At 60.5% G+C, this 56,074-nt stretch carries 58 protein-coding genes and 1 tRNA gene (2 of these 59 only partly in view); 22 read left to right on the forward strand and 37 right to left on the reverse strand.

All coding sequences use genetic code 11. The features are described 5' to 3' along the window. Nucleotides 1-2,271, reverse strand: the 5' portion of a protein-coding gene (locus B9G99_RS09790) for a valine--tRNA ligase (protein ID WP_086622016.1). 573 nt of this gene lie to the left of the window's left edge; 2,271 of the gene's 2,844 nt are visible here — the first part of the coding sequence; its start codon is at nt 2,269-2,271; its stop codon lies beyond the left edge, outside the window. 359 nt (nt 2,272-2,630) lie between these two features. On the opposite strand from B9G99_RS09790, the gene B9G99_RS09795 reads away from it, so the two are divergent. Then, complete coding sequence (locus B9G99_RS09795) at nt 2,631-4,178, forward strand: methyl-accepting chemotaxis protein (RefSeq protein WP_227875774.1); 1,548 nt, start codon at nt 2,631-2,633, stop codon at nt 4,176-4,178. 78 nt (nt 4,179-4,256) lie between these two features. Here B9G99_RS09795 and B9G99_RS09800 read toward each other — a convergent pair whose 3' ends face one another. The 4 genes from B9G99_RS09800 to B9G99_RS09815 form a co-directional block, all read right to left on the reverse strand. Continuing rightward, nucleotides 4,257-4,688 carry a DNA polymerase III subunit chi gene (locus B9G99_RS09800; protein ID WP_086622017.1) on the reverse strand — a complete coding sequence of 144 codons (432 nt, stop codon included), beginning with the start codon at nt 4,686-4,688 and terminating at the stop codon, nt 4,257-4,259. Between the two features lie 2 nt (nt 4,689-4,690). Further along, nucleotides 4,691-5,437 (reverse strand): glucose 1-dehydrogenase, encoded by a 747-nt coding sequence (locus B9G99_RS09805; RefSeq protein WP_086622018.1) that lies wholly within the window; start codon nt 5,435-5,437, stop codon nt 4,691-4,693. A gap of 70 nt (nt 5,438-5,507) precedes the next feature. After that, entirely contained in the window at nt 5,508-6,608 is a 1,101-nt protein-coding gene (locus B9G99_RS09810) for a branched-chain amino acid aminotransferase (protein WP_086622019.1), read from the reverse strand. A 198-nt stretch (nt 6,609-6,806) separates the two neighbouring features. After that, nucleotides 6,807-8,291, reverse strand: a complete 1,485-nt coding sequence (locus B9G99_RS09815) for a leucyl aminopeptidase (protein ID WP_086622020.1) — start codon at nt 8,289-8,291, stop codon at nt 6,807-6,809. A 221-nt stretch (nt 8,292-8,512) separates the two neighbouring features. Here B9G99_RS09815 and lptF point away from each other — a divergent pair, with 221 nt between their 5' ends. From lptF to bfr, 5 genes are all read left to right on the forward strand, one after another. Beyond that, a complete protein-coding gene (gene lptF / locus B9G99_RS09820) occupies nt 8,513-9,592 on the forward strand; it encodes an LPS export ABC transporter permease LptF (protein WP_086622021.1) in 1,080 nt (359 codons plus the stop codon). Beyond that, the gene (lptG, locus tag B9G99_RS09825; RefSeq protein ID WP_086622022.1) at nt 9,592-10,647 is read left to right on the forward strand and encodes an LPS export ABC transporter permease LptG; all 1,056 of its coding nucleotides are present in this window, start codon (nt 9,592-9,594) and stop codon (nt 10,645-10,647) included. The genes lptF and lptG overlap by 1 nt, the downstream gene beginning before the upstream one ends. Nucleotides 10,648-10,864: 217 nt before the next feature. Beyond that, nucleotides 10,865-12,385, forward strand: a complete 1,521-nt coding sequence (gene exaC / locus B9G99_RS09830) for an acetaldehyde dehydrogenase ExaC (RefSeq protein ID WP_086622023.1) — start codon at nt 10,865-10,867, stop codon at nt 12,383-12,385. Nucleotides 12,386-12,537: 152 nt separating this feature from the next. After that, on the forward strand, nt 12,538-12,765 hold the full coding sequence (locus tag B9G99_RS09835) for a (2Fe-2S)-binding protein (RefSeq protein WP_086622024.1): 228 nt from the start codon (nt 12,538-12,540) through the stop codon (nt 12,763-12,765). Between the two features lie 186 nt (nt 12,766-12,951). Further along, nucleotides 12,952-13,455, forward strand: a complete 504-nt coding sequence (gene bfr / locus B9G99_RS09840; RefSeq protein ID WP_086623410.1) for a bacterioferritin — start codon at nt 12,952-12,954, stop codon at nt 13,453-13,455. Between the two features lie 84 nt (nt 13,456-13,539). Here bfr and B9G99_RS09845 read toward each other — a convergent pair whose 3' ends face one another. From B9G99_RS09845 to B9G99_RS09855, 3 genes are read right to left on the reverse strand one after another with little or no spacing between them, the layout of a single operon-like run. Further along, the gene (locus B9G99_RS09845; RefSeq protein WP_086622025.1) at nt 13,540-13,773 is read right to left on the reverse strand and encodes a DUF1653 domain-containing protein; all 234 of its coding nucleotides are present in this window, start codon (nt 13,771-13,773) and stop codon (nt 13,540-13,542) included. Further along, the gene (locus B9G99_RS09850; RefSeq protein ID WP_086622026.1) at nt 13,770-14,651 is read right to left on the reverse strand and encodes a tRNA threonylcarbamoyladenosine dehydratase; all 882 of its coding nucleotides are present in this window, start codon (nt 14,649-14,651) and stop codon (nt 13,770-13,772) included. Before B9G99_RS09850 ends, B9G99_RS09845 begins: the two co-directional genes overlap by 4 nt. After that, complete coding sequence (locus B9G99_RS09855) at nt 14,648-15,430, reverse strand: pseudouridine synthase (protein ID WP_086623411.1); 783 nt, start codon at nt 15,428-15,430, stop codon at nt 14,648-14,650. The genes B9G99_RS09850 and B9G99_RS09855 overlap by 4 nt, the downstream gene beginning before the upstream one ends. Before the next feature lie 172 nt (nt 15,431-15,602). On the opposite strand from B9G99_RS09855, the gene B9G99_RS09860 reads away from it, so the two are divergent. The 4 genes from B9G99_RS09860 (at nt 15,603) to B9G99_RS09875 (ending at nt 18,402) form a co-directional block, all read left to right on the forward strand. After that, entirely contained in the window at nt 15,603-16,328 is a 726-nt protein-coding gene (locus B9G99_RS09860) for an SIR2 family NAD-dependent protein deacylase (RefSeq protein WP_086622027.1), read from the forward strand. 95 nt (nt 16,329-16,423) lie between these two features. After that, nucleotides 16,424-17,362, forward strand: coding sequence for a bile acid:sodium symporter family protein (locus B9G99_RS09865; RefSeq protein ID WP_086622028.1), 939 nt, complete (start codon nt 16,424-16,426; stop codon nt 17,360-17,362). Beyond that, nucleotides 17,359-18,072 (forward strand): tRNA-uridine aminocarboxypropyltransferase, encoded by a 714-nt coding sequence (locus tag B9G99_RS09870; protein WP_086622029.1) that lies wholly within the window; start codon nt 17,359-17,361, stop codon nt 18,070-18,072. The genes B9G99_RS09865 and B9G99_RS09870 overlap by 4 nt, the downstream gene beginning before the upstream one ends. Before the next feature lie 42 nt (nt 18,073-18,114). Then, the gene (locus B9G99_RS09875; RefSeq protein WP_086622030.1) at nt 18,115-18,402 is read left to right on the forward strand and encodes a putative quinol monooxygenase; all 288 of its coding nucleotides are present in this window, start codon (nt 18,115-18,117) and stop codon (nt 18,400-18,402) included. Nucleotides 18,403-18,473: 71 nt separating this feature from the next. Here B9G99_RS09875 and B9G99_RS09880 read toward each other — a convergent pair whose 3' ends face one another. The 7 genes from B9G99_RS09880 to def form a co-directional block, all read right to left on the reverse strand. Further along, a complete protein-coding gene (locus B9G99_RS09880) occupies nt 18,474-19,688 on the reverse strand; it encodes a TraB/GumN family protein (RefSeq protein WP_086622031.1) in 1,215 nt (404 codons plus the stop codon). Between the two features lie 129 nt (nt 19,689-19,817). Then, nucleotides 19,818-21,200, reverse strand: coding sequence for a Trk system potassium transporter TrkA (trkA, locus tag B9G99_RS09885; protein ID WP_257789371.1), 1,383 nt, complete (start codon nt 21,198-21,200; stop codon nt 19,818-19,820). Nucleotides 21,201-21,333: 133 nt separating this feature from the next. Next, on the reverse strand, nt 21,334-21,540 hold the full coding sequence (locus B9G99_RS09890; RefSeq protein ID WP_086622033.1) for a dodecin: 207 nt from the start codon (nt 21,538-21,540) through the stop codon (nt 21,334-21,336). Nucleotides 21,541-21,573: 33 nt separating this feature from the next. Beyond that, nucleotides 21,574-22,281, reverse strand: coding sequence for a nicotinamidase (locus B9G99_RS09895; protein ID WP_227875775.1), 708 nt, complete (start codon nt 22,279-22,281; stop codon nt 21,574-21,576). Nucleotides 22,282-22,392: 111 nt separating this feature from the next. After that, nucleotides 22,393-23,730: a 16S rRNA (cytosine(967)-C(5))-methyltransferase RsmB gene (gene rsmB, locus B9G99_RS09900; protein WP_086622035.1), complete on the reverse strand. Its 1,338-nt coding sequence runs from the start codon at nt 23,728-23,730 to the stop codon at nt 22,393-22,395. Next, nucleotides 23,727-24,692, reverse strand: coding sequence for a methionyl-tRNA formyltransferase (gene fmt, locus B9G99_RS09905; protein ID WP_086622036.1), 966 nt, complete (start codon nt 24,690-24,692; stop codon nt 23,727-23,729). The genes rsmB and fmt overlap by 4 nt, the downstream gene beginning before the upstream one ends. Nucleotides 24,693-24,778: 86 nt before the next feature. Then, on the reverse strand, nt 24,779-25,285 hold the full coding sequence (gene def, locus B9G99_RS09910; RefSeq protein ID WP_086622037.1) for a peptide deformylase: 507 nt from the start codon (nt 25,283-25,285) through the stop codon (nt 24,779-24,781). A gap of 234 nt (nt 25,286-25,519) precedes the next feature. On the opposite strand from def, the gene B9G99_RS09915 reads away from it, so the two are divergent. From B9G99_RS09915 to aroE, 5 genes are all read left to right on the forward strand, one after another. Next, nucleotides 25,520-26,326, forward strand: a complete 807-nt coding sequence (locus B9G99_RS09915) for a hypothetical protein (RefSeq protein WP_158521483.1) — start codon at nt 25,520-25,522, stop codon at nt 26,324-26,326. A gap of 1 nt (nt 26,327) precedes the next feature. Then, entirely contained in the window at nt 26,328-27,467 is a 1,140-nt protein-coding gene (dprA, locus tag B9G99_RS09920; RefSeq protein WP_227875776.1) for a DNA-processing protein DprA, read from the forward strand. 42 nt (nt 27,468-27,509) lie between these two features. Next, nucleotides 27,510-28,085 (forward strand): L-threonylcarbamoyladenylate synthase type 1 TsaC, encoded by a 576-nt coding sequence (gene tsaC / locus B9G99_RS09925; RefSeq protein WP_227875777.1) that lies wholly within the window; start codon nt 27,510-27,512, stop codon nt 28,083-28,085. Between the two features lie 64 nt (nt 28,086-28,149). Then, nucleotides 28,150-29,076 carry an oxygen-dependent coproporphyrinogen oxidase gene (gene hemF, locus B9G99_RS09930; RefSeq protein WP_086622039.1) on the forward strand — a complete coding sequence of 309 codons (927 nt, stop codon included), beginning with the start codon at nt 28,150-28,152 and terminating at the stop codon, nt 29,074-29,076. After that, complete coding sequence (gene aroE / locus B9G99_RS09935) at nt 29,073-29,894, forward strand: shikimate dehydrogenase (protein WP_086622040.1); 822 nt, start codon at nt 29,073-29,075, stop codon at nt 29,892-29,894. The genes hemF and aroE overlap by 4 nt, the downstream gene beginning before the upstream one ends. A gap of 15 nt (nt 29,895-29,909) precedes the next feature. Here aroE and B9G99_RS09940 read toward each other — a convergent pair whose 3' ends face one another. After that, nucleotides 29,910-30,701 carry a M48 family metallopeptidase gene (locus tag B9G99_RS09940; protein WP_086622041.1) on the reverse strand — a complete coding sequence of 264 codons (792 nt, stop codon included), beginning with the start codon at nt 30,699-30,701 and terminating at the stop codon, nt 29,910-29,912. Nucleotides 30,702-30,815: 114 nt separating this feature from the next. On the opposite strand from B9G99_RS09940, the gene B9G99_RS09945 reads away from it, so the two are divergent. Next, complete coding sequence (locus tag B9G99_RS09945; RefSeq protein WP_086622042.1) at nt 30,816-31,688, forward strand: ATP-binding protein; 873 nt, start codon at nt 30,816-30,818, stop codon at nt 31,686-31,688. Nucleotides 31,689-31,772: 84 nt separating this feature from the next. Further along, nucleotides 31,773-32,168 carry a hypothetical protein gene (locus B9G99_RS09950; RefSeq protein WP_148663942.1) on the forward strand — a complete coding sequence of 132 codons (396 nt, stop codon included), beginning with the start codon at nt 31,773-31,775 and terminating at the stop codon, nt 32,166-32,168. Between the two features lie 49 nt (nt 32,169-32,217). On the opposite strand, the gene B9G99_RS09955 is transcribed toward B9G99_RS09950, so the two are convergent. The 14 genes from B9G99_RS09955 to B9G99_RS10020 form a co-directional block, all read right to left on the reverse strand. Continuing rightward, nucleotides 32,218-32,937, reverse strand: coding sequence for a hypothetical protein (locus B9G99_RS09955; protein ID WP_086622044.1), 720 nt, complete (start codon nt 32,935-32,937; stop codon nt 32,218-32,220). Nucleotides 32,938-33,041: 104 nt separating this feature from the next. Further along, nucleotides 33,042-34,445 carry a ribosome biogenesis GTPase Der gene (der, locus tag B9G99_RS09960; protein ID WP_086622045.1) on the reverse strand — a complete coding sequence of 468 codons (1,404 nt, stop codon included), beginning with the start codon at nt 34,443-34,445 and terminating at the stop codon, nt 33,042-33,044. 202 nt (nt 34,446-34,647) lie between these two features. After that, nucleotides 34,648-35,868 carry an outer membrane protein assembly factor BamB gene (bamB, locus tag B9G99_RS09965; RefSeq protein ID WP_335617603.1) on the reverse strand — a complete coding sequence of 407 codons (1,221 nt, stop codon included), beginning with the start codon at nt 35,866-35,868 and terminating at the stop codon, nt 34,648-34,650. Further along, nucleotides 35,865-36,533 (reverse strand): YfgM family protein, encoded by a 669-nt coding sequence (locus B9G99_RS09970; protein ID WP_158521484.1) that lies wholly within the window; start codon nt 36,531-36,533, stop codon nt 35,865-35,867. Before B9G99_RS09970 ends, bamB begins: the two co-directional genes overlap by 4 nt. Nucleotides 36,534-36,593: 60 nt before the next feature. Continuing rightward, the gene (hisS, locus tag B9G99_RS09975) at nt 36,594-37,910 is read right to left on the reverse strand and encodes a histidine--tRNA ligase (RefSeq protein ID WP_086622047.1); all 1,317 of its coding nucleotides are present in this window, start codon (nt 37,908-37,910) and stop codon (nt 36,594-36,596) included. Between the two features lie 39 nt (nt 37,911-37,949). Further along, a complete protein-coding gene (gene ispG / locus B9G99_RS09980; protein ID WP_086622048.1) occupies nt 37,950-39,062 on the reverse strand; it encodes a flavodoxin-dependent (E)-4-hydroxy-3-methylbut-2-enyl-diphosphate synthase in 1,113 nt (370 codons plus the stop codon). A gap of 6 nt (nt 39,063-39,068) precedes the next feature. Next, entirely contained in the window at nt 39,069-40,040 is a 972-nt protein-coding gene (locus B9G99_RS09985; RefSeq protein ID WP_086622049.1) for a RodZ domain-containing protein, read from the reverse strand. Between the two features lie 66 nt (nt 40,041-40,106). After that, the gene (gene pilW, locus B9G99_RS09990; RefSeq protein ID WP_086622050.1) at nt 40,107-40,802 is read right to left on the reverse strand and encodes a type IV pilus biogenesis/stability protein PilW; all 696 of its coding nucleotides are present in this window, start codon (nt 40,800-40,802) and stop codon (nt 40,107-40,109) included. Between the two features lie 118 nt (nt 40,803-40,920). Next, nucleotides 40,921-42,054, reverse strand: coding sequence for a dual-specificity RNA methyltransferase RlmN (gene rlmN / locus B9G99_RS09995; protein WP_174678764.1), 1,134 nt, complete (start codon nt 42,052-42,054; stop codon nt 40,921-40,923). An 84-nt stretch (nt 42,055-42,138) separates the two neighbouring features. Beyond that, the gene (ndk, locus tag B9G99_RS10000) at nt 42,139-42,567 is read right to left on the reverse strand and encodes a nucleoside-diphosphate kinase (protein ID WP_086622052.1); all 429 of its coding nucleotides are present in this window, start codon (nt 42,565-42,567) and stop codon (nt 42,139-42,141) included. Between the two features lie 156 nt (nt 42,568-42,723). Then, entirely contained in the window at nt 42,724-43,050 is a 327-nt protein-coding gene (locus B9G99_RS10005) for a HesB/IscA family protein (RefSeq protein ID WP_086623416.1), read from the reverse strand. A gap of 52 nt (nt 43,051-43,102) precedes the next feature. Further along, nucleotides 43,103-44,260 (reverse strand): aminotransferase class V-fold PLP-dependent enzyme, encoded by a 1,158-nt coding sequence (locus B9G99_RS10010; RefSeq protein ID WP_086623417.1) that lies wholly within the window; start codon nt 44,258-44,260, stop codon nt 43,103-43,105. A 52-nt stretch (nt 44,261-44,312) separates the two neighbouring features. Beyond that, nucleotides 44,313-44,789, reverse strand: a complete 477-nt coding sequence (gene iscR, locus B9G99_RS10015) for a Fe-S cluster assembly transcriptional regulator IscR (RefSeq protein WP_086622053.1) — start codon at nt 44,787-44,789, stop codon at nt 44,313-44,315. Nucleotides 44,790-44,886: 97 nt separating this feature from the next. Beyond that, on the reverse strand, nt 44,887-45,687 hold the full coding sequence (locus tag B9G99_RS10020; RefSeq protein ID WP_086622054.1) for an RNA methyltransferase: 801 nt from the start codon (nt 45,685-45,687) through the stop codon (nt 44,887-44,889). A 279-nt stretch (nt 45,688-45,966) separates the two neighbouring features. Between B9G99_RS10020 and B9G99_RS10025 the strand changes: the two genes are divergently transcribed. Further along, complete coding sequence (locus tag B9G99_RS10025; RefSeq protein WP_086622055.1) at nt 45,967-46,773, forward strand: inositol monophosphatase family protein; 807 nt, start codon at nt 45,967-45,969, stop codon at nt 46,771-46,773. 129 nt (nt 46,774-46,902) lie between these two features. On the opposite strand, the gene secF is transcribed toward B9G99_RS10025, so the two are convergent. The 5 genes from secF to queA all read right to left on the reverse strand — a co-directional run bounded on the left by secF (nt 46,903) and on the right by queA (nt 52,486). Continuing rightward, nucleotides 46,903-47,811 (reverse strand): protein translocase subunit SecF, encoded by a 909-nt coding sequence (gene secF / locus B9G99_RS10030; protein WP_086622056.1) that lies wholly within the window; start codon nt 47,809-47,811, stop codon nt 46,903-46,905. 12 nt (nt 47,812-47,823) lie between these two features. Further along, on the reverse strand, nt 47,824-49,668 hold the full coding sequence (secD, locus tag B9G99_RS10035) for a protein translocase subunit SecD (protein WP_086622057.1): 1,845 nt from the start codon (nt 49,666-49,668) through the stop codon (nt 47,824-47,826). A gap of 193 nt (nt 49,669-49,861) precedes the next feature. Next, nucleotides 49,862-50,200, reverse strand: coding sequence for a preprotein translocase subunit YajC (yajC, locus tag B9G99_RS10040; RefSeq protein WP_086622058.1), 339 nt, complete (start codon nt 50,198-50,200; stop codon nt 49,862-49,864). A gap of 51 nt (nt 50,201-50,251) precedes the next feature. Beyond that, nucleotides 50,252-51,370: a tRNA guanosine(34) transglycosylase Tgt gene (gene tgt, locus B9G99_RS10045; RefSeq protein WP_472382593.1), complete on the reverse strand. Its 1,119-nt coding sequence runs from the start codon at nt 51,368-51,370 to the stop codon at nt 50,252-50,254. Nucleotides 51,371-51,445: 75 nt separating this feature from the next. Next, nucleotides 51,446-52,486: a tRNA preQ1(34) S-adenosylmethionine ribosyltransferase-isomerase QueA gene (queA, locus tag B9G99_RS10050; RefSeq protein ID WP_086622060.1), complete on the reverse strand. Its 1,041-nt coding sequence runs from the start codon at nt 52,484-52,486 to the stop codon at nt 51,446-51,448. Between the two features lie 109 nt (nt 52,487-52,595). On the opposite strand from queA, the gene B9G99_RS10055 reads away from it, so the two are divergent. The 3 genes from B9G99_RS10055 to B9G99_RS17185 all read left to right on the forward strand — a co-directional run bounded on the left by B9G99_RS10055 (nt 52,596) and on the right by B9G99_RS17185 (nt 53,975). Continuing rightward, a tRNA-Leu gene (locus B9G99_RS10055) sits at nt 52,596-52,683 on the forward strand. Between the two features lie 126 nt (nt 52,684-52,809). Further along, nucleotides 52,810-53,550 carry a Crp/Fnr family transcriptional regulator gene (locus tag B9G99_RS10060; protein WP_227875778.1) on the forward strand — a complete coding sequence of 247 codons (741 nt, stop codon included), beginning with the start codon at nt 52,810-52,812 and terminating at the stop codon, nt 53,548-53,550. 290 nt (nt 53,551-53,840) lie between these two features. Continuing rightward, nucleotides 53,841-53,975 (forward strand): hypothetical protein, encoded by a 135-nt coding sequence (locus B9G99_RS17185; protein ID WP_257789345.1) that lies wholly within the window; start codon nt 53,841-53,843, stop codon nt 53,973-53,975. Nucleotides 53,976-54,038: 63 nt separating this feature from the next. Here the strand turns inward: B9G99_RS17185 and B9G99_RS10065 are convergent, their stop codons facing one another. Both B9G99_RS10065 and B9G99_RS10070 read right to left on the reverse strand, forming a co-directional pair. Then, nucleotides 54,039-54,440, reverse strand: coding sequence for a universal stress protein (locus B9G99_RS10065; RefSeq protein ID WP_086622062.1), 402 nt, complete (start codon nt 54,438-54,440; stop codon nt 54,039-54,041). A 190-nt stretch (nt 54,441-54,630) separates the two neighbouring features. Beyond that, complete coding sequence (locus tag B9G99_RS10070; RefSeq protein ID WP_086622063.1) at nt 54,631-54,975, reverse strand: ElaB/YgaM/YqjD family protein; 345 nt, start codon at nt 54,973-54,975, stop codon at nt 54,631-54,633. A 645-nt stretch (nt 54,976-55,620) separates the two neighbouring features. Here B9G99_RS10070 and B9G99_RS10075 point away from each other — a divergent pair. Further along, a protein-coding gene (locus B9G99_RS10075) for an NUDIX hydrolase (RefSeq protein WP_086622064.1) crosses the window boundary here: on the forward strand, nt 55,621-56,074 show its 5' portion. It continues 44 nt past the right edge of the window; the window shows 454 of its 498 coding nt (coding positions 1-454); it begins with the start codon at nt 55,621-55,623; its stop codon lies off the right edge, out of view.

The raw sequence follows: 56,074 nt of genomic DNA on the forward strand, positions 1-56,074 counted from the left end.
CTTCTGCCAGATCTCCTCGGTGATAAACGGCATCATCGGATGGGCCAGCCGCAGAATGGCCTCAAGCACGCGCACCAGCGTGCGGCGCGTGCCGCGGCGTGCTTCAGGTGTGGCCTCGGCGTCCCACAGTACCGGCTTGGAGAGCTCCAGATACCAGTCGCAGTACTCGTTCCAGACAAAGTCATAAAGCGCCTGGGAGGCGTGATCGAAGCGGTACTCGTCCAGCGCCTTCGTGACTTGGGTCTCGACCTGCTGAAGGCGCGAGACGATCCAGCGATCCGCCAGTGACAGTGCCACTTCGCCGTCAGGCCCGCAGTCCTCACCCTCGGTGTTCATCAGCACGTAGCGCGCAGCGTTCCAGAGCTTGTTGCAGAAGTTGCGATAGCCCTCAAGACGCCCGGCGTCGAACTTGACGTCCCGTCCGGTGCTGGCCAGCGACAAAAAGGTGTAGCGCAGGGCATCGGTGCCGTTGGATTCAATCCCGTCGGGAAATTCCGCGCGCGTGGCCTTCGCGATCGCCTTCGCCTTTTGCGGCTGCATCATGGCGCCGGTGCGCTTTTCCAGCAGCGTGTCCAGGTCGATGCCGTCGATCAGATCGATCGGGTCGAGCACGTTGCCCTTGGACTTGGACATTTTCTGGCCCTGGCTATCGCGCACCAACCCGTGGACATAGACCGTCTTGAACGGAACCTGACCGGTGAACTTGAGCGTCATCATGATCATCCGGGCGACCCAGAAGAAAATGATGTCAAAACCTGTCACCAGCGTACTGGTCGGGTGGAAGGTTTCGAGTTCCGGGGTCTTTTCCGGCCAGCCCAGCGTGCCGAAGGTCCAGAGACCGGAGCTGAACCAGGTGTCCAGTACGTCGTCGTCCTGGGTCAGGATGGTTTCTGGAGAGAGGGCGTATTTTTCGCGCGCCTCTTCCTCGCTGCGCGCGACATAGAACTTCCCGGTCTCGTCATACCAGGCCGGAATGCGATGTCCCCACCAGAGCTGACGCGAAATGCACCAGTCCTGCAGGTCGCGCATCCACGAGAAGTACATGTTCTCGTAGCTTTTGGGGACGAAGCGGATATCGCCGTTTTCCACCGCCTCGATGGCCGGTTTCGCCAGCGTTTCGACGGCCACGAACCACTGGTCGGTCAGAAGCGGCTCGATGACATCGCCGGAGCGGTCGCCGTAGGGCAGGGTGTTGGTGATGGTCTCGACCTTCTCCAGAAGCCCCAGCGCGTCCATGTCCGCCACAATCCTTTCGCGCGCCTCAAAGCGCGGCAGGCCCTGATAGGCCTCGGGCAGAGTGGTATCGATGTCGTCGCGCGGGCTGCCGTCCATGTTGAAGACTTCAGCCGCTTCGCGAATAAAGGCCTGCTGGGTGAAGACGTTGATCAGCGCGCTGTCATGACGACGGCCCACGCCGTAGTCATTGAAGTCGTGCGCCGGGGTGATCTTCACACAGCCCGAGCCCTTTTCCATGTCAGCATGCTCGTCGGCAATCACCGGAATACGACGACCCACCAGCGGCAGGGTCACGTATTTGCCGATCAGGGAGGCGTAGCGTTCATCATTCGGGTTGACCGCCACGCAGGTGTCACCCAGAAGCGTTTCCGGGCGGGTGGTGGCGACCACCAGATGATTCAGGCCGGCTTCGGTCGTCACACCATCGGCCAGCGGATAGCGGAAATGCCAGAACTGGCCCTGCTGGTCGCGATTTTCCACTTCCAGGTCCGAGATCGCCGTGCCCAGCGTCGGGTCCCAGTTGACCAGTCGCTTGCCGCGATAGATCAGGCCCTCATCGTGCAGGCGCACGAAGGCTTCGCGCACCGCGTTGGAAAAGCCCTCATCCATGGTGAAGCGCTCACGACTCCAGTCGACACTGGTGCCCATGCGCCGCAGCTGGCGGGTGATGTGGCCACCGGATTCGTTTTTCCACTCCCACACCTTGTCGATGAACGCCTCGCGACCGAGGTCGTGGCGCGACTGGCCGGTCTCGTGCTGCAGCTTGCGTTCAACCAGCATCTGGGTCGCGATGCCGGCATGGTCGGTGCCGATCTGCCACAGGGTGTTATGGCCCTTCATGCGCTGATAGCGAATCAGGGTATCCATCAGCGTGTCCTGGAAGGCATGCCCCATGTGCAGACTGCCGGTCACATTGGGCGGCGGAATCATGATGGTGTAGGGCGAACCCTGCCCTGTGGGGGCAAAATAGCCTCTGGATTCCCAGTGCTGATACCAGGCGCGTTCGATCGATTCAGGCTGATAGGTTTTTTCCATGGACCGGCTCGGTTTGAAGCTGTGAAGTACTCGCAAAACGCCTGAGCGTGCTCGAGTCTGCGAAAAATGGCGCCAATTATAGCGCTGCCAGGGGGCGCACGTCATGGCATGGCGCGGTTAAAGAATTGTTGAACAATGCCGATAGAACGCCGCCGGTTAATACTAAAGTCTAAAAAAGCGACAGCATAATGTTGATACCCGGCTGGACGACCCCTCTTTTTGGCAGGCATTCAAACGAGTAAGCGGATATGCAGGTAACAGGGACATCACGATCAGACCTTCTGACGGCGCCTTTACAGCACGCAGAGGCATCACATGACACTCACGGCCTCGGTACTCAGGCGTCCGGCCGCCGGGGCATGACCCTTCGGCGTCAGATGATGGCGGGGATCGCCATCATGTGGCTGATCCTGATAGGCATGCTCATGATCAACGCCTGGCAAAGTCGCGATGTCATGTATGCCGAACGCGAGGCGCGACTGACCAGTGCTGTCAACATGGCGAAGAGTCTGGTGGAGCATTATCAGTCCCTGGTCGAACGCGGTGAGCTGACCGAAAGTGCCGCTCGCCAGAAGGCCTTCGATGAAATTCGTGATCTGCGCTTTGATGGGGGAGACAACTACGTCTACATCGTGAATGGCCAGCTGCAGATCATGGCACACCCCAAAAGACCCTACGGTCAGGACGTTTCCAGGGTGACTGACCCGAGCGGGCGGTTGCTGTTTCAAAATCTGGTCGACGAAGGCCGAATGCACGGTCAGGGCTTTACCGAGTACCGCTCCAACTTTGCCCGTGGTTCGGAAGCCCAGCCCCGGGTCAAGGCCTTTGTCTCGCGGTATGAGCCCTGGGATATCTATCTGGCCAGCGGCGTTTTCATGGGGGATGTCAATGCCACCGTGCTCGACAATCTGGTGCAGTCCGGACTGGTGGTTTTACTGGCCGGTGCTCTGCTGACGGCCATGTTCTGGTGGGGGATGCAGCGTGTCCTGCGCAGGCTTGGTGGAGAGCCTGACTACGCCACCGAGGTAGTCAGACAAATTGCCGAAGGCGATCTGACCGTGGCCGTCACGCTACGCGCGCGTGACCGGAACAGTCTGCTGGCGAACATCAGCAGCATGCGCGACTCGCTGGCAGAGTCGGTTCGGGTTATCCAGGCCACCAGCCAGTCGGTCGATCAGGGCGCTGGTGAAATCGCCTCGGGCAATCAGGAGCTCTCGTCACGAACCGAGCAGCAGGCTGCGGCACTTGAAGAAACCTCTTCCAGCATGGAGCAGATGACGGCCAGCGTGCGTCAGAGTGCCGACAGCACCGACCAGGCGCAGCAGCTGGCGCAGCAGGCGCGTGATACTTCCCGGGAAGGTCAGCAGGCCATCGATGAGGCCGTTCGCTCAATGGAAGCCATTACGGAAGGCTCGACAAGAATTGCCGATATCGTCTCGCTGATCGACAGTATCGCCTTTCAGACCAATCTGCTGGCGCTTAATGCCTCCGTGGAAGCCGCCCGTGCCGGAGAAGAGGGTCGGGGATTTGCCGTAGTGGCCGGTGAAGTGCGTCAACTGGCCAATCGCTCGGCCACGGCGGCGCATGATATCAAGACACTGATCGATATTTCCGGACAGCAGGTAGGTGAAGGGGCCCAGCGTGTGCAGACGGCCAGCGAACGCATGAACGACGTGGACAGGCGCATTCAGCGCATGAACGATCTGCTCGGTGAAATCGCGGCGGGTGCCCGTGAACAGAGCAGCGGTATCGAACAGATCAATCAGGCGGTCAGCCAGATGGATCAATCCACTCAGCATAACGCGGCTCTGGTAGAGCAGACCGCTGCAGCGGCCGGTGAGCTTGAAGGCCGCGCCCAAGCGCTTCGTGAAGTGACGCGCCGTTTCAGGGTAGAGCACCAGCACTGAGGGAGATAACGAAGCAGATCTCCCAAAGGGGGCGGCTATTGCCGGCCCCTTTTTGATTCAGCGATGGTCCTTTCAGGTTCAGCTGTTGATGTGGTGCGCCTTGACCTCATAGCCACGGCTTTTATAGGTCTGCCAACATTCTCGCTTGGCGCTGAGTACTTCCTGATGCTGGTTGATGATCTCGGCGACGCGCTCAAAGCGGGAAAACCACGACGGAATCGCCGCATTGAGATTCAGGAGCGCCTCGATGCCCGGCTCCGGTGGCGCTTCCCAGCCCAGTGTCACCGGCGCCGGCGGCAGGCTCTGTTCACCGATGAGCACATGGGGCACGAAAGCCTCCTGACGAAAGGTCCACAGCCTGTCATCAAACGCGCGGGCCATGGCCTCGTCTTCCAGATGGACGTGCAGGCGATAACCCTTTCGATAAATGGTCTCGGCCAGCCGGCAGGCAAAGTCGAATCGAGCCTCGAGCGTGGTGGCCGTGAGCACGTAAAAATCGATGCGGGTCATGCTCAGACGCCGCCGTCGATGTCCAGACGTGCGCCAGTAGTAAAGGAAGCCTCGTCGCTGGCCAGCCAGAGGATGCCGCCGGCGATCTCGTCGGCATTGCCGGCGCGACCCATGGGGATGCTCTTGCTTGACTGTTCCGGCTTGTCGGGTCGGCCGCCACTGGCATGAATCTCGGTGTTGATCACGCCCGGGCGTACGGCGTTGACCCGAATGCCTTCCCCGGCCAGTTCCTTGGCAAGGCCTTCGGTGAAGGTATCGATGGCGCCCTTGGAGGCGGCATAGTCGACATATTCACTTGAGCCACCACGATGGGCCGCGGCCGAGGAGATATTGACGATGGCGCCGCCCTTGCCGCCATGGCGGGTCGACATGCGCTTGATGGCCTCGCGTGCGCACATGAACGGCCCGGTCACGTTGACCCGCATCATGCGATCCACGCGTTCAAAGCTCATCTCATCGACGCGCGAGACCTGATCCACGATGCCGGCATTGTTGACCAGCACATCGACCGGCCCCAGCTCGCGATCCACCGTCTCGAAAAGGGCCACGATATCGGCTTCCACGGCCATGTCGGCCTGAACCGCCAGAGCCCGACCGCCAGCGGCGGTAATCTCGTTGACGACCTGATCGGCTGCCTCACGATTGCTGACATAGTTGACAGCCACCTGATAGCCGCGGGCAGCGGCCAGGCGTGCCGTGGCAGCGCCAATACCGCGGCTGCCGCCGGTCACGATCATGACTTTGCTCATTGAATCTCTCCTGTAGACGTAGGGCGGGCGTTAGTATGGCAACGCCGCCCGAAGGCGGCGTTCAGAGGGCTCAGGCCAAGCGTGTCAGCCAGCCGTGACGGTCCTCGCTGCGACCGTACTGGATATCCAGCAGCTGTTTGCGAATCGACTTGCCGACCTCGCCGCCGCTGCCGTCACTGCAGCTCAGGCGGTCACTTTCGCTGACCAGCTCACCGATCGGCGTGATGACCGCGGCGGTACCACAGGCGAAGACTTCGGTAATCTCACCGGAGCGCACACCGTCGCGCCATTCCTCGATGCTGATAGCGCGCTCTTCGGGCTTGAGACCGGCATCGGCGGCCAGTTGCAGTACCGAGTCACGGGTGACGCCTTCAAGAATCGTGCCGGTCAGGGCCGGTGTGACGATGCGGCCGTCCTTGAACACGAAAAACAGATTCATGCCGCCCAGCTCTTCGACCCACTTGCCTTCGACGGCGTCCAGAAAGACCACCTGGTCACAGCCCTGCGCTTCGGCTTCCTTCTGCGCCGCCAGCGAGGCAGCGTAGTTGCCACCGCACTTGGCAAAGCCGGTACCGCCGGGGGCAGCGCGATTGTAGTTCGACGACAGCCAGATCGAGACCGGCTTGACGCCCCCCTTGAAGTAGGCCGCCGCCGGTGAGGCGATGACGTAGTAATCGACCTCCCTGGAGGGACGTACGCCGAGGAACTTTTCGCTGGCGATCATGAACGGGCGCAGATAGAGGCTGGATTCTTCGGTCTCGCTGGCAGGTGTGGGTACCCAGTCAACGTCCTGGCTGACCAGCGCCTTCAGAGAATCGATGAAGGTATCAGCGTCCAGCTCGGGCAGGGCGAGACGGCGTGCCGAGGCCTGGAAGCGGGCCGCGTTATTCTCGGGGCGGAAGGTCCAGACGGAACCATCGGCGTGGCGGTAGGCCTTGACCCCTTCAAAGATCTCCTGGGCGTAATGCAGTACCGAGGCGGCGGGGTCCAGCGACAGCGGGCCGTAGGGGCGCACTTCACCGCTGCTCCAGCCGTCGGCGTGGGTCCAGCGCACATGCGCCATGTGATCGGTGAAGTAGCGGCCAAAGCCCGGGTTTTTGAGGATCTCGTCACGCTGACCGGCATCGGTGGGCGTAGTAGTAGGGCGAAGCTCAAAGCCTTGAGAAGACACGATTCGGATTCTCCGTTCGTACGGTGGCCAGGCGAGAAGTACACATCGCTGTCGATCATCGGCAACGGCGTATCCGATAACGCTGGTCCGACAGATGATTAAGGGATGCGTCAGAAACACCCTGTCAAGAATGACACAGGCGCCCTGTGCCAATAAAGCCCGCCGCACGGCGACGGGCACAGAGCACCGTGACCACGATCAGCGCGGCGCGCGGGACAGCAGATATTCGCTCAAAAGCCCGACCGGTCGACCGGTGCCCCCCTTTTTGCCATCCCAGGCCGTACCGGCCACATCCAGATGCGCCCAGGGGTAGCTTTTGGCAAAGCGTGACAAAAAGCAGGCCGCCGTGATGGTGCCGGCCGGTCGACCGCCGATGTTGGCCATGTCGGCGTACTCGGAGTCGAGCTGACTCTGATAGTCCTCCCACAGTGGCAGCTGCCAGGCACGATCCCAGGCAACGTTGCCCGCATTGAGCAACTGCTGTGCCAGAGCGTCATCGTTGGCCAGAAGCGCCGAGGTCTGATGGCCCAGTGCGACGATGCAGGCCCCGGTCAGCGTGGCGATATCGACGACCGAGGCGGGCTGATAGCGCTCGGCATAGGTCAGGGCATCGCACAATACCAGGCGGCCTTCGGCGTCGGTATTGAGCACCTCGACGGTCAGCCCCTTGAGCGTGGTGATGATGTCACCGGGTTTCAGGGCACTGGCATCCGGCATGTTCTCGGCGGAGGCGATGATGGCGACCACGTTGATCTTCGGCTTCAGGGCGGTGATGGCCTTCATGGTGCCCATGACGCTGGCGGCGCCGCCCATGTCGAATTTCATCTCGTCCATGTTGGCCCCGCCCTTGAGCGAGATGCCGCCGCTGTCAAAGGTGATGCCCTTGCCCACCAGCACGTGGGGCGCTTCTTCGGGGTCTTCGGCGCCCTTGTATTCCATGACGATCAGGCGAGAGGGTTCGGTGCTGCCCTGGCCCACCGCGAGAATGGCGCCGGCGCCCATGGCTTCCAGTGCCTTCTCGTCGTGGATGGTGACCTTGAGATCATTTTCGGCACCCAGCCGTTCGGCCTCGTCGGCCAGATAGCGCGGGGTGCAGACGTTGCCCGGCAGATCGCCCAGCTCCCGGGCCAGATTGATTCCGGCGCCGATCCCGGCCCCGATACGCGCCCCTGTCTCGGCCCCGGAGGCCTCGTTGGCGTCGCTGATGATCAGTGACAGTCGTGTCAGCGTGATCGGCGGGCGCTTTTTCGATTTGAAGCGGTCAAAGCGATAGGTGGCGCGCAGGGCCGACTCGGCGATCATGCGTGCTTTCCAGATCACGTCCAGCGGTCCGTTTTCACGATCCAGCATGGCGATGGCGGCATTTTCGACCGGCAGGGACAGCAGCACGCCAAAGGCGGCATCGAGTACCTTTCGAAAGGCGCCCTCGTTGAAGTCACCGCTTTCCCCGCAGCCGACCAGCAACAGGCGAGCAGTGTTCAGGCCGGGGGCAAAGGGGACCAGCTGGGTGCTGGCGGTCACCGGGTCAAAGTCGCCCCGTTCCATCAGCTGGGTGATCAGGCGCTCGCTGGCGTCATCCAGACGCTCGCTGGCCGGGGGTAAATCACCGTCCTTGAACACCGGCACAATAATGCAGTCGGTTTCACAGCGGGCCGGGTTGGCGGTGAGCACGGGAAATTCCATGGTGTCTCCCCAAGACAATGCGGTGGGTATTGGTGATAATGACTGTTTTGAACAGACACGTGGTCGAGTACGGTAAAGCTGGAATCGACGCGTTGAACAGGTGGGTCCGAACAGGCCTTCAGTGTACGCAAACGCCTGCGCCATTGCATGGTCAGGAGTGGTATTGCGATAGATGCATCGGAAACGGTCGCTCGATATTGATGGTATGAGGGAGTCTGCGCTTGATCGTTTTTCGCTACTTGATTCGTGAAATATTGACCACCATGAGTGCCGTGACCGGCATCCTGCTGCTGGTCATCATGGGCAATCGTTTTATCCGCTACTTCAGTGACGTGGCAGAAGGTGATTTCCCCGCCAGCCTGCTGGGCAGCCTGATGCTGTTTCATCTGCCAAGCTTCCTTCAGCTGATTCTGCCACTGGCCTTTTTTCTGGGCATCCTGCTGGCCTACGGGCAGCTTTACCTCAACAGCGAGATGACCGTGCTGGCGGCCTGCGGGGTCAGTCCTGCCCGGATTCTTGGGGCGTCCTGCTGGCCGGCGCTGTTGATGGCCTGCGTGGTGGGGGCCTGCAGTCTATGGCTTACCCCGGCCGGACTGACACAGAATGAAAAAAGGCTGACCGAGCAGCAGGAGAAGGCTGACTTCAGTGCGCTGACGCCGGGACGCTTTCAAAAGCTGGGAGAGCGCACCATCTATGCCGAAAGCGTCGAGCAGGGCAGCAGCCGGATGAAAAATGTCTTTATCGCCGAGCAGGATCGCAACGAGCAGGGGCAGCGCGTTGACGTGCTGATCCGGGGAAAGGAAGGGTATCAGACCAGCGACCCGGAAAGTGACAGCCGCTTTCTGGTGCTCTCCAATGGCACCCGGGAGAGCGTCAGGCCAGGGAGTCGGGTTGCCGAGCGGCTTGTCTTTGATACCTATGCCGCCCGGCTTGAAAATGGTACGGCCCAGATGGACGTCGACGATGTCGAGCTTCAGCCCACCTGGCATTTGATCGGTGAGGACAGTGACAAGGCGCGTGCTGCGCTTCAATGGCGAATCTCGCTGGCTCTGATGGTGCCGATTCTGACCATGATTGCCCTGCCGCTGTCGCGTGCCAACCCGCGCCAGGGCCGCTTTGCCAAGATGATGCCGGCCATCATCCTGTATGTGGCCTATATGAGTCTGTTGCTGGCGGCACAGGACGCCGTGGGCAGCGGCAGCCTGCCGGCCGGTATCGGGCTTTGGCCCATCCATGCCGTGTTTGCTCTGGTCGGTGGGTGGCTTCTTTATCGAAGCAGCCGCCATGGAGGGGCAAGCTGATGTTCAACCGGCTGGATCGCTACATCGCGCGCAATGTCCTCATGGGCATGCTGATCGTGCACCTCATTATTCTCGGGCTCGATTTCACCATCAGCTTCATCAACGATCTGGGGGATACCCAGGGCAACTATGGCACGCTGCAGGTGCTAATCTATGGCGTGATTCGCCTGCCCTGGCGTTTTTATCAGTATGCGCCGGTCAGCGTGCTGATCGGGTCGCTGGTCGGCCTTGGTGCGATGGCGTCCAGTAACGAGCTGACGGTCATGCGCTCGGCCGGCTTTTCCCTGTGGCGCATTCTGATCGGCGTCATGAAGCCGCTGCTGATCGTGGTGCTTTTGGTCATGGCCATTGGAGAGTTTGCTGCGCCGCGCACCGAGATGTTTGGTCAGGCCTGGCGCACCGAGCTGCAGGAGGGCAGCGCCGTGTCACGCACGGGGGGATGGCAGCGCGAAGGTGACAGCTTTTATCGCTTTGGCTCCATCCGCTCGGACAATACGCTGCTCGATGTCAATCGCTTTCGCTATGAGGGAGAGCAGCTGGTCGAGGCGACTCATGCTTCTCGGGCCGTACTCGAAGGGGATGAGTGGACGCTGGAGGATGTGGATCGCACCCTGATTCAGGAAGAGAGCACAAATTCGGAGCATCTTGACCGGATGGCCTGGGATACCTCGCTGGATCCGGACCTTTTGCGCTTGATCATCACCGACCGTGACAGCCAGTCGATCGAGGACCTCTGGCGCTACGGCCACTATCTCAACGAGCAGGGCGTCAGTGCCAACGATACCTGGCTCTATTTCTGGCAAAAGGTGCTGCTGCCGCTGACGCTGGCCTCACTGGTTATCATCGCGGCCTCGTTCATCTTCGGGCCGCTGCGAAGCGTCGCGGCGGGCTCAAGAGTGTTCTACGGCACGGTGGTGGGGCTGGTTTTCAAGTACGTGCAGGATCTGCTGGGCCCTGCCGCCACCATCTTCGGATTTTCGCCCATCTGGGCCATCGTGGTCCCCATGGGGGTGTGTTTCGGCATCGGCTTCTGGCTGCTGCGCCGCGCCGGTTGATCGTTTCAATTGGTTCATCCGTTCCTGACGCCCTGAAGCGATGGCTTCAGGGCGTCTTTCGTTGGCGCCTTTCATGGCCGTGAACAACGCTGCGCAGGCTTTGGGAGCCAGGACTGTTGGACCAATATCCGTTTGTTGTGATGTTGTGGCAGTGCCAGAGTAGAGGGTGCCGAGAGGTTTTTCATCGACCGCTACCCTGATTCTCTGGAGGTGGATAATGCAGTACGCCAGACCCGGCAGTTCAGATGCTCTTGTGCGTTTTCGCGAGCAGTATGACAACTTCATCGGCGGTGAATGGTGCGTGCCCGCCGATGGCCGCTATATGGATAACGTGACGCCGGTCACCGGTGAAGTATTCTGCCGGGTACCGCGCTCCGGGCGGGAGGACATCGACCGCGCCGTCAGGGCCGCGCAAAAGGCAGCCCCTGGCTGGGCCGCCACGGCGCCTGCCGAGCGGGCGGGCATCCTGCTTAAAATCGCCGATCGCATCGAGGAGAACCTCGAGATGCTGGCGGTGGCCGAAACCTGGGACAACGGCAAGGCGATCCGTGAATGCCTGGCAGCCGACATACCGCTACTGGCAGATCACTTTCGCTACTTTGCCGGCTGTATCCGGGCGCAGGAAGGGGGCATCAGCGAAATCGACAGCGAAACGGTGGCCTATCACTACCACGAACCCTACGGCGTGGTGGGCCAGATCATTCCCTGGAACTTCCCGCTGCTGATGGCCGGCTGGAAGCTGGCACCGGCGCTGGTGGCCGGCAACTGCAGTGTGCTCAAGCCTGCCGAGCAGACGCCGGCGTCCATCTGTGTGCTGCTGGAGCTGATTCAGGATCTGCTGCCACCGGGTGTCCTGAACGTGGTTCAGGGTATCGGCGAGGAGGCCGGCGAGGCGCTGGCCACGCACCCGGGCATTCAGAAGATTGCCTTCACGGGCTCCACGCCGGTCGGCAGCCACATCATGTCCAAAGCGGCCGAGCGTATCATTCCGGCCACGCTGGAGCTAGGTGGCAAGTCGCCCAACATCTACTTCGAGGACGTGCTCGATCACGGCGATGCCTATATCGACAAGTGCGTTGAAGGTCTGATGATGACCTTTCTCAACCAGGGCGAGGTCTGCACCTGTCCCTCCCGTGCGCTGATTCATGAATCGGTCTACGACACGCTGATGACACGTGCCGTGGAACGAGCCAGACGATTGAAGTCAGGCAATCCGCTGGATACCGAGACCGAGATGGGCGCTCAGGTCTCGAAGGAGCAGTTCGACAAGATTCTCTCCTACATGGAGATCGGTCGTAACGAGGGGGCCGAACTGTTATTGGGCGGTGAGCGGGCCTCGGTCGATGGTGACTATGAAAACGGCTTTTACGTGCAGCCCACGATCTTCAAGGGGCGCAATGACATGCGCATCTTCCAGGAGGAGATCTTCGGGCCCACGCTGTCGGTCACCACTTTCAAGACCGAAGAGGAAGCGCTGGCCATTGCCAATGATACCGAATTCGGTCTGGGTGCCGGACTCTGGACGCGCGACATGAACCGCGCCTATCGCATGGGACGCGCCATTCAGGCCGGTCGAGTCTGGACCAACTGCTATCACCAGTATCCGGCGCATGCTGCCTTCGGAGGCTACAAGAAATCCGGAATCGGCCGCGAGACCCATCTGGCCATGCTGGGCAGCTATCAGCAGCTCAAGTGCCAGCTGATCTCCTATAGCGACAGCCCGGCCGGTCTCTACTGAATACGATCTTCAAGTGTCAAAGAGCGACTTCGGTCGCTCTTTTTTATGAAGTCTCTCGCATTGGAGGTTGACGCGAATGAAAATGTTTCGCATATTGCGCCAATGCAATCTCTTATGAGAATCATTTGTATTCTCTTGTGCCGGGGGTCTTCATGTTTGTATGCATGTGCAAGAAGGTGACGGACGGTCAGTTGAAGCAGGCCGTAGCGCTGGGTGCCTCAAGCTGGGAAGACGTCTCCCGCATGACCCGATGTTCGACCCAGTGCGGCAAGTGCACCTGCCTGGCACAGGAAATCGTTGATGAAGCGCTTCTGGCGCGCCATGTGTCTCAGCATATCCCGGTTCACCATTTCGAAGAGCTTGCCTACGCCGCGCGCTGAGGCCGGCTCACCTGAAAGAGATGGGTTTTTAACTGCTAACTGTTTGAATTGTCTTATGATAATGGCTCGCATCGAGCCTTTTTTTATGCCTGCCCAGTCGAAATTCCCGAGCGTTTGATGGATACTGGCGCTACAGGCGGACGCAGGTTTCGGCGACTGCCATGACCACTGATGGCGGAGAAAGAGATGAAAGGCGATCCTCAGGTTATCGAGCACCTCAATAAAGTCCTTGGCAATGAGCTCGTTGCCATTAACCAGTACTTCCTGCATGCCCGCATGTATCGCAACTGGGGCCTGCATGGTCTTGGCGACTGGGAGTACAAGGAATCGATCGAAGAGATGCAGCACGCCGATATCCTGATCGAGCGCATTCTGTTTCTCGATGGCCTGCCCAATCTGCAGGATCTGGGCAAGCTTCACATTGGCGAGCACGTTCAGGAAATGCTGGAGTGTGACCTTCGCATCGAGCACGACGGTCGTGATGACCTGATCAAGGCCATCAAGCATTGCGAGTCCGTTGCAGATTTCCCCAGCAGTGAAATGCTCAAAAAGATTCTGGCTGAAGAAGAAGAGCACATCGACATTATCGAAACCGAGCTGCACCTGCTGGAACAGGTGGGTCTGGAAAACTACAAGCAGCGCCAGATGCGTGCCGCCAACGAACGCGAAGAGGGCGAAACCGCGACCTGATTCGGTCGTTGTCTCGCACGTATATGATCGCGGGCCACCCCATGGGGTGGCCCGCTGTCGTTTCTGATCCTGAGTGCCCGGTCGCTAAAAGCGCCGGATCAGCGAGAAGCGTGCCACCGGCTCTCCATCAATCTCGACGTTTTCACGAAACATCGAAAGCGGCCTGACCCAGAGGCCGAATTCGCCGTACAGGGCGCGATAGACCACCAGCGGTTCTTCGGTCTCGCTGTGATGCGCCACGCCCAGCACTTCGTAATCGCTGCCCTTGTAGTGTCGATAGACGCCGAGGATCACGGCGTGTTCATTTTCTCGTTTCATGCGGGCTCCTGAGAGGCAGGTTCAGCGTCATGGTTGCAGCCGTCGTCGGCTTCAAGGCCGGTTCGGATCAGACGCTCGATGGCGTGACCTGCGGCGGCAAAACCAAAGGCGCCGGTCACGAAGGTGGCAGAGCCATAGCCGGCGCTGCAGCCGAGTTTCAGGGTTTCTCCATCGCTCGGACGAGTATTGCATACCTCACCGGCGCCATCCGGGTAGCGTCGCTGCTCGGGAGAGTAGACGCAGGTGATCGAAAATCGGCGTTTGGGATTGCGGCTATAGCCGTATTCCCGGCGCAGCCGGTTTCGCACCTTCGCCAACAGCGGGTCATGTTCGGTGCGGGTGAGATCTGCCGTGGTCATACGGGTCGGGTCGGTCAGCCCGCCGGCACCACCGGTCACGGTCAGGCCGATTTTTCGGCGCCGACAGTAATGAATCAGGGCGCACTTGGCGCCCACATGGTCGATGGCATCGATCACGTGATCGGTATCAGCGGGGAGCATGCGCTCGATATTGTCCGGCGTGATAAAGCCCGCAATGGGCGTGATCTGCAGCCACGGATTGATCAATCGGCAGCGCTCGGCCATGACCTCGATCTTTGGCCGGCCAATGGTGCCATCAAGGGCATGCAGTTGACGGTTGACGTTGGTCGTGCAGACATCGTCCAGGTCGATCAGACTGATGCGCTCGAACCCCGAACGCGCCAGCGCCTCGACACTCCAGCTGCCCACACCGCCTATACCGATGACCACCACATGCGCTCGGCGAAGACGTTCGATGCCCGTATGGCCATAAAGACGGCGCATGCCGTCAAAGCGTGCGGCGAAATCCGCCTCGTGACGGGCCGCGTCGCGTTGCTCGACGCTGTCGGAATCACTCATGATGCGGCGTATCCTTTATCGGATATATCGAGGGTATCCGGCCACTGCACCTGATTGACCGGGCAGTGACCGGCCCAGCCAAATCGGTCCATCAGGGCCGCCATGTCGGCTTCGACAGCCGTGGTGGCCCTGAGTGTGCGGTCGAAAACGGGATGATGGAACTCAAGAGTCACGGCGGCCAGCAATAGCCGCCCGGCCTCGAAATTGTCGCGGAAAAAACGGTTGTGGATGCCCTTGCCATGCCGCGCGTCGCCAATGATCGGATAGCCGCCGCGGCTCAGATGACGGCGAATCTGATGGCGCCGCCCGGTGGTGGGCTTGACCGACATCAGCGAATAACGACTGGTCGGATAGCGGTCGATGGCAATCGGCAGTTCGACGCTGTCCAGACGCCTGACATGGGTTTCGGCGTCCATGGCCGGCATCTCTGCCTTGGGCCGTTTGCCGTCTTCCTCTCGCAGGGCCCAGTCATAGATGGCCTCGTCGGGGCCAATGCCGCGCACGATGGCGAGATAGCGCTTTCGGACCTGATGTTGCTGAAACCGGTGCCCCAGCGCCGTGGCCACTTCGGGCGTCAGGGCAAAGAGCAGGGCGCCCGAGGTCGGCCGGTCGAGCCGGTGCACGGGATAGACATGCTGGCCGAGCTGGTTGCGCAGTGCCTGCAGCATGACCAGTGGCGCATGCCGGTCCAGCGCGCTGCGGTGTACCAGCGCGCCGGAAGGCTTGTGGACAACCACCAGGTGGTCGTCTTGATAAATCACGGGAATAAGCGTGGTCATGGCAATGTCGTGGTCGGGCATCAGGCGCTATTGTCGGCAATTGCGTGTCCCGATGTACAGGGTCAGGATGGCGCGGTGACAGGACTCTGTTAAAATCCCCGCGCCATTGGCGGCCTCTGTCCGCAGCCCTGCCGGTGGCACCGCCCGGGCACATCTTCATGAGGAAAAGCACATGGCTCACCTGGTCGTTCTCACCGGTGCCGGTATCAGCGCTGAAAGCGGTATCCGTACCTTTCGCGATGGCGACGGTCTCTGGGAGAATCATCACGTCGAGGATGTGGCAACGCCAGAGGGCTGGGCGCGTGATCCTCACACCGTGCTGCGCTTTTACAACGAGCGCCGTGCTCAGGTGCGAGCCGCCCGGCCCAATGCGGCCCATCTGGCGCTGGCCGAGCTCGAGGCGCACTTTCGGGTCAGCATCATTACCCAGAACATTGATGACCTGCACGAGCGTGCCGGCTCTCGTGACGTGCTGCATCTGCACGGCGAGCTTTTGAAGGCACGCTCCAGCCGCGATGCCCGGCTGGTCTATCGACTCGATGAAGACGAAACCATCGAGGTGGGAGACTGCTGCGACAACGGTGCCCAGCTGCGTCCGCATGTGGTCTGGTTCGGTGAAAACGTGCCGCTGTATGCCACTGCCTGCGACATCGTGGCCGATGCCGATCTTCTGCTGATTGTGGGGACGTCGCTGGCCGTCACGCCTGCCTCAATGCTGATGGATGAAGCGCCTCTGGCAGCCCCGCGTGTACTGGTCGATCCCGGTGCCCGCGAGCTGGCCGTTCAGGGCGTTCTGCCACTGGCCACCAGTGCCACCGATGGGGTCTGTCGACTGCGCGACTTCTGGTCACAACATGGCCGTCTGCTCAAGCCCGACCCTGACCTGCTGAATCAATGAGGCTCTGATCGAGCCGAAAGGCACAGCGGGTTATCACGAGCGCTGCCCGCAGGCGGGCAGGCGCATCCTGTTATTGCTATCAGATAGAAACGGCCATGTTTGAGCAGATCAATCGATTCTTTCCACTGTGGGCGATAGCTGCCGCCCTGTTGGCTGCCTTTTTTCCTGACACTCTGACCTCTCTCAAGGCCTGGGTGCCACCGCTTCTGGCCCTGATCATGTTTACGATGGGGCTGACCCTGTCGCGTCACGACTTCGCTCGTGTGGCACGCTCACCACGAGCGGTCGTGATCGGGATCGGTCTGCAGTATCTTCTGATGCCGGCAGCCGCCTTTGCCATCTCTCATCTGCTGAGACTGTCTCCCGAACTGGCAGTGGGCATGATGCTGGTCGGGGCCACCTCGGGGGGCACGGCGTCCAACGTCATGACCTGGCTTGCCGGCGGTAACGTGGCGCTATCGATCAGCATGACGCTGATCTCGACGCTCTTGTCGATTGTCATGACGCCGCTGCTGGTCTGGCTCTGGATGGGCACCAGCATCGATGTGCCCGTGGGTGGCATGCTCTGGAGCATCGCAAAGCTCGTGATTGTGCCGATCGCGCTGGGCACGGTCGTACATCACTTCATGGCAACCACCATCCGACGCATCGAGCCGGCGCTGGCGACCATCGCCATGGCGGCCATTGTGATGATCATTGCCATCGTGGTTGCTCTTAACGCCGGGCGACTGGCCACCCTGGGTCCCGTGATTGCGCTGGCCGTGGTGCTTCATAATGGCTGCGGACTGATCGGCGGGTTCTGGCTGTCGCGCCTGGCAGGGCTGAACGAGCGGGACTGTCGCGCCGTGGCGATCGAGGTCGGCATGCAGAATTCGGGGCTTGCCGTGTCGCTTGCCACCAAGTTCTTCCCGGCCGCGGCGGCCCTGCCTGGTGCGCTCTTTTCGGTCTGGCACAACATCTCCGGCTCGATTCTGGCCGCCTACTGGAAAAAACGCCCCGCAGCGCCGGTCAATGACGAGTCCGTCAGCTCATGAGTCACGGTCATGATCCTCAGGCACCGCGTAAACCGTTCAATGCGCGCGGCAGTCTGGTCAGGCGCTGCGAAAGCTGCCGCATGCCGGGGCTGCACTGCATCTGTGATTATCGCCTGCAGGTGACCACCCGGGCGCAGTTCTGGCTGATCACGCACCGCATCGAACATTACAAGCCCACCAATACCGGTCGGTTGATCGGTGACTGCATCGCCAGCACCCGGGTATTTGAGTGGTCGCGGACCGAGCCGGACCCGACGCTTCTGGCGGCGCTGGCTGATCCGCGCTTTGCCCCCTGTCTGGTCTTTCCCGACGATCAGGAAGACTATCGTCATCGGGTCGTCAGCATCGAGCAGGCCTGTGATACTGCGCGCACGCCGGTCTTTATCCTGCTCGATGGCACCTGGCGTCAGGCCCGGCGCATGTTTCGCAAAAGCGATTATCTCGCCGAGCTACCGATCGTGGCGCTGCGTACCGATCGGTTGACCCGCTATCGGTTGAGAAAACCTGCAAGCCCGGAGCATTTGTGCACGGCCGAGGTGGCGGCCGAACTGCTTCGCCACTCGGGCGATGAAACGGGGGCGCAGGTGCTCGATGATTACTTTACGGTGTTCAACGAGCAGTACGCCGCGGCCCGTCGCGATGCCGGCACGCCCCATGAATCCGAAGCCGCACGCCGGCTTCTGGACAAGCGGCGCGCGCAGTCGGCCTGAGCCGTCTATTCTTGGAGCGCACGTTCATGACAGGAGAGGGATATGACGCTTGGAATTCTGGCCACCATCGAGGCCAAATCGGGTGAGGAAGCACGCGTCGAGGCCGAACTGACCAAAGTGGTGGCCCCGTCCAGAGAAGATGACGGATGCCTTTTATATACCCTGACACGTGACAGCCAGCAGCCGTCACGCTTTATCATGGTCGAGCAGTGGCGTGACCGTGCGGCACTGGATGGTCACATTGCCACCGAGCACTACAAGCAAATGGCGCAGTCGCTTGAAAACGCCATCGAGCAGATGGAAGTGCGCGAATACGACGTGCTGACCTGATATTTCAGCATCATCAGGCACTAAAGCGCCGTGACCCTGTCACGGCGCTTTTCTGTCATGGGCTTTCAGGATCACCCGAACAGCTGCCCGGCGATGCGCAGCCCCGCAATCCAGGTCGCGGCGGCAGAGCCTACGGTGGACAGCAAAAAGACCAGCAGCGTGCGAGCGACCCGGTTGCGCCACCAGCCACGCCAGTGGCTGACGTCGCGGCGCAGGGTGGAGAAATCGCCCACCGTGGGCTTTCGCATATAAAGCTCGACGCCTGCGGTCACAAACCCCACACCAATGGTGGGGTTGAGCGAAGTCAGCGGCGCGGCCACAAGGGCGGCCAGAATGGTCAGCGGATGCCCCAGTGCGATCAGCGCGCCCAGTGCCGATAATGTTGAGTTGATCAGCACCCACTCAAGGACCAGCGACCAGCCCAGTCCGGTATCGCGGCTGAAGCCCACGGCAAAACCGGCCACTACCAGCGCCACGACCAGCCAGGGCAGCAGCTTCCACAGACGCCCGGAAGGCGCCACGGTGTCCAGTGCCTGACGCTCGTCGATGACGGCGGCGTGGGCGGGGGTCTCTCTATCGAGCGTGCGCAGATGTTCGCTCATGCCCTTGAGATGACCGGCGCCGATGACCACCAGTATTCGACGGGATCCGCCTTCCGGCAGTGTCTCGACCAGTCTCAGGGCCATGTAGCGATCACGCTCCTCGACCAGCGGGGTATAGAGCTGGCGGGATTGCTGCGCGAACTCGGCGAAGGTTGATTCCAGCACATCGCCTTCCTTGAGGCGTTCGATCTCTTCGCTGGACACCTTCTGGCGTGACAGTACGCTGCCGACAAGCCCCGACACCAGTGTCATGCGCTTGTACCAGGGCACGTTGCGATACACCCGCTTGAGGGTCACGCCAATGTCGCGATCCACCAGATACAGTGGCAGCTCCAGGGCCTGCGCTTCTTCGACGGCCGCCTTCATGTCGGCGCCCGGCTCGATGCCGGACTGCTCGGCCACGCGCTGCTGAAAGGCGCCAAGGGCCAGGCTTGCGGCGACCATACCGGCCTTGCCCTGGCGCAGCACCTGAAAGAGATCCAGTCGCGCGATGGCATCGGGATCGATCAGGCTCTGATGACGCGACGCACACAGCTCGATGGCTACGGCATCGAATTCGCCCGATCGAATCAGTTCGCGTACCTCATCGGCACTTTCAGGAGAGACGTGGGCCGTGCCCACCAGTGTCAGATGATAATTACCGACATCGAGGGTGGCGCGCGGACCCTGTCCTTGATTGGGCATGGAGACTCACAGGCTGGTGTCAATAAAGCGGCGGCATCAAGGGCCGCCGATACGTGAGGGTTCATTATCGCCAAAGCCCGGGTGAGGAACAAAAAGCGATTCTGAACGGCTCGGGCTGCGAGCGCGACGTCAGAAAAAGCTCAGGCCTACCTGGAAGAGGCGCTCGACCTCCTTGAGGCGGCGCTTGTCGACCACAAACAAAATGACGTGGTCATCGGTCTGAATGGTGATGTCTCGGTGGGCGATCATGACATCGCGCCCGCGCACGATGGCACCGATGCTGACGCCCTCGGGCAGCTTGACCTCGCCGATCGTGCGTCCGACCACGCGGGAGGAGCGCGAGTCACCGTGGGCGATCGCCTCGATCGCCTCGGCAGCACCGCGGCGCAGGGAGTGCACGTTGACGATGTCGCCGCGGCGTACGTGGGTCAAGAGCCCGCCGATGGTGGCCTGCTGCGGTGAGATGGCGATGTCGATCTCGCCGCCCTGGACTAGGTCCACATAGGCCGGGTTGTTGATCAGGGTCAGCACTTTCTTGGCGCCCAAACGTTTGGCCAGCATCGAGGACATCACGTTGACCTCGTCATCGTTGGTCAGCGCGCAGAAGATATCGCACTCCTCGATGTTCTCCTCCAGCAGCAGCCGCTTGCTGGTGGCGCTGCCGTGCAGCACCACGGTGCGCTTTAAATTCTCCGAAAGCTGGGTGCAGCGCTCCAGATTCTGTTCGAGAATCTTGACCTGATAGTCCTGCTCGAGCGTCTCGGCCAGACGCTCGCCGATGTTGCCGCCACCGCCGATCATGACCCGACGAAAGCCTCGATCCACGCGTCTGAGCTCACCCATGACGGTGCGAATGTCCTTGCGCGCGGCAATGAAAAAGACCTCATCATCGGCCTCGATGACGGTGTTGCCGCGCGGCATGATCGGCCGGTTGCGGCGATAGATGGCGGCCACCCGAGTGTCGACATTGGGCATGTGACGGCGCAGAAAGGCCAGCTCCTGACCCACCAGCGGGCCGCCGTAATAGGCCTTGACCGCCACCAGCTGCGCCAGACCATTGGCGAAATCGAGCACCTGCAGGGCACCGGGATATTCAATCAGACGGCGAATGTGATTGGTGACCACCTGTTCGGGACTGATCAGGACATCAATCGGAATGGCGTCCTGTGAAAACAGCCCCTTGCTGGTCAGATACTGGGTCGCACGCACTCGGGCAATCTTGGTCGGCGTACTGAACAGCGTATGCGCCACCTGACAGGCCATCATGTTGACTTCGTCGGAGTTGGTCACGGCAATCAGCATGTCGGCGTCTTCGGCGCCGGCTTCCTTCAGGGTCATCGGATAGGAGCACACACCCTGTACGGTTCGCAGGTCAAGGCGCGTGCTCAGGTCGCGCAGACGAACGCTGTCGACATCCACCACGGTAATGTCGTTGTCTTCATGCGCCAGATGCTCGGCCAGCGTGCCGCCTACCTGGCCGGCGCCCAGAATGATGATTTTCATGACGGTGATCCGAAGGGTGACAGGGCAAGATCAATGGCGGGAATGTTGGCACCAAACGGCGACAAGGGAAAGGGCAGTAGGGGAGGCGGCACAATGGGGAAAATCTGAAAGCGGCAGCCAGAGGCCGGCTGCCGCACAGGCATCACTCGAGGGTGAAGCCGACCTTGAGGCTGACCTGCCAGTGGCCGACAGCACCATCGACGATATGACCGCGGGTCTCGGTGACCTGGAACCACTGCATGTTCTGAATGCTTTCGCTGGCCTTGGTCAGGGCATTTTGAACCGCTTCCTCGATGCTGGTCTCGGAAGAGCCGGTCAGTTCAACGGACTTGTAAACGTGATCGCTCATGGTGTTTTTCCTTTAACGTGGCCCCTGATGGCATCAGGCCTCAGGGGAGTCCATGGAAGCGGTATCGACGATCGCGATACCGCAGTGTTCCAGCCGTCGATACGTGGCGGTGTCGGAGTCAAACGACACCGGACGCGTCAGCGGCCAGAGAAAACGGGTGGTGAAGCCGGCCTCGAGGGCATCCTCGGCGGTCCAGAGCACGCAGACCTCACGTGCCAGCCCACACACGGAGACTTCGGTGACGCCGCGCTCCTCAAGCCAGCCGGCAAGCCCCGTGGACGGGCGAGTGCCTTTCGGGCCCAGGTTGTCACGAAAGGCACTATAGCTGTCCACGCGCGGATCGCTACCCTTGCGAATGATAATGTTCGCCAGTGACCAGTCCAGCCGCGTGTCCAGCACGGCGCCGCTGGTAGCGCGCACGCAGTGATCCGGCCAGAGGGTTTGCGGCTCGCCGTAAAGCTCGATCACCTCGAAGGGCTGATGATGGCCGTGACTGCTGGCAAAGGAGATGTGGCCGGCCGGGTGCCAGTCCTGAGTGGCCACGATATGGCCATACTCACCGCTGGACATGGCCTCCTGAATACCCTCGATGATCTCGTGGCCTCGGGCGCAGGCCAGAGGGCCGCCGGGCATGAAATCACCCTGCATATCCACCACGATCAGCGCTCGCTGGTCGATCGGTGGTCGCGTCCCGGGCATATCGGGTTCGGTGTGTGAGTAGCCACGAGGTGAGTAGGCCATGCGCGCTCGAGTGTCCGGCAATCAGAATGATCTTCAGTATCGAAGGCCCCTGCCCATCTGACAAGCACCGGCATGTGAAAGGTTGTTGCCGGTGCGCATCACAAAGGGGTGTCAGTCGGCGACTTTTTCCAGCAGGGCATAGAAAAAGCCGTCATGACCGTCAGGTGTCGGCATTAGCTGGCGGCCGTCACCAGCACTTTGCCCCCAGTCGGCCGAGATCGGCCGTGTGCGGGCATCCGCGGTACGGGCCAGAAAGGCCGTGATCTGCTCGGCGTTTTCTTCCGGCAGCACCGAGCAAGTAGCGTAGAGCAGCCGGCCGCCGGGGGCCAGACGCTGCCACTGGGCGTCCAGCAGGCGGGCCTGCAGCGCGGTCAGCTCAATGATGTCTTCTTCCCGGCGCAGCGCCTTGATGTCGGGGTGACGACGAATGACGCCGGTGCCCGAGCAGGGGGCGTCCAGCAAAATGCCATCGAAGGGCACACTGTCCCACCACTCATCTTCAGTTGCATCGGTGGCCACCAGCGTGGCCGAGAGCTTCAGGCGTGCCAGCGTCTCGCGGACACGCTCAAGACGGTTGAGGTCGCTGTCCAGAGCAGTCAGCGCACTCTCGGGAGCGCACTCCAGCAGGTGGGCGCTCTTGCCGCCCGGGGCGCTACAGGCATCCAGCAGGCGCAGCGGCGTTGAGTGCGTTTCGAGACCGTCAAGCAGCAGGCCGGCGGCCAGCTGGGCGGCTTCATCCTGGACGCTGACGTCGCCGTTTTGAAAGCCCGGCAGCTGTTCGACATCGCAGGGCGTCTCCAGCGTCAGACCGTCGTTGCTGAAGGCGCATTTTCGGGCGGCAAGGCCGGCGCCTTCCAGCCGTTCGAGCCACGCCTCCCGGGATTGATGGCGGCGATTGACGCGCAGCGTCATCGGGCCGGGCACGTTGTTGGCCGCCGTAATGTCCTGCCACTGTTCCGGCCAGGCTTTCTCGAGCCGATCCAGCAGCCACTGCGGGTGCCAGTGGGCCACCGACGGAGTCTTTTCAACTTCGGCCAAAAGCGTCTCGCGCTCGCGGTCAGCGCGGCGCAGACAGCCGTTGATGACCCGGGTGGCCCACTCCTTCTTCAGTTCGCGGGCGCCGCCGGCCGTTTCTCCCACGGCCGCGTGGGTTGGAATGCGCATGTGATAGAGCTGATACAGACCGATCAGCAGCAGGGCGTGAATGTCCTGATCACGCTGTTTAAACGGTGACTTCAAAAGCCTGGCGGCCACGGCCTCGAGCTGGGGCAGGGCACGACAGACGCCAAAGCACAGCGCTCGATAAAGGCCCTGATCCCTCGGGGCCACCCCTTCGGGTACGTCACTGGTCAGCGCGCCGCGCTGGTTTAGTACCGGCGCCAGTGTCAGGGCCGCATGGGCACGCACGCCCATGGTGCGTTTGGATTTTTGAGTGCGCGGGCGGTTCATTGATCGGCTCCCAGCACCGTCCCGGCCACGAACTGATCGCGCCGGCTGTTGAGAAGTTCATGGGCCGAGAGCATTTTGCCGCCCGGCAGCTGGGCATGAGTGATGTGCAAAACCCCTTCGCCACAGGCCACATGAAGCGCATCCGAGGGACCGTCGAGCAGCTGACCCGGGACGGCCTCGCGCTCACTGCCCTGCGCCACGCGCGCCTCGGCGTGCCACAGGCGCAGCGTGTCGCCACCCAGTGTGGTCCAGGCGACAGGAAAGGGATTGAAGGCTCGAACGCGCTGCGCAAGCACCGTCGCACTCTGGCTGAAATCCAGTCGGGCTTCCGCCTTGCTCAGCTTGGCGGCGTAGGTGACGCCCTCGTCAGGCTGAGGTGTGGCGGTCAGCTGCTGATCACTCATGCGATCAAGGGCTTCGACCAGGGCTCTGGTGCCGATCTCGGCCAGCTGGTCATGCAGCCCGGCGGCCGTGGTGGTGTCCTCGATCGGGAGACGAGCGGTCAGCAGCATGTCGCCGGTATCCAGCCCTTCATCCATGGCCATGATGGTTACCCCGCTTTCAGGATCGCCTGCCTCGATGGCGCGCTGGATCGGTGCGGCACCGCGCCAGCGCGGCAGCAGGGAGGCATGGACGTTAATGGCGCCCATGCGCGGAATGTCGAGGACGGCGCGTGGCAGGATCAGCCCGTAGGCCACCACGACCAGCACATCGATGTCGGCCTCGATCAGCGCTGCGTGGGTCTCCGGCGTTTTCAATCTCTCAGGCTGATGGACGGGCAGACCGTGCTCCAGCGCCAGCGCCTTGACCGGTGACGGGGTCAGGCGACGGCCACGTCCGGCCGGTCGGTCGGGCTGGGTATAGACGCAGACGACGTTGTGAGGGCTGTCGAGCAGGGCACGAAGGTGTTCGGCGGCAAAGTCCGGTGTGCCGGCAAAGGCGATGCGAAGCGGGCTGGGCATGGCGTGGTCCTGAAAGACGTCAGCGCCCCTGAGGGGGGCGCCGATAAAGGTGATGGGTGGTCAGGCGGGCAGTGGCGAAGATGGGATCAGGACGCGGTCTTCTGGCGCTTGAGCATCTTCTTTTTGACCCGGTCGCGCTTGAGCGGAGAGAGGTAGTCGACGAACAGCACCCCTTCGAGATGATCCGCTTCGTGCTGGATACAGTGGGCCAGCAGGCCATCGGCTTCCAGCTCATAGGGCTTGCCGTTGCGATCCTGCGCCTTGAGATGCACCCGCAGGGCGCGCGGCACTTCGGCGTAATACTCCGGAATCGACAGGCAGCCTTCCTGCAGCGGCTCGCGCTCATCGCCCAGCAGGGTCACTTCCGGATTGACCAGCGCCAGCGGCTGATTTTTCTCTTCGCTGACATCCATCACGATCACGCGGCGATGTACATCGACCTGCGTGGCGGCCAGACCGATCCCCGGGGCGTCGTACATGGTTTCAAACATGTCATCGATCAGGCGTCGTACGTCATCGTCGACCTGGTCTACGGGCTGGGCAACGGTGCGCAGGCGATCATCGGGATATTCGAGAATTGTCAGTAGAGCCATGTTCGTATCTGTCGTGGGGTCGCCACCACCAGGCTCCGGGACCACTGGGTCAAGAAAGCCGGGATGACGGCCGTAAATGCATGAATGGATTCACTCCGTATGGTGCCTATTGTAGTGCGCAGGCGTTGGCAACGGAACCGACAGCAGGGCGAAGATGACATGAAACGGCAGGGGATGAGCTTCTCCGGCGGCCGCAACAGGCCTCCAGGGCACTATAGGGCACTGATGAGTGCCATGCTGGCTTTAGCGATGGGCCTGTGCGACGCGGCCAGTGCTGCCCCGCCATATGATCAGGGCGGTGCGGTGACCCTGTCGCCCCGGGTGCGCTTTTTGCCGCTGGAAGCCCAGCATGATCCCGTGGATCTGTCGGCCAGGGTACCGTCGTTGATGAACTATCGCGTGATCGAGGCGGGCACGCCGATGCCGCAGGCCTATGTGGTCAGCGGCAGCGAAGGGCGGCTGATCAGCGGTGCCGGCGATCAGATTGTGGCGCGATACGTACAGGGCCGCCCGGGACAGCGTTTCGGGCTCTACACACCGGGGACGCTTTTAAAGGACGATCAGGGCCGCGTACTGGGACAGGTCATGATTCGTCAGGGCGTGGCGCGGCTTGAACGCCAGGGCGCACCACTTTCCACGCTGACCGTTGAGAAAAGTCCCCGCGAAGTCAGTGCCGGTGCACAGCTCATGGCGCTCGATGACTGGACGCCGCCGAGGCAGCTGGTGCCCTTGACTGCCCCGGCCGGCACTCGGGGACAGATTCTTGATCGGCCCGGTGCCGGGCGTATCGTGGGACTTCGCGACATTGTGGTGATCGATCTGGGGCGTCACCAGGTCACACCCGGCATGCGCCTTCGCGTTCAGGGCGAGCCCGAGGAGGTTTCTGATCCGGTGACCGGCGGGTTGCTGGCACTTGATGGCGGCGTGCTGGGCGAGTTGATGATCGTTCGCACGTTCGAGCAGACCAGTCTGGCGCTGGTGACCCGGGCCGGGTTGCCCATGGCCACGGGTGATCGTGTGGAGGCGACACTGGATGACTGAGATGACCCAGCCTGCGATGTCTCATGAGTGGCTGGCGCTGTCGATGCTGCCCCGTGTGGGTGCGCGGCGTCTTCAGGCCCTTCGACAGGCTGCTCCCGACTGGCCAGAAGGCTGGCTGGCTCGCCTGCCCTCGGAAGCCGCGCAGCTCATGCGCCACTATCTGCAAATGCCCGGGCAGGGACCTCTGCATGCTCGGGTCAATGCTGCGATGGCGTGGCTTGATCAGGGCCCGCAGCATCACCTGCTGACGCCGGACCATCCCGCCTGGCCGGCCATGCTTGAGGAACTGCCTGACCCGCCGCCGGCGCTCTGGGCCTGGGGCGCGCTTGAGGCACTGTCCCTGCCGGCGCTGGCCATCGTGGGGACGCGTCGGCCGACGCGTGAAGGGCAGGACAATGCCTGGCGATTTGCGCGGGGCATGGTTGGGGCCGGCTATAGCGTCATCAGCGGTCTGGCGCTTGGGGTGGATGGCTGCGCCCATCACGGTGCGCTGGAGGCACGCGGTGCGACCGTTGCGGTGCTGGGTTGCGGGGTCGATGTGCTCTACCCGCGAACGCATGCCCGCCTGCGACAGCAACTGCTGGATCAGGGCGGGCTTTTGCTCTCGGAACATCCGCCGGGCACCCGGGCCCATCCACAGCATTTTCCCCGCCGCAATCGAATCATTACCGGCCTGTCGCTGGGCGTGCTGGTGGTCGAGGCGGCCATGGCCAGTGGTTCGCTGGTCAGCGCAAGGCTTGCCATGGAGCAGAACCGGGAAGTGTTTGCCCTGCCGGGTTCGCTGCACAACCCGCAGGCGCGTGGCTGTCTGTGGCTGATTCGTGAAGGTGCCCGGCTGGTGACCTCTCTGGAAGAGATCCTGCAGGAGCTGCCCGAGCGGCAGTGGGGCGTCGCACTGCCAACGTCCGAGGATGAACCCTCCCATGCTTCTGCCCACGAGACGGGCGTATCAAACGCTGCACAGGTCCGGTGCCCGGAAGACCCGCTTTGGCAGTCACTTGAAGAGACGCCCGTGCCGGTTGACGTTCTGATCGAGCGTACGGGCGAGTCGGTCACGACGCTACAGTCGCGTCTGCTCATGCTGGAGCTTGACGGCTGGGCCGCACAGGTCGCCGGTGGCTGGGTACGCAGGCTGGCATGAGATACACTGCCTGTCTGACTGGGGCAAGGGTATTTACGCAGCATGTCTTCACATTTTGACTCTTCTCTCGCCCAGCCGATGCTTGAGGACGCCGCGGCGCATCTGCGCGCCGGTGGCGTTGTCGCGTACCCGACGGAAGCCGTCTGGGGGCTGGGCTGTGATCCCGATAATACCGACGCGCTTGAGCGTCTTCTGGCACTCAAGGTACGCGACCCGGCCAAGGGATTGATTCTGATTGCATCAGGCATCGAGCAGTTCGAGCCCTGGCTTGTCGGGCTCGACGACACCCAGCGTGCTCGGCTGGTGTCCCGCTGGCCCGGCCCGGTGAGCTGGTTGGTGCCGGATAACGGTCGTTCGCACCCATTGGTACGTGGTGCCCATTCAAGCGTTGCCCTGCGGGTCAGCGATCACCCGCTGGTTCGCGCACTGTGCGAGGCCTTCGGCGGGCCGCTGATATCAAGTTCGGCCAACCGGGCCAGCGAAGCGCCCTGCCTGAGTGCCGAAGACATCAGGCAGGTGTTCGACGATCGGGTGTTCGTGGTGGATGGGCCGCTGGGTGGACGAACGCGTCCCAGCGAAATCCGCGATCTGCTGACCAACGACGTGCTGCGCGACTAGCCTTGCCGCCGACTTAAACGTTAGTCATGGCCGGGAACGGCCATGACCCTGCTGGAGAGACATCGTGTCACATGCCTATCTCGAAAGGGTGAAACGCTATCTGCTGGACTTTCAGGATCGGCTTTGTCAGTCGCTGGCCCAGGCCGACGGTCATGCTGATTTTGTGGAAGATGCCTGGACACGCGACGATGGCGGTGGCGGCCGCTCCCGCGTGATCACCGAGGGGGCCGTGTTCGAAAAGGGCGGGGTCAACTTCTCGCACGTCTTCGGGGAAAATCTGCCGCCTTCGGCGTCCGCTGCTCGCCCGGAGCTGGCCGGACGCAGCTTTCACGCCGTCGGCGTCTCCTGGGTCATGCATCCGCGTAATCCGCACCTGCCGACGACACACGGCAACGTGCGCTTTTTTATCGCCGAAAAGGAAGGGGAGGCGCCGGTCTGGTGGTTTGGCGGCGGGATTGATCTGACGCCGTATTATCCGGTGCTCGAAGATGTCATCCACTGGCATCGCACTGCCCGCGAGGCCTGTGCGCCCTTCGGTGATGACGTCTATCCCCGCTGCAAGCGCTGGTGCGACGAGTACTTTTATCTCAAGCATCGCGATGAAACCCGCGGTGTGGGCGGTCTTTTCTTTGATGACATCAACGAAGAGGGCTTCGAGCAGAGCTTTGCCTTCCAGCAGGCCATTGCCGAGGCGTTTGTGCCGGCCTATCTGCCGATTGTCGAAAAACGCCGCGAGACACCCTATGGCGAGCGGGAGCGAGATTTCCAGAACTACCGCCGCGGTCGCTATGTCGAGTTCAACCTGGTCTATGACCGCGGCACACTGTTCGGGCTGCAAAGTGGCGGGCGCACCGAGTCGATTCTGATGTCGATGCCACCGGTGGCCCACTGGGCCTATCAATATCAGCCCGAAGAGGGCTCTCCCGAGGCCGAGCTTTATGCGCACTACCTGCATCCGCGCGAATGGCTCGAGGAGGCTGATCAGCGATGACCGACCTTCCCCTGTACGCCGTGTTTGGCAATCCCATCGCGCATTCGAAATCCCCTCAGATTCATTCAGGCTTTGCCGAGCAGTTACAGGATCCGGTGCGCTATGAAACGCGTCTGGCACCGGTCGATGATTTGTCCGGCCACTGGCATGCTTTCCTGGAGGAAGGCGGGCGTGGAGCCAATGTCACCGTTCCCTTCAAGGAGCAGGCGATCGCGCTGGCGGATCGGTTGAGTGAGCGGGCCAGACAGGCCGGCGCCGTCAATACGCTGGTCGTCAGTGACAGCGGTGAGGTGGTCGGTGATAACACCGATGGCGCCGGATTGCTGCTGGATCTTGAGCGGCTCGGAGCGCCTCTGATCGGTGCGCGTATTCTGATGCTCGGTGCAGGTGGTGCCGTACGCGGCGTGCTCAAGCCCTTGCTTGAAGTCGGGCCGTCGGAGCTTGTGGTGGCCAATCGAACGGTGGAAAAGGCCATCGGGCTTGCCGAGTTGTTCAAGGCATACGGTCAGATTCGTGGCTGTGGGTTCGAAGACATCGAAGGGCGTTTTGATCTGGTCATCAATGCTACCAGCGCCAGTCTATCCGGTGACCTGCCGCCGCTGCCCGAAACGCTTTTCAATGAGCAGGCGCTGGCTTACGACATGATGTATGGCGCAGCGCTCACCGTCTTTCTTGAATGGGCCCATACCCACGGCGTGCGCTGCGCCGATGGGCTGGGCATGCTGGTAGGTCAGGCGGCTGAAGCCTGGTATCAGTGGCGTGGTACGCGCCCTGATACCACGCCGATACTGGAAGCGATGCGGGCCGATCTTCGCTGATCGGCCCGGCCGGCATCAGGAGCTGATACTGCCACAGTTCGGATCATGACCTGCCGCATGTGCCTGCTCGGAGAGTTTGATCGCACTTTGCATGCGGCCTTCAAGGGCCTTGCTACGCTCACCGTCGTTGGGGTGGGTCGAGGCCCAGGTCGGCGGCCCGCCCTTGGAGGCGGCGGACATGTTCTGCCACAGCGCGATGCTGGCCCGCGGATCAAAGCCCGCTCGTGCCATTAAATCCAGACCCAGCAGGTCGGCTTCACTTTCCTGGCGGCGCGAGTAGGGCAGCAGGACCCCGTACTGGGCACCGGCGCCCAGAAGCTGTGCCAGTGCATTGTTACCGGTCACGGACTGCACCACGCCCAGCCCGGTACTGGTCAACGACTGGGTCGAGCTGCGTTCGTTGGCGTGATGGGCCAGCACGTGGGCCATCTCGTGGCCGACTACCGTGGCAATCTGGTCCTGGTTTTTTGCCACGCTCATCAATCCGGTATTGATGACGACGTAGCCACCCGGCAGGGCAAAGGCGTTGGGCTCATCATCCTGATAGACGCCGACGGTCCATTTCGATGGGCCTTCTCCCTCGGGCAACGTGTCGATAATGGCGTTGGCAATACAGCTGACATAGCGACCATCACGGCCGGTGGCCTGCTTGTGGCTCTGGCGATACTCTTCAAAGGCCTTCTGGCCCTGCTGGTCAATCTCGCTGCTGTCAAACAGCGACAGCTGGGAGCGTCCCAGCGGTGAGGTGGTGCAGGCACTCAGGCCAAGACTCAGAGTCAGTGCACCCAGCATGGTCTTGCGCATCATGAACGGCAAAACTCCTGTAAGGATTCGAGGGACCCGACTGGACGCATGCCAAAGGGGCACGTCAGGATAGCGGGATCATGTCACATGACAGCATAACCTGATGCGGAGCCATACATGAATGAGCAGTTGAGCACACGCCTTTTGAATCTGCTGGATCGGCTGGAACCCCTGTTGCCTCCCGAGCAGGCCCCCATCGACTGGTCGCGTGATATTGCCGCAATCTGGCAGCGTCATGCGCTGGGTGGACGTCTGACGCCGGTTCAGCCGCGTGATAGCGTCAGCGTCGATGAGCTGATCGGTATCGAGACCCAGAAAAAGGCGCTGGTGGAGAACACACGAACCTTTCTGCGCGGGCGCCCGGCCAATCATGCGCTGCTGTGGGGCGCACGAGGGACCGGCAAATCGTCGCTGATCCGGGCACTGATCAATGATTTGGCAGACGAAGGGCTGCGCCTGATTCAGGTCGACCGTCATGATCTGGTCGGGCTGCCGGCCCTGGTACAGACGCTCAAGGGCAGTGATTATCGCTTTGTCGTCTACTGTGACGATCTCTCCTTTGAAGGCAGCGATGACGCCTACAAGGCGCTCAAGAGCGTACTGGATGGCACCCTGACCGGCCCGCCGGACAACGTGTTGCTCTATGCCACCTCCAATCGGCGCCACCTGTTGCCGGAAAGCATGGCCGACAACAACGACACGCAGGTCGTGGGCGGTGAGATCCATCACGGCGACGCCGTTGAGGAAAAGATTTCGCTATCGGATCGTTTCGGGTTGTGGCTGTCATTCTATCCCTTCGACCAGGACACCTATCTGAGAACCTGCGCGCACTGGGTAGCGCACCTGGGTGGGCAGTTTGATGAGGCGGCCGAGGCCGAGGCACGTCGGTTTGCGCTGGCCCGTGGTGTGCGCAGTGGTCGTGCAGCGTGGCAGTTTGCCATCAGCTGGACCGGGCGCGAATCCCTCGTTGCCAATGACACGCCCGGCTAAATCCGGGCTGAAAGCCTCGGGTACTAACGTCGTTGATGCGGTAATCGATGCCATACTCGGTTTTCAATCACAGGGAGTGACACAATGAAAACAATGACAGCAGCGATGATGGTTCTGCTGATGGGCATGACCACGGCACCGGTCATGGCGGATTCGGCTGAGCAGCACAATGGCGCGCAGAGTGCCTCGACTCAGGGCGAGCGCCTCTCCGGTAGTGCCATTCGAGACAGGGTGATGGGCCATCGCGTGACTGGTGCCATGGCAGACGGCAGCCAATACAGCGAGGCCTACCGGGTCGATGGCACCATTGAAGGTGAAGATTACACCGGTCAGTCCACGATCAAGGGCGATCAAATGTGTCTTGATTACGGCAGCGGTGACACAACCTGCTATCAGATCCGCATGCTGGATGATCAGAACATCGAATGGCTTCTTGATGGCGAGGTGGTCGGTGAGGGGACCATCAGCGCCATCGAATGAGTCTGACCTGAGCACGAACATCAAGACCGGCGCCTGCGCGCCGGTTTTTTCATGCGCCGGAGGCTTCGGGGCGTTCTGAAGCTGGAGGGGCTGGCAATGGCTCGGAGGCTGGCGTCGGGGCGTCCCGGGGCATTGGGTCCGAAGATGTTGGCAGCCCGGGTGCACTGTGCTGCTCCGAGGGGCCCGAAATATCCAGCGTGATGGTCGGTGCCGGTATCAACCGGGCCATGTCGCTGTCCAGTCGCGGCGTCAATGACAGGGTACTGCCGGGGGGAAGCTGCTCGCGGTGGGCCAGTTGCTGTGCCAGCGCCAGAAGCTTTTGATTATAGGTGGTGCCTTCCCGTTCGGTCGTTGCCGGGAAAAGGTTCACCGGCAGGCGTAGCGTCGCCGGCTCGCCGCCGCGAAGGGCAACAGCGGCATCCACGTCGCCGCTGGCCGGCTCAGCGCCCGGGACCACCAGTTGCCAGGCATAACCGGCCAGGTCGATATCGGGCGCGCCGTCCGGTGGCGTCAGCGACAGGGGCAGCTCCAGGCTGACCGGCATGCCGGCCATATCAAGTCCTGCCCGGGCCAGTGCCATGGGTTCCAGCGTCAGGGCATCGACAGGCACCGCCCAGCGACCAATGCGAACGTTTTCCACGCCCATCGACTCAAGCGCCAGCCGCCCCAGCATGAAGCTGGCCTGCGGCAGTGCCAAGCAGCCGGCCAATGACAACGTGGCCGCCATCAGCAGTGCCGGGCGATATCGATACTTCCCCAGTCTCATCATGAACTCCCATCACGAAGGCGTTGAATGAACGCTTCCTGATGCAAGTCTGACCTAGATCGAGCGCGATGTCATACCAGGTCATCACGAAAAAGGACTGACAGCCTTTAGCGCCGGTTCTTGCGAGCTTCCTTGGTGCGCGCAAGCTGACGGGCCTTGGCCTTTTCCCGGTCGCTGTCGCCGCTGTTCTTGTCGTAGGGATTATCGCCCGAGCGGAATTCAAACCGGATGGGGGTGCCCTTGACCTTGAGCACCTTGCGGAAGGTGTTGATCAAAAAGCGCTTGTAGGCATCGGGCAGGGCATTGGTCTGATTGCCGTGCACCACGATCAGCGGCGGATTGGCGCCCCCCTGATGCGCCATGCGCAGCTTGATGCGACGACCGTTGACCAGCGGTGGCTGATGCTCGCTGACCGCATCCTGCAAAAGCGTTGTCAGACGGTTGGTGGACCAGCGCGCCGTGGCAGAGGCAAAGGCGCGCTCGATGGAAGGGTAGAGATCTCCCACCGCCGTACCGTGAAGCGCCGAGATGAAGTGCAGGTCGGCGTAGTCGGCAAAGCCCAGGCGCCGTTTGATGTCGGCGCGCATCTTCTCACGAGCTTCCTGTTCGAGACCGTCCCATTTGTTGACCGCCAGCACCAGCGCACGCCCGGTGGTCAGGACGTAATCCAGCAGGTGCAGGTCCTGCTCGACCAGACCGGTACGGGCATCAAGCACCACGATGGCGACGTTGCACTCCTTGATGGCATCCAGCGTCTTGATGATCGAAAACTTTTCGGCGGCAAGGCTGATATTCTTGCGGCGACGCACGCCGGCCGTGTCGATCAGTACGTAAGGCTGGCCGCGGCGCTCGAAGGGAATTTCGATGGCATCACGGGTGGTGCCGGCCTCATCGAAGACCACCACACGCTCCTCGCCCAGAAGCCGGTTGACCAGGGTGGACTTGCCCACGTTGGGACGTCCGACCACGCCGATACGAATGCCGTTGGCGATCAGGTCCGGGTGCGTCTCCTCACTGACCTCGGGGAAGGGCTCGAGCACATGCTCGATCAGGGTTGTGACGTTACGTCCGTGAGCGGCGGCGATCGCATGCGGATCTCCCAGACCCAGCGCCCAGAAGTCAGCCGTGGCAATCTCTTCCTGAAGGCCATCGCTTTTGTTGACCACAAGCCAGGTCTTTTTCTGGTTGATGCGCAGATGGTTGGCGATGGCCTCATCGGCCGGCATGACCCCTGCGCGAGCATCGACCATGAAAAAGACGATGTCGGCTTCATCGATGGCCAGCAACGACTGCTCCGCCATGGCCGCATCGATGCCCATCTCGTCACCGCTGATACCGCCGGTATCAATGACCGTGTAGGGCTTGTCGCCCAGCTGGCCGTTGCCATAATGGCGATCTCGGGTCAGACCGGGGAAGTCTGCGACGATGGCATCACGCGAGCGCGTCAGCCGATTGAATAGCGTGGATTTGCCGACATTGGGTCGGCCGACAAGTGCGATAACGGGATTCATGAGGGTCCTGCACAATAGAGGGAGCGGGCTGTCGGCTTAATGGGGGACAGCGCGGATACCGTCCGTCCTGATCGGGCCATTCTAACCCGAAAGACGTCGGTATTCGAAATGTGTAAAACGCCCGGTCAGGATGGGAGATAAACGAACGGGCCTTCCGGTTGAGCACCGCAAGACCCGTCATGACGATATGGTCAGCAACGTCTTATGACGCCTTGCCTATATCCTTGAGGGCATAGCCGATCAATTCCCCGTCATTGGTCAGCACGAAGACATGCTCGCCATCGGTCAGCGGGGTGATGCTGATGCCATCACCACCGGGATGCGCACGACCTTCCTGCTCTCCGCTCTGGGCATCGATCACGTGCAGATAGCCCTGATAGTCGCCGACCACCAGCTTGTTATTGACAAATACCGGCGCGCTCAGCGAGCGGCCTTCCAGCGCGTCCTGATCCCAGATGACACGACCGTTGTTGGCATCAATCGCCATGATATGGCTGTCGGCGGTAACGGTGAAGAGATAGTCCCCCACCAGCACCGGGGTGTGATAGCTGGACTGTTCCCGATCCCAGAGGGGCTGGCCATTGCGTGCATCGAGTGCCATGACACGGCCGTTGTAGCTGGTCACGAACAGTCGGCCGTCCCGGGTCAGCACCGGCTGGCCATCAAGGTCCACCAGCTGCTCGACTTCGGTACGTCCCTGCGGCACGGCAACACGCAGATCCCACAGCTGTTGGCCACTGCGATTGTCAAACGCAGCCAGACGACCGTTAGCAAAACCGGCAAAGGAGACCGGGTCAATGGTCCTTGGTGCGCCAGTGCCTCGCAGGGTCAGCGCCGGCTGCGATGAGGCATATAGCCACTGCTCGTCACCGGTAAAGCGATCCAGCGCCGTCAGCGTACCATCTACGCTTTGTACCACCACCTGGCCGCTATTGAGCTGGGGAGCAGCGATGACTTCACTGGAAACCCGTGAGTGCCAGACGATGTCACCGTTGTCCTCACTGAAGACGATGACTTCGCCGTTGCGCGTGCCGGCAAAAAGCTGGCCGCTGTCTGCCGTCAGGCCGCTGGAAATGGGGATCTCCAGACGCTTTTCCCATTTGATCTGACCGTTGTTGCGGTTGATGGCCTTGAGGTTGCCTTCGGCATCGCTGGCGTAGATCGTATCGCCTGAAATGGCCGGGGTGATCGGGTAGCGTGCTCGGGTCAGCGAACCGATACCATCCGACCACATGCCTTCGACCTTGACGGTCTGATCGATACTGGTGAGTTCGCGTGGCTGTGTGCCGGTCTGAACGTTGCCGGAACAGCCGGCCAGGACCACCAGTGAAGTGGCACACAGCAGAGCGCCCAGAGGTTTTGCCATCAGCGCCACGCGCTTGAGACCCGAAGGTGGAAAAGAGTCGTTTTCAAGCGTGCTCATGAGGCCTCCTGAGGCGCCAGATCATCGAGTTTGAGTTGTATCCCGGAGAGCTCCTGATCGTGCTCGCGAGCCAGATCGACGGCATTTTGCCAGGCACTACGCGCCTCATCGGTATTGCCCAGTGCCAGTTCGATATCGCCCCGAATGTCGGCACCGCGCGCGCTCATGGCCTCGGGCAGCTGAAGACTCTCGAGCGTGCCAAGCGCCTGTTCGGCATTGTCCTGACCCAGCTGTACACGCGCCAGTTCGAGACCGGCCAGCGCCTGAATCTCGCCGCGATCAGTATTTTTTCGAACTTCGCTCAGGGCGCGCTCGGCGGCGGGCAGATCGTTGGCATCCACTGCCAGACGCGCCTGGATCATGCCAGCCAGGTCGGCATACAGGGTGTCGCCGTGCTGATCGCGAATGGCGTCGATAATGCTCTGTGCGGCCTGCCGGCCGCTGTCATCCAGGCTGTCCTGTGAGGTCAGCTGAATCAGCTGCTGGTACTGAAGCGAGGCGGCTTCGGACTGAGCCTGCTGGTGATCCTGCCACCAGTGCCAGGCAAAAAGACCCACGGCGGCAATGATGATGCCGCCCAGAATCGGCTTGGCGTAGTTGTGCCAGAGTCGTTTGGCAGCTGCCAGCTGATCGTCTTCCTCGTGAATATTCAACTGATCCGCCACGTGCGGCACTCCTGTAGATTCGGTCTCATAACAGTCTCTGCCCGGGTAGTCGAAAAGCCGTCAGGCTCGGGTCGCAAGGCCGCTGTCGGCCGGACGCTCTTCCATCCAGCGTGCAAGCCGGTCAATCAGTGCGTCGATGACCATCTGCTGCTGAGGCTCTTCACCCCGCAGGTCCTTGAGCGTCACCGTACCGGCCGCCAGCTCATCCTCTCCGAGCATGACAGCGAAGCGGGCGCGGCTCTTGTCGGCCTTTTTGAGCTGACTCTTGAAGCTGCCGCCACCGCAGTGTACCTGTGCACGAATCATGGGCAAGCGGCTACGCAGGGTTTCGCCCAGCACCAGCAGCTGGGTATCAACGCCTTCGCCCTGGCCCATCAGGTAGACATCCAGAATGTCCTCGGCTGCCTCTGGCACCAGTTCCAGCGTTTCCAGCAACAGGATCAGGCGCTCAACGCCCATGGCGAAGCCCACGGCCGGAGTGGCCTTGCCCCCCAGTTGCTCGACCAGGCCGTCATAGCGCCCGCCGGCACAGACGGTGCCCTGACTGCCCAGCGCCGTCGTGGTCCATTCAAAGACCGTACGGCTGTAGTAGTCCATGCCACGGACCAGACGCGTGTTGATGACGTACTGGATGCCCAGAGCATCAAGTTTTTGTTTGATCGCGTCAAAATGCTCGACCGAAGCCTCATCAAGATGATCGATGAGTTTCGGGGCGGCCTCGATCATGGCCTGCATGTCCGGGTTCTTGCTGTCGAGAATGCGCAGCGGGTTGCTGTTCAGACGACGGTGAGAATCCTCATCAAGCTGGTCGAGGTGCTCGTTGAAGTAGTCGACCAGTCTGGCGCGGTAGGCATGACGCGCTTCAAGCGAGCCCAGCGAGTTGATCTCGAGCTGGACATGATCGATCAGGCCTAGGGCCCGCCAGAGCCGGGCAGACAGGGCGATCACTTCGGCATCGATGTCCGGCCCTTCAAGCCCGAGAACTTCCACGCCCACCTGATGGAACTGGCGGTAGCGGCCCTTCTGGGGGCGCTCGTGGCGAAACATCGGGCCGGCGTACCAGAGCCTGTGGGTCTGATTGTGAAGCAGTCCGTTTTCGATGGCGGCACGCACCACCGATGCGGTGCCTTCCGGTCGCAGGGAGAGGCTGTCACCGTTGCGATCGTCAAAGGTATACATCTCCTTTTCGACGATATCGGTGACTTCCCCGATGGAACGCTTGAAAAGCGCCGTCTGCTCGAGCACCGGGGTACGCATTTCCAGATAGCCGTACTGTGCCATGAGCTGGCGGACGTGCTGTTCGAAATACTGCCAGAGCGGTGAACGCTCGGGCAGCAGGTCATTCATGCCTCGGATGGCCTGTAATTTACTGGACATTGATGTTTTATCGCTGCATTTCAAAAAGGGGCCCGGGCTTTATGCGCGGGTGATGACATCTTTTTCTTCGGCTTCCTTGCGCGCCACGCGTTCCCGAATCAGTTTTTCGAGATCATCCACAAGGTGGTCGTTGCGCAGCTTCTGGGCCGGTTTGCCGTCGATGTAAATCAGATTGGCCGGGCTACCACCGGTCAGGCCGATATCGGTTTCCTTGGCCTCGCCGGGACCATTGACCACACAGCCAATGACCGAGACGTTCAGCGGCGTCATGATGTCTTCCAGGCGCTCTTCAAGCTGATTCATGGTGCCGATGACATCAAAGTTCTGGCGCGAACAGCTCGGGCAGGCAATGAAGTTGATGCCGCGCGAGCGCAGTTTCAGGCTCTTGAGGATGTCGTAACCGACCTTGATCTCCTCGACCGGGTCAGCGGCCAGCGAAATGCGCAGTGTGTCACCGATGCCATCCATCAACAGCGCCCCCAGACCGATCGAGGACTTGACCGTGCCACCGCGCAAGCCGCCGGCTTCAGTGATGCCCAGATGCAGGGGCTGATCAATCTGGGTGGCAATCTGGCGATAGGCATCAACGGCCATGAAGACATCGCTGGCCTTGAGCGAAATCTTGTATTCCTGGAAGTCCAGACGATCGAGATAATCGATGTGACGCATGGCCGATTCGACCAGCGCCGCCGGAGTCGGCTCGCCATATTTTTTCTGCAGGTCCTTTTCAAGCGAGCCTGCATTGACGCCGATGCGGATCGGAATGCCATTGTCCCGGGCGGCCTGAACCACGGCATGCACGCGATCTTCGCGGCCAATATTGCCGGGGTTGATGCGCAGACAGTCCGCGCCCAGCTCGGCCACGCGCAGGGCGATGCGATAGTCAAAATGGATGTCGGTGACCAGCGGCACGGAAGTGCGCTGCTTGATCTTGCCGAACGCCTCGGCGCAATCCATATCCGGTACGGAGACGCGCACGATATCGCCGCCGGCGGCAGCAATACGCTCGATCTGTTCGACCGTGGCGTCGACGTCGAGCGTATTGGTATTGGTCATGCTCTGTACGGAGATGGGCGCATCGCCACCCACGGGCACATTGCCGACGTGGATCTGACGCGATTTGCGACGCACGATCGGGGACTGGCTAATCATGATAAATCACTCCCCCAGGGTAAAGCGGGCAACGTTGCTGCTGCCGGCGTGTTGGGACATGTCAACGCGTTCGCCTCTGTAATCAATGGTGACCTGATTGGCATTACCTACCGTCAGGCGAAAGGGTGGCACGCCTTCGATCGTGGCGGTGGTGCCACCTTGCTGCAGTCCGCGCAGGACGGTGGTGCCGTTGGCATCACGGACATCGACCCACGACTCACCGCCAAAGTTCATCTTCACGCTGCGGCCGCTGGCGATCGGATCGGATGGCGTGTCCTCGTCACCGGCGGTGTCCACCAGCCCGCCGGTGGCACCGTTACGGCCTTCAGGGGTGTCGACCTGAAGACTGCCCGGCTCGGGAATGCCTTCATCGACACCTTCGGCGACCTGAGCCGCCAGTGCCGTATCGACCGGTGCGCCGTCGATCATGTTACTCGAGCCGCTGGTCGATGTGTTATCCACAGCGGGTTGCGCTTCAGGTGCCGGGGGAAGGCCGGGATCATTGGTGCCGTCCTGCGGGATGTTCTCCTGTTCGAGCATGGCGGTGTCATCGCCATAACCCGGTGCGCTTTCACGCCCCTCCCACCATAGCAGGGTCATGACCGCCAGAATAACCACGACCGCGACAGTGACCACCCTGAAGGCAATGGTGCCTGTACGAGAGGGGGGCTTGATGCTGCTGATGGGCGCCACACGCCGTTCATCCAGATCATTTCGGCCATGGACGCGATCATAGGCTGCCACAATCATGCGATCATCGAGCCCCAGCAGACGGGCGTAGGCCCGCAGATAGCCGCGCCGATAGGTGGGTATCGGGACCTGCTCAAAGTTGTCACGTTCCATGTCAGCGACCAGAGACGGACGCAGATTCAGCTGTTCAGCGGCATCTTCCAGATGCAGGCGCTGACGTTCGCGTTCTTCGCGCAGCATTTCACCGGCACCCGGCTCTCCGGCGGGAGAGGCATGCTGTTCGCTCATGCAGAAGATTCCTTGTTCGGTCGTGGCACGAAATGATCCTTTTCCGGCGTCTGACGCAGGCACGCCTTATCCATCATGTGACGCTCCGCCAGAAAGCCTTTGAGAGAGCTGGAAGCTCTCATCGGTGTGGCCGGCAAGCTGAACATAGTGGTCGAGGGCGGCGCGAGCGGCGTCATACCGCTGCTGTTGATATTGTATTTCGGCTATTCCCAGCCATGCGCGTGGCAGGCGCTCCTCCAGCTGCAGGGCACGCTGATAGGCGGCCAGCGCAGCGGCGCTATCGCCCTGGCGTCGGCGACACTGGCCCAGATTGGCAAACAGTTGGGCGCGACGCTCATAAAGCAGATCCGTGGTGGCCTGTTCGAGCTGTTCGCAGGCCTGTGGAATCCTGTTCTGACTGAACAGGAAAGCCGCGTAATTATTGCGCGCCTGTGTAAACGGGGTGCGCGCGCTCAGGGCACGCTGGAAATATTGGTCGGCACTGGCAGTTTCACCTTGACGCTGATAGATCAGGGCCAGGCCCTGAAGGGCCTCGGGGTCGTTGGCAGAAAGGTCGATGGCGCGAACAAAGGCCTGTTGGGCCCGCTCGAGATCATCCCGCTGCAGATAGGCCATGCCCAGCCGGGTATAGGCTGTGGTGGGAGATTCATCGGAGGATGCTGTTTCACGGCTGTGGCTGGCACAGCCTGAAAGCGCCGTGACGGTCAGTAGCAGCGCCGTCACGATCAGCGATGTCTTGAGGGTGCAGCGCAAATGACTCATCGACTTCCTGATGTGATGAACATGTCCGAGTCTGTCCAATATTAGCGAAATCGTTGACCATCAAAGCGCTGCCACCCCACCAAGTCAAGTCGATAACAGGCAGGGCAGGGTGAGCAGATCATGATGCGTCGAGCTGGACGGCCTTGATATAGCGCTCGGCACGCTTTGTGCGGTCCTTGACGCGACCGACCAGCTGTCCGCAGGCCGCATCGATGTCATCGCCGCGGGTGGTGCGCACCGGGGCATTGTGCCCGAGCTCATAAAGCCACGTCTGAAACCGCATGACCTGATTGCGTGACGGCTTTTCATAGCCGGCATGCGGGAAGGGGTTGAACGGAATCAGGTTGATCTTGCAGGGCAGATCCCCGAGCACCTCGGCCAGCTGCTCGGCGTGCTCGCGCTGATCGTTGACGTCCTTGATCAGGGTGTACTCGATGGTGATGTGGCGGGTGCCATCGCTTTTGGACAGATACCGTCGGCAGGCGTCCAGAAGCGTTGCAATGTTGTATTTGCGGTTGAGCGGCACCAGGGTGTTGCGAAGCGCGTCATTGGCGGCATGCAGTGAAATGGCCAGTGCCACATCGATCTCGTCGCCCAGTTTCTCGATCATCGGCACCACGCCCGAAGTCGACAGGGTGACGCGACGCTTGGAGAGCCCGTAGCCGTTGTCATCGAGCATCAGGTGCATGGCGGGCACGACGTTGTCGTAGTTCAAAAGCGGCTCGCCCATGCCCATCATGACCACGTTGGTGACGGCGCGCCGGCCGTCATCATGGCCCATGCGCCCGCCGGCACTGGCCTGAGCCACCCACAACTGGCCGATGATCTCGGCGGCGGTGAGGTTGCGCTGAAAGCCCTGCTTGCCGGTCGAGCAGAAGCTGCAGTCCAGTGAGCAGCCAACCTGGGAAGAGACGCACAGCGTACGGCGACTGCCGTTTTCTGACGGAATCAGAACGGTTTCCACAAAGCTGCCGTCTTCGACCTCCAGCACCCATTTCTGTGTGCCATCGCTGGACTGGCCTTCGTAGACCACTTTGGGTCCACGAATTTCGGCCACGCGTGCAAGCTTGTCACGCAGGGCCTTGGAAATATTGGTCATCTGCGAGAAATCATCGACACCCTCATGATGGATCCACTTCATGACCTGCGCGGCGCGAAATTTTTTCTCGCCCTGGTCGATGAAGAACTGCTCCATCTGGCTGCGTGAAAGACCCAGAAGATTGACGGGTGTCGTCGTGGCAGTCTGTGTCATGGCAGTGAGCTCGCTGGTGTCGTTGGAGAAAGAAGGCCGCCACCTGCCCATAAGGCAGATGACGGCCGGGCGCGGCGGGCAGTATCAGCCGCGCGGGCAGATTTCTTCGTCAGAGAAGAAGTAGGCCACTTCACGCTGGGCAGATTCCGGTGCATCGGAGCCGTGAACGGCGTTGGCGTCGATGGAAGAAGCGAAATCGGCGCGAATGGTGCCGGCCTCGGCCTTCTTCGGGTCGGTGGCGCCCATCAGTTCACGGTTTTTGGCGATGGCATTGTCGCCTTCAAGCACCTGAACAACGACCGGGCCGGAGGTCATGAAGGAGACCAGGTCATTGAAGAAGGGACGCTCGCGGTGCTCGGCGTAAAAGCCCTCGGCCTTTTCCTGTGACAGGCTGACCATCTTGCAGGCCACGACCTGCAGACCGGCCTTCTCGAAACGAGAAATGATGTCGCCTACGGCATTCTTGGCAACGGCGTCCGGCTTGATGATGGAGAGAGTACGTTCCTGGGCCATGTTAAAGGGCTCCTGACAGGGTAATGAATTCAAGGTAAGTCGTGATTCACGATAGCGCAGAGCCGGCAGCCGTGTTGACAGCTGCCGGCTCCGGCAAAAATCGCGCCATTATAGCTGTCGCTGGCGCAACATGCATCCGCATTGGTGCGGGCCTGCTCAGACGCTGAAACTTTCCCCGCAGCCGCACTCGTCGCGAACGTTGGGATTGTTGAAGCGAAAGAATCGATTGAGGCCTTCGCTGACGTAATCCACTTCGGTGCCGTCAAGTACGGACAGGGCGTCACTGTCCACGATGACCCTGACGCCGTGATCCTCGAAGACCTGATCATCGGCTTCGACGCTATCGGCAAAGTCGAGTACGTAGCTGTAGCCCGAGCAGCCGCTTGGCTTGACCGCGACACGCAGTCCTTCGCCACTGCCACGCTCTTCGAGGACGTGGCGAATCTGGTGAGCGGCGGCTTCGGAAATCGAGATCCGGGCCATGATGGTGTCCTCCCCGGTGATGCGCATCAATTGCGCGATAAAAAAAGGATGCTCAGGCGCTCTGGCGCGTACGCAGGCTTTCCAGAGCGTTCGAAATGGATTCAAGCGCCTGGTCAATCTCCTCAGCCTGGCTGAAGCGACCAAGGCTGAAGCGGATAGAAGCCAGCGCCTTTTCACGCGGCACGCCAATGCTGGTCAGTACATGGGAAGGGTCCACACTGGCTGAATTGCAGGCCGAGCCGGTGGATACTGCCAGACCCCGCAGGGCCATGATCATGGCTTCGCCGTCCACGCCCTCAAAACCGACATTGATGATGTTGGGGACCTGTGCACCACCGTCGCCGTTGATCCAGGTACCTTCAAGCCGCTGAAGGCCATCGCGAAAGCGCTGACCGAGCTGCTCAAGATGCGCGTTATCGCTTTCCTGCTCGTCCTGAGCCAGCGAAAATGCCTTGCCCATGCCGGCAATCTGATGGGTGGGCAGGGTGCCGGAGCGCATGCCACGCTCGTGGCCGCCGCCGTGAATCAGCGCTTCGATTCGGGTGCCGCGTCGTACATAAAGTGCACCAATGCCCTTTGGGCCATAAGCCTTGTGAGCCGACAGCGACAGCATGTCGACGGGCAGGGCGCTCATGTCCAGCGCAATTCGACCAGCAGCCTGAGCGGCGTCGACATGAAAGGCAGCACCGTGTGCGGCGGCAATGGCGCCGAGGGCCTGAAGATCGTTGATGCTGCCCAGTTCGTTGTTGACCGCCATCAGGGAGATCAGCACCGTCTCCGGACGCAGCGCGTCCTGCAGGGCTTCGGGCGCAATCGTGCCATTGGCTCGGGGCGCGAGGTAGGTCACCTCAAAGCCCTCCTGCTCAAGGGCAGCGGCGCTGTCGAGCACGGCCTTGTGCTCGATGCTCGAGGTAATCAGGTGTCGGCCGCGGGCACGGTGCGCGCGCATGTAGCCAATGAGGGCCAGGTTGTCGGCTTCTGTCGCTCCTGACGTCCAGACAATCTCGCGCGGGTCGGCGCCAATCAGGTCACTGACCTGGCGTCGACCGGTTTCGACGGCCTGCTCTGCCAGCCAGCCCGACATGTGGCTGCGTGAGGCCGGGTTGGCGAAGGTGCCTTCCAGTGTCAGGTGGCGTGCCATGACCTCGGCAACACGCGGGTCGACCGGGGTCGTGGCCGCGTAGTCAAGGTAAAGAGGCATGGTGCTCATGATGATTTCCTTATCTTCAACGTCATGACCTTCTGCACGACGCACAATGACATTATGACGTATGAGCAATCGGCAGCACGGCAATCTGGCTGGCGCTGTCCTGCTGACGAGCGGCGATGCGCTGAACATCGTGACGATGTATCAGTTCCTCAAGCGTAATACGATCGAGAAAATCGTGGATGACATCAGACAGATCGCTCCAGAGATGATGGGTCAGGCAGGTCGTGCCCTGTTGGCAATCGCCCGTGCCCTGACAGCGTGTCGCATCAATGGATTCGTTGACCGCATCGATCACACTGGCCACGGAAATATCACTGGGCGCTCTGGCCAGCAGATAGCCGCCGCCCGGGCCTCGAACGCTGGTGACCAGTCCCTTGCGACGCAGCCGGGCAAACAGCTGCTCGAGATAGGAAAGCGAGATGTCCTGACGCGCCGATATATCGGCCAGGCTGATGGGCGAGCCGCTACCGTGCAGGGCCAGGTCAAGAATGGCTGTAACGGCGTAGCGGCCCTTGGTCGTCAGACGCATGATCCAGATTCCGCAGCATGACAGTAATTGCTGATTATGATAATCCCGAGAGATTTGGTCAACAATTACGCGTGGCGGTCTGCGCCTTCAGGTGATGTCACGATGATGAGTCGGTGGGTTCCGGTGGCTTGCCGGAACCGTTTTGCAGGCGGTCTACCCGCGTCAGAATGCCACGCAGCATATTGAGTTCCATCACGTCCATGCGGCTTCGCATGTAAAGACGTCGCAGGCGTGCCATCAGTTGCCGAGGGTTATTCGGGTCGTGAAAGCCGATATCAATCAGGGTGCGTTCAAGATGTTCAAAAAAGCGCTCGGTATCGGCGTGGTTGGCCAGCGGATTGTCCCATTCCACGCCAAAGGGGTAGGCCGAGCCGGGCAGGGCATCCGCCGTGTTTGTCTGGGTTGAAAGCCAGGCCTGACGGCACTCATAGGCCAGCACCTGAACGGCGGCGGCCAGATTCAGCGAACTGTAATCGGCCGATGTCGGGATGTGCACATGCGTATGACAGCGCTGAAGCTCTTCGTTGGTCAGGCCCTTGTCTTCACGCCCAAAAACCAGTGCCACCGTATTGCTCTGACCCTGCATCTCGCCGGGCAGTCGGGCGGAGAATTCTCGTGGTGAGCACAGCGGCCAGGGCAGATGACGCGAGCGGGCGCTGGCACCGACCACCCACTGACAGTCCGTCAGTGCCGTTTCGAGCGAGTCGTGCAGGGTGGCTCGATCCAGAATGTCATCGGCACCCGAGGCCCGGGCGATGGCCTCCGGTGTGATTCCCTCGCAGCGCGGGGCTACCAGGGCGAGCTGTTCAAGCCCCATGGTTTTCATGGCGCGCGCGGCGGCGCCGATATTACCGGGATGGCTGGTGCCAATCAGAACAATACGAATGCGCTCTAGCATGAAAATCGCCGTGATACAGAAAACGTGGGCCGTTGGGCATTGGAAGAGGCGAGTCTAGCATGGAGCGGCCAGGGTCTGCCCTGATGGAGTGCTGGCGAGTTGATGGCGTCTCTGCTAGCATCGTCGGCCACTTTTCCGGACAGTCCGCTTTTCAGACAACTCATTTTATCGCGTCGTCCAAGTAACACCACCAGCGGTGGCTTGCTCGGACGGCGTTTGAATCTGTCAGCCACTGACCTGCCTTTCGCTCTTTAACAGCACTCGGTTCGAGGATTGATCATGCATCCAATGGTCCAGTTTGCCCTGCGCGCGCTGCGTGGCGCCCAGGAACAGTTCGTTCGCGTTCGCGACCGACTTGATATTGCCCGTGAAGACAACACGCTCGATACGCTGCTCAGCGATACGGCCCAGCGCGCAGAAACCCTGATTGCCTCACAGTTTGGCAAGGGCTACCCGGAACATGGCATGTCAGGCCGCTATATCGGCTGGAACGAAGGCCGTGGCGAAGGACGTGATTACCACTGGAAGATCGAAATCTTTCACGGCTACGCCAATCTGGCGTCCGGTACCTCGGGCTGTGCGCTGTCGATGGTGTGCCTCTACAAGGGGCGTCCCGAGCACGCCGTCATTATTTCTCCCTTTACCGATGAAGAGTATCTGGTCAGCCGCGGGCGTGGTGCCCACTACAACGGCCGCCGCATGCGCGTACCGGTTCGCACCAGCATTGACGGCAGCCGCATTGCGCTGGGCCTTCCCGAAAACTGGATGCGCGAGCGCTATTTCTCTACCTGGCAGATCCTGACGACCCAGCTGGGTGCGCGCGTCGATATGCTGCGCGCCTCGGGCTGTCCGCTGCTGGACATGCTGTCGCTGTGCGCCGGCCACGTCGATGCGGCCTTCATTCTGGGGCTGGACGAGCAGGACATGCATATCATCAGTCTGGTGCTCAAGGAGTGTGGCGCCCTGTCCGGCACGCCGCAGGGCAGCCCGCAGATCAAGATCGAAGGGGCGCTCATGGCCGCCTCGCCGCGCCTTTTCAAGCAGCTGGTACAGGCCATGGGCAACGCGAACCTGCCGTCCCTGTAATCTCTGCGTTATCGATAATACCGTTGTCCAGCACTGGTCTTTCGGTATCAGAAATCAAAAAGGGCCCGCCTCCATGAGGCGGGCCCTTTTGTTTGTCGAAAACGCCAATCCATCAGGCGCCCTGACGTCTCAGGGCAGTTCGTCTTCGGCAGCGTTTTCGCGTTTGGCCGGGATCAGGTCTTCGCGCTCCAGCTTGACCAGCAGCAGCATGGCGGCCGCGACATAGATGGAGGAGAACGTCCCTAGTACCACACCCACAATCAGGGCCAGCGAGAAGTTGTGGATCATGTCGCCGCCCAGGAAAAACAGCGCCAGCAACACCAGCAGGGTTGTTCCCGAGGTCGACAGCGTTCGCGATAGGGTCTGATTGATGGCGTCGTTGAAGATCCTGACCAGATCATTGGACTGGGAGCGACGGATGTTTTCGCGGATCCGGTCGTAGACGATGATGGTGTCGTTGAGCGAGTAACCGATTACGGCCAGCACCGCGGCCAGTACCGTCAGGTCGAAGTCGAAACCGAACAGGGCAAAAAAGCCCAGCAGGATCACCACATCGTGGCCCAGCGAAATCAGGGCGCCGAGGGCAAACTTGTACTGAAAGCGAAAGGCGACATACAGCGCGACCACACCGAGGGCAATCAGCATGCCCAATCCACTCTGGTCGCGAAGTTGATCGCCGACTTGAGCGCCGACATACTCAGCCCGCACCAGATCGACCTGCTCGCCCTCGGCACGCAGGGCGGTGACGACCTGATCACCGATGCCTTCATCAAAGGTCTGCTGAAGGCGGACCAGCACGTCGGTGTCAGCACCAAAGGTCTGCACCGAATAGTTGCCAAAGCCTGCCTCGCCCAGCTCATCACGAACTTCGTCAAGCGAGGGCGCCTTGGCGTAGCTTACCTCGACCTGGGTGCCGCCGGTGAAGTCGAGGCCCAGGCTCAAGCCCTTGACAGCCAGCGCCCCAAAGGCGATGACCGTCAACAGGATAGAGATGATGTAGGCAGCCTTGCGTTTGCCCATGAAATCAAATTGCGTCATTTGCCGGCCTCCTCAGATCCACAGCTTCTTGAGCGACTTGCCGCCTACGACAAGGTTGGTAAGGGCACGGCTCACCATCACACCGGTGAAGACCGAGGTCAGAATGCCCAGTGACAGCGTGACCGCGAAGCCTTTCACCGGGCCGGTGCCGATCGAGAACAGAATGATCGCCACCAGCAGGGTGGTGATGTTGGCATCCAGAATGGAGGTGAAGGCGCGTTCATAGCCGGCATGAATGGCCTGCTGAATCGAGCGGGTACGCAGTTCCTCGCGTATACGCTCGAAAATAAGCACGTTGGCATCGACTGCCATACCCAGCGTCAGCACGATCCCGGCTATGCCGGGGAGCGTCAGGGTGGCGCCCAGCAGGGACATTGCGGCAATCAAGAGGGTCAGGTTGACGGCCAGTGCCACGTTGGCAATCAGGCCAAAGCCCTTGTAGCGCACCAGCATGAACGCCAGCACCAGAACCAGCCCGACAAGAACCGACATGATGCCGCGATCAATGTTCTGCTGCCCAAGGCTTGGCCCGATGGTGCGTTCCTGGGCGAAGTAGATGGGTGCGGCCAGCGAGCCCGAACGCAGCAGCAGTGACAGTTCGCGCGCCTCGGTCGGAGAGTCGAGCCCTGTGATGCGGAACTGATTGCCCAGCGCACTCTGAATGGTGGCCAGACTGATGATGCCGCGTTCGGTGTAGGGGATGCGCTCCTCGACCTGCTCGCCGTCACGCGTGACGGTGCGTGTGCGAGTCTTGTGTTCGATATAGAGCACGGCCATGTTCCGTCCGATATTGGCCCGCGTGGCGCGGTTCATGCGACTGCCGCCGGGGCCATCGAGATTGATGTTGACTTGGGGACGGCCGCTGTCATCAAACGAGGTGCTGGCGCTGGAGACGCGATCGCCGGTAATGATGACATCGCGTTCCAGTGCTGCCCTGCGGCCGGCATCGTTGCGGAATTCGAACGCCTGCTGCTGGTCGGCACTCGTGCTGTCGGACGCTTCAAGGCGGAACTCGAGGTTGGCCGTGGCCCCCACGATCCGCTTGGCTTCGGCCGTGTCCTGCACGCCCGGCAGCTCCACCACAATGCGATTGGGGCCCTGACGCTGCACGATCGGCTCGGAAACACCCAGCTCGTTGACGCGATTGCGAAGCGTTGTGAGGTTTTGATTGATGGCGTAGTCCTGGATGTCGGTGACGGCCTGATCGGTCAGCGTCATGACAAGCGTCGGGCCTGCATCATCCTCATTGGCGAAGGTAAATTCGTTGTACTGGCGGCTGAGCAGCGCTCTTGCCTGACTGCGGTCCTCTGCATTGGCAAAGGTAAAGCGGATGGTGTTATCGCCGGTGGTGTTGTTGCGATAACGAATGCCTTCGCCGCGCAGGGCTTCGCGCATGGCGCTGGCGTTGACATCCAGACGCTGATCAATGGCCGCATCCATGTCGACTTCCAGCAGGAAGTGCACGCCGCCACGCAGATCAAGCCCCAGATTCATGGGCTTGGCGCCAATGGACTGCAGCCATTGCGGCGTCGAGTCGGCAAGATTGAGCGCCACGGTATAGCCCTGTCCCAGCGCCTTGCTGACCATGTCCCGAGCCGCAGACTGCTGTGAGCCGTTTTCCAGCCGTATCAGACCGGTGCCGTTGGCGGACTCGCGTGATTTGACGGCGATGCCTGCCTGCTCGAGCGTTTGATTGACACGTGCCATCTCGCTTTCGCCAACGCTTGCGCCGCTATTGGCCGCGCTGATCTGGATGGCCGGATCCTTGGGGTACATATTGGGCAGTGCATAGAGAACGCCCACAATAAACACGAGGAGTATCAGCAGATACTTCCAGAGGGGATAACGATTGAGCATCGTGGCCCTGTCCTGATTGGCTGGTGGCTCAAAGAGCGCTTTTGAGGTCGTATCAATGACCACAGGGCCCGACCAATGGTTCAATCACCACTGAGCGAGCCCCGGGCAGAATACGACGTGCTGTGCGTCAACACGCCGCGAGCAGGTGTGACCACACCGATATGCCAGCGGTGGTCGCCTGCCTTCACTGGGTTCAGATCGATTTCAGTGTGCCCTTGGGCAGTACGCTGATAACCGAGCTTTTCTGAACGTTGACTTCAGTACCTTCGGCGATTTCCAGAGTGATGAACTCGTCACCGACCTTGGTCAAACGCCCCATAAGGCCACCGCTGATGGTGACTTCGTCGCCTTTGGAGAGCTCTGCCATCAACTTCTTGTGTGCCTTGGCGCGCTTGGACTGCGGACGCCACAGCAGGAAATAGAAAATCAGGACAAAGCCGACCAGCATGACGATCTGACCGATGGCACCCGCGCCACCGGCACTACCGGAGCCCCCTTCTGCCATGGCTGCCGGAATCAGGTACTCGAGCATGAGGTTTCCTCTAGGAATGATCTTGTTCAGTGGTGCTCTGTTATAAGCCGTTTACGCCTCAAGTGGCGGGACCTCAAGGCCCCGGCGCGCATAGAACGCTGCCACGAAGTCCGCCAATGTACCCGCTTCGATAGCCCCGCGCAAACCACTCATCAGCTGTTGATAATGTCGCAGATTGTGGATGGTATTGAGCTGTGCACCCAGCATTTCACCGCAGCGGTCGAGATGATGCAGGTAGCTGCGTGAAAAGTTCTGACAGGTATAGCAGTCGCAGCCTTCTTCCAGCGGCCGCGTGTCATGGCGATGCACGGCGTTGCGAATACGGATGACGCCGTCAAAGGTGAAGAGGTGGCCATTGCGCGCATTACGAGTGGGCATCACGCAATCAAACATGTCGACACCGCGGCGCACTCCCTCGACCAGGTCTTCCGGCCGGCCCACGCCCATCAGGTAGCGCGGCTTGTCGTCCGGCATCAGCCCGGGCAGGTAATCCAGTACCTTGATCATCTCTTCCTTGGGCTCGCCCACGGAGAGACCGCCAATGGCCAGGCCGTCAAAGCCGATATTTTCAAGACCCTCAAGCGAGCGTTCACGCAGTTCGCGATACATGCCGCCCTGAATGATGCCAAACAGGGCAGAGGGGGAGTCGCCATGGGCGTCCAGTGAACGCTGCGCCCAGCGAAGGGACAGCTCCATCGAGGTTCTGGCTTCATCAAACGTGGCCGGGTAGGGCGTGCACTCATCAAAGATCATGACGATGTCGGAGCCCAGCGAACGCTGAACCGCCATCGACTCTTCAGGGCCCATGAAGACCTTCGCACCATCGACCGGCGAGCGAAAGTGAACGCCCTGTTCGGTGATCTTTCGCATGTCGCCCAGCGAGAAGACCTGAAAGCCGCCGGAGTCGGTCAGAATCGGCTTGTGCCACTGGGCGAAGTCATGCAGGTCGCCATGGGCTTCGATGACCTCGGTACCCGGGCGCAGCCAGAGGTGAAAGGTGTTGCCCAGAATGATCTCGGCCCCGATGGCCTCGACATCCTTTGGCGTCATGCCCTTGACGGTGCCATAGGTGCCTACCGGCATGAAGGCGGGCGTTTCAATGCTGCCACGCGGGAAGGTCAGACGCCCTCGGCGGGCGCGGCCATCGGTTGCCATGCGCTCAAAGCGCATGAAACAGTCCTGTCTCATGAAAAATCCTGTCGGTACTTGAACGTCATTAATACAAGAGCTTGGCTCGACATCTTTTCAGTCGCGCTGCCGGGTGAGATACATGGCATCGCCGTAGCTGAAAAAGGCGTAGCGCTCGTCTACTGCCGCCCGATAGGCCTGCATGACATGGTCATATCCTGCAAAGGAGGCCACCAGCATCAAAAGCGTGGATTCCGGCAGGTGAAAATTGGTGATCAGGGCATCCACGCACTGCCATTGATAACCCGGATAAATAAAAATATCCGTGTCGCCGCTGAAGGCTTCGATTCGATCGCTGCCGCTGTGCTGGCAGGCACTTTCCAGACAGCGCACGCTGGTGGTGCCGACCGCAATCACGCGATTGCCGCGGTCCTGTGCTGCGCGCACCTGCTCGGCGGTCGCCTCGCTGACCTCGATCCATTCGCTGTGCATGTGGTGTTCGAGAATGTTGTCGACCCGGACGGGCTGGAAGGTACCGGCCCCGACATGCAGGGTGACGAAAGCCTTCTCGATGCCTCGCTGTTCCATGGCCTCGAGCAGCGCTTCATCAAAGTGAAGGCCGGCGGTGGGCGCGGCGACGGCGCCGTCGCGGCGGGCATAAACGGTCTGATAGCGTTCGCGGTCGGTGTGCTCGTCTTCGCGTTCGATATAGGGCGGCAGCGGCATGTGGCCATGTGCTTCCAGCAGAGCGACCAGCGGCGTATCGCCTTCAAACTTCAGTTCGAAAAGCGCATCGCGCCGACCTTCTACCACGGCATGAATGTCCCCTTCGAACACGATCCGAGTGCCGATCTTCGGTGCCTTGCTGGCGCGCAAATGGGCCAGACCCCGGTGGGTATCCAGAGGACGTTCCAGCAGCATTTCAACGCGGCCACCACTTTCCTTGTGACCGAAAAGCCGTGCGGGAATGACGCGAGTGTCGTTGAACACCACCAGGTCGCCCGGCGTCAGATGCTCCAGAAGTTTTGGAAAGCGTGTGTGTTCAAGATGGCCGCTGTCACCATCGACGCACAGCAGACGGCAGTCACTGCGCTGGTCGCTGGGATAGCGGGCAATCAGTTCGTTGGGCAGATCAAAGTGAAAGTCGGCGCGCTGCATGGCTTATCAAGGATCGGTGTTGTCAATGGGCGGGCATGATAGCGGATGCCACCGGTCTGCGTCATTGACGTGTTGGCCAGGGTTCGTATAATACGCCTCGCGCAACACTGCCGGTGTGGCGAAATTGGTAGACGCAGCGGATTCAAAATCCGCCGGACTAATCCTCCGTGTCGGTTCGAGTCCGACCACCGGCACCATCTCTATCCGCGGTTTCTTCCAGTCTCATTTCCCCTTTCGTTTCTTTGCTTGCCATCCATCCCGGCAGGGCGTGTATTCTTGTCTGTTGCATCCGTTTTAAACGCTCATGATAGAGGAGATTCCGAGTGTCCCATCAAAGCTGCATGGTTCGGCATTTTCAATATTTTGCGGATCTTTCCGATTCGGAAATCGAGCTTTTGAGCACGCTTGAGAAATCTCCCGAGCAGCTCAAAAGCGGTGATGCCCTGTGGCGTGAAGGCGAGCGTGCCGAAGAGATGGCGGTATTAAGCCAGGGCTGGGCCTGCAGCAGCTATGTGCTGGAAGATGGCAGCAGAATGATTCTGGATATCTTTATGCCCGGAGACGTGGTCGGCCTGCGTGAATATGCCCTCCATGAACACCAGTCGACCGTTGATGCCATCACCGATTGTACGTTTTGTCGCTTTCCCCACAGCCATCTGGATGACGTGTTTGAACAGTCCGGTCGATTGACCAGCACCTTTTTCGCCATTTCAGGCATTCAGCAATCCATGCTGGTGGAGAGAATGGTCAATCTGGGGCGCAGAAATGCTCAGAACAGGCTGGCTCATTTTCTGTGCGAGACGCGCAGCCGTCTTTCCAAAACCAACAGTGGCGCGCTCAACGAGTTCAGGCTGCCGTTATCGCAACAGATGCTGGCGGATCTGATGGGGTTAACGCCGGTACACGTCAGCCGGGTATTTTCTTCTCTACGCGAGCAGTCGCTGGTTTATCGTGATCGTCACCAGATCACCATTCCGGATATCGATCGGCTACAAGCCTTTTCGGATTTCAGGGAAGGCTATTTGCGGATGCAATCACCCCCGGAATCGACTCGCGTCAACTAAATCAGAGGAGATAGTAAAACCAGACTAAATATCCTGTTAAACAATGAATCGGTTTTGGCTGTCTACCAAAAAATCAAGTTGATATGAGCGTGGATGATATCTTTTTTTATTTTCGAAATATGACAGCAAACTATAAATCAAGATTGGTTCGATCAGGAGTTTTCTGTCGGTTTTGTAATGCAAACAATGACAAAAGTGCAACGAATTCTGAAAGCCCCTAGAATGTCGACATTCATGTGGTCGGGATGCAGGTCCCGATCATGCCTTGTCGAGTCTGTACTGGAGTGTTCATGAGCGAGGGCGTACTGCACTTTTTCTTTATTACGACAGGCGCGATACTGACGCTTTTATTTTTCCCGCTGCTGGCCATGGTGCTTTTCAAGCTACTGCGACGCTGGCGCGAGGATAAACGTTCTCGGCATTAAGAAAGCGTCGCAGTATCTGGAAGTGCCTGACATGTCGCAATGGCATGGACAGGCGACGGCGCTTTATCTAACCGTGACAACGCGGCAGGCTGCGTGATGATTAATGGCACGAGAGACACTGCCACCCGTTGCATTCGAGGTTCTGCCCATCCCCTTGTACCCCATCACGATGGCGTCGGCGTCCAGCCGGTGCGCTTCACGCTCGATGACTTCTGCAGGATCTCCCCTGCGAACGAGAATACTGGTATCGATATCCGAGGCGTCAATGGTTTCAAGGGCGGTCTGCACAAGCTCCATGGCGGTCTCGTCCTGAGACTTTTGCGTGTCATTCTCCAGGGCGCCAGTGACCGGGACGTGTAACAGGTAAAGTCTGGCATGGCTGGCGCGCGCCAGATGCGCGGCGATATCCAGAGCCTTGTTGGCATTCCCGGAGCCATCCAGCGGTACGAGAATTGTGTGATACATCAATGAGCCTCCTTTTGTCCGTGTTCTATCGATGTTGTTGCATCCTTCATGAGTATAAAACCGAAGGCGCAGCTGTCATGGTTCTGCTGTCATGTCGTCCATTGACTGAAAAGTGAAAGGGCCTGAATGAGCAGAGCAGATACTAAAACGCCCGCACCAGAAGGGGCGGGCGTACCGGAAACTTCGTTGATCAGAATCGACGGCCCAGCAAAAGACCGGCGACCAGTCCAATAGCCGCACCTGCGCCAATGTAGCTCCATGCATTTTCATGGACATGGCGGTCCAGGTCACGGGCGCCTTCTTCGGTCAGTTCCCAGGCGCGATGACTTTCATCTTCTACCCGATCGCGGGCCTGATGCCAGCGCTGACCAAGATGGTCACCGGCACCCTTGAGGCGACTGCGTACCTTTTGACCCGTTGAATCAAGCTCGTCCTCGTATCTCGCCAATGCGCGTGCCCCACGCTTGTTCAGCTCCTTTTCATAGTCCTTGAGTCGACGAGTCGCTCGGCTATCACTGGATGAAAAAATGCCCATCGGATGTCCTCCATTGACGTGGTAAGGGTTGTTTCAGATCAATACCGTGCGGAGTGCTGGTCGGTACAGATGGCTGAAAACGTGGGTGTCTTTCTGATTTATGCAGAGACAAAAGGTGTTTGTCATGATCTGCACGACTTGATTGGACACTGTAGTCAAGCGTAGTTCAGATCATATCGATTGACCTGATCTTCGTGGTGATGGTCATGGACGGTCATGCTGTGTGACGAGGTTGTACAAGAAAGCGATTTTTCCCTGGCCGGAATTGATTTTTGAAAATAAAAAAACCGTTTATTCCCGAGAAATGTAGACAGCAGTTCTACCGGTGTTACTATCTTTGCGCTGCAAGGATGCAGCCAGAAGGCAGGAAGCTTTCATGTCGTCAGAGTGCAGGATCTTTCAGGAAGAAAGAGTGGTTAACGACGCCATGGATGGTGTCTGATGTCATAACGAGTAGTACCCGCCAGCGATACCCTGTTGTTATGCCTCCTTTTATTGTGATGTCGTCCTCATGTAACGGTTTCTGGCTGGCTTCGTTGATCGAGGCCTTTTTTACGTCCGTGCTTCGGACAACACAGGAACAGGGCTTCGAATACACCATGCTCAGGCGTAGGATGGTCCGTTTTATTCTCGGGGAGCGCTGTCATGGGATCATCGCGAGCACGTGTCCAGATTGTGGATGCCCTGAATCTGCCCGTGGGAAGTGCACGTCGATGCGATGTACGTCGGCTGAAGATATGGCATCGAGCCGTCTATATTTTTGTGCTGGATCCGCATGATCGTCTGTGCGTACAGCGCCGCACGCTCTGGAAGGATATTTTCCCGGGATACCGCGATCTTTGTGCCGGCGGTGTGGTTGATGCCGGTGAATCCATGGCAGGTGCTGCCCGCCGGGAGCTTCATGAAGAACTGGGATTGTCACTGACATTGAACGAGTGTCTGAAGCTTCATTTTGAAGCAGGCATGAATGCGTTTGGCAGCGTCTTTACCGCGCGCTATCACGATCAGCCCATGACGCTTCAATCCAGTGAAGTAGAAGCCGTCGAATGGATGACCCTTGATGAGGCGCTGGCAGTACAGGATGCGACGCCCGATTCAC

The organism is Kushneria konosiri (genome assembly GCF_002155145.1).
GTDB lineage: Bacteria > Pseudomonadota > Gammaproteobacteria > Pseudomonadales > Halomonadaceae > Kushneria > Kushneria konosiri.

Coding starts and splice junctions, on each gene's coding strand:
- ndk (WP_086622052.1), bottom strand. CDS start 42,567: ATGGCCCAGGAACGTACTCTCTCCATCATCAAGCCGGACGCCGTTGCC.
- B9G99_RS10070 (WP_086622063.1), bottom strand. CDS start 54,975: ATGGGCATTTTTTCATCCAGTGATAGCCGAGCGACTCGTCGACTCAAG.
- B9G99_RS09895 (WP_227875775.1), bottom strand. CDS start 22,281: ATGGCCTACTCACCTCGTGGCTACTCACACACCGAACCCGATATGCCC.
- hisS (WP_086622047.1), bottom strand. CDS start 37,910: ATGTCCAGTAAATTACAGGCCATCCGAGGCATGAATGACCTGCTGCCC.
- lptG (WP_086622022.1), top strand. CDS start 9,592: ATGTTCAACCGGCTGGATCGCTACATCGCGCGCAATGTCCTCATGGGC.
- B9G99_RS09890 (WP_086622033.1), bottom strand. CDS start 21,540: ATGAGCGATCACGTTTACAAGTCCGTTGAACTGACCGGCTCTTCCGAG.
- B9G99_RS10005 (WP_086623416.1), bottom strand. CDS start 43,050: ATGGCCCGGATCTCGATTTCCGAAGCCGCCGCTCACCAGATTCGCCAC.
- aroE (WP_086622040.1), top strand. CDS start 29,073: ATGACCGACCTTCCCCTGTACGCCGTGTTTGGCAATCCCATCGCGCAT.
- B9G99_RS09855 (WP_086623411.1), bottom strand. CDS start 15,430: ATGACCACGCTTATTCCCGTGATTTATCAAGACGACCACCTGGTGGTT.
- fmt (WP_086622036.1), bottom strand. CDS start 24,692: ATGCCCAGCCCGCTTCGCATCGCCTTTGCCGGCACACCGGACTTTGCC.
- exaC (WP_086622023.1), top strand. CDS start 10,865: ATGCAGTACGCCAGACCCGGCAGTTCAGATGCTCTTGTGCGTTTTCGC.
- B9G99_RS09875 (WP_086622030.1), top strand. CDS start 18,115: ATGACGCTTGGAATTCTGGCCACCATCGAGGCCAAATCGGGTGAGGAA.
- B9G99_RS09870 (WP_086622029.1), top strand. CDS start 17,359: ATGAGTCACGGTCATGATCCTCAGGCACCGCGTAAACCGTTCAATGCG.
- dprA (WP_227875776.1), top strand. CDS start 26,328: ATGACCCAGCCTGCGATGTCTCATGAGTGGCTGGCGCTGTCGATGCTG.
- B9G99_RS09985 (WP_086622049.1), bottom strand. CDS start 40,040: ATGAGCGAACAGCATGCCTCTCCCGCCGGAGAGCCGGGTGCCGGTGAA.
- rlmN (WP_174678764.1), bottom strand. CDS start 42,054: ATGACACAGACTGCCACGACGACACCCGTCAATCTTCTGGGTCTTTCA.
- secF (WP_086622056.1), bottom strand. CDS start 47,811: ATGACGCAATTTGATTTCATGGGCAAACGCAAGGCTGCCTACATCATC.
- B9G99_RS10010 (WP_086623417.1), bottom strand. CDS start 44,260: ATGAGCACCATGCCTCTTTACCTTGACTACGCGGCCACGACCCCGGTC.
- der (WP_086622045.1), bottom strand. CDS start 34,445: ATGAATCCCGTTATCGCACTTGTCGGCCGACCCAATGTCGGCAAATCC.
- B9G99_RS09800 (WP_086622017.1), bottom strand. CDS start 4,688: ATGACCCGCATCGATTTTTACGTGCTCACGGCCACCACGCTCGAGGCT.
- B9G99_RS10020 (WP_086622054.1), bottom strand. CDS start 45,687: ATGCTAGAGCGCATTCGTATTGTTCTGATTGGCACCAGCCATCCCGGT.
- B9G99_RS10065 (WP_086622062.1), bottom strand. CDS start 54,440: ATGTATCACACAATTCTCGTACCGCTGGATGGCTCCGGGAATGCCAAC.
- rsmB (WP_086622035.1), bottom strand. CDS start 23,730: ATGAACCGCCCGCGCACTCAAAAATCCAAACGCACCATGGGCGTGCGT.
- bamB (WP_335617603.1), bottom strand. CDS start 35,868: ATGAGCACGCTTGAAAACGACTCTTTTCCACCTTCGGGTCTCAAGCGC.
- B9G99_RS17185 (WP_257789345.1), top strand. CDS start 53,841: ATGAGCGAGGGCGTACTGCACTTTTTCTTTATTACGACAGGCGCGATA.
- B9G99_RS09880 (WP_086622031.1), bottom strand. CDS start 19,688: ATGCCCAATCAAGGACAGGGTCCGCGCGCCACCCTCGATGTCGGTAAT.
- B9G99_RS10025 (WP_086622055.1), top strand. CDS start 45,967: ATGCATCCAATGGTCCAGTTTGCCCTGCGCGCGCTGCGTGGCGCCCAG.
- iscR (WP_086622053.1), bottom strand. CDS start 44,789: ATGCGTCTGACGACCAAGGGCCGCTACGCCGTTACAGCCATTCTTGAC.
- B9G99_RS09795 (WP_227875774.1), top strand. CDS start 2,631: ATGACCCTTCGGCGTCAGATGATGGCGGGGATCGCCATCATGTGGCTG.
- bfr (WP_086623410.1), top strand. CDS start 12,952: ATGAAAGGCGATCCTCAGGTTATCGAGCACCTCAATAAAGTCCTTGGC.
- B9G99_RS09940 (WP_086622041.1), bottom strand. CDS start 30,701: ATGATGCGCAAGACCATGCTGGGTGCACTGACTCTGAGTCTTGGCCTG.
- def (WP_086622037.1), bottom strand. CDS start 25,285: ATGGCTCTACTGACAATTCTCGAATATCCCGATGATCGCCTGCGCACC.
- B9G99_RS09945 (WP_086622042.1), top strand. CDS start 30,816: ATGAATGAGCAGTTGAGCACACGCCTTTTGAATCTGCTGGATCGGCTG.
- B9G99_RS09860 (WP_086622027.1), top strand. CDS start 15,603: ATGGCTCACCTGGTCGTTCTCACCGGTGCCGGTATCAGCGCTGAAAGC.
- queA (WP_086622060.1), bottom strand. CDS start 52,486: ATGCAGCGCGCCGACTTTCACTTTGATCTGCCCAACGAACTGATTGCC.
- B9G99_RS09915 (WP_158521483.1), top strand. CDS start 25,520: ATGCTGGCTTTAGCGATGGGCCTGTGCGACGCGGCCAGTGCTGCCCCG.
- secD (WP_086622057.1), bottom strand. CDS start 49,668: ATGCTCAATCGTTATCCCCTCTGGAAGTATCTGCTGATACTCCTCGTG.
- B9G99_RS09845 (WP_086622025.1), bottom strand. CDS start 13,773: ATGAAACGAGAAAATGAACACGCCGTGATCCTCGGCGTCTATCGACAC.
- B9G99_RS09835 (WP_086622024.1), top strand. CDS start 12,538: ATGTTTGTATGCATGTGCAAGAAGGTGACGGACGGTCAGTTGAAGCAG.
- B9G99_RS09955 (WP_086622044.1), bottom strand. CDS start 32,937: ATGATGAGACTGGGGAAGTATCGATATCGCCCGGCACTGCTGATGGCG.
- B9G99_RS09865 (WP_086622028.1), top strand. CDS start 16,424: ATGTTTGAGCAGATCAATCGATTCTTTCCACTGTGGGCGATAGCTGCC.
- B9G99_RS09850 (WP_086622026.1), bottom strand. CDS start 14,651: ATGAGTGATTCCGACAGCGTCGAGCAACGCGACGCGGCCCGTCACGAG.
- tsaC (WP_227875777.1), top strand. CDS start 27,510: ATGTCTTCACATTTTGACTCTTCTCTCGCCCAGCCGATGCTTGAGGAC.
- tgt (WP_472382593.1), bottom strand. CDS start 51,370: ATGCGCTTTGAGCGCATGGCAACCGATGGCCGCGCCCGCCGAGGGCGT.
- ispG (WP_086622048.1), bottom strand. CDS start 39,062: ATGATTAGCCAGTCCCCGATCGTGCGTCGCAAATCGCGTCAGATCCAC.
- B9G99_RS09950 (WP_148663942.1), top strand. CDS start 31,773: ATGAAAACAATGACAGCAGCGATGATGGTTCTGCTGATGGGCATGACC.
- pilW (WP_086622050.1), bottom strand. CDS start 40,802: ATGAGTCATTTGCGCTGCACCCTCAAGACATCGCTGATCGTGACGGCG.
- yajC (WP_086622058.1), bottom strand. CDS start 50,200: ATGCTCGAGTACCTGATTCCGGCAGCCATGGCAGAAGGGGGCTCCGGT.
- B9G99_RS09815 (WP_086622020.1), bottom strand. CDS start 8,291: ATGGAATTTCCCGTGCTCACCGCCAACCCGGCCCGCTGTGAAACCGAC.
- B9G99_RS09805 (WP_086622018.1), bottom strand. CDS start 5,437: ATGAGCAAAGTCATGATCGTGACCGGCGGCAGCCGCGGTATTGGCGCT.